The sequence below is a fragment of the Bradyrhizobium sp. B025 genome, from assembly GCF_042257955.1.
GTDB classification, from domain to species: domain Bacteria; phylum Pseudomonadota; class Alphaproteobacteria; order Rhizobiales; family Xanthobacteraceae; genus Bradyrhizobium; species Bradyrhizobium diazoefficiens.
Map to the genome: position 1 here is coordinate 568050 of NZ_CP170150.1, position 54769 is coordinate 622818.

The window sequence follows — 54769 nt, forward strand, 5'->3', positions numbered from 1 at the left end:
TCAGCTATCCCGACATCGACGGCGCCGCGGCGGTGTGCTGGCTCAAGAACACGGTGCCGCCGCGCGTGCCGGGCAATTGCTGCATCTCCGGTGTGCGCGGCGCCGGCGTGATCGAGCCGCGCGTCGAAGGCGTGGAGACCTCGATCGACCGCCCCGGTGGCGACCTGCGCAATTTTGAACTCAAGGACGGCGAAGGCGAGGAGGCGTGCAAGTCCGCCTGCACCGCCGACAACAAATGCCGCGCCTTCACCTATGCCCGTCCCGGCTACACCGGCCGCGAAGCGCGGTGCTTCCTGAAAAAGGAAATCAAGCCGCCGCGCCGCAAGGCGGGGTTCACGTCGGGCGTGGTGCGGTAGGATTTAGCTAACGTCGAATACACGGTCGTCATGCCCGGGCTTGTCCCGGGCATCCACGTCGTTTCTCCATCGCGGCTGCGCGTGGATGGCCGGGTCAAGCCCGGCCATGACGTGGCGAGGCATCTCACTCCGCCGCAATGACCGTGAGCTCCGGCCACAGCGCCTTCCATCGCGCGGCCTTCGCCGCGTAATTGGCAATGGAAAAATTCTGTGCCCGATTGGGCCGCACGATCAATCGCGCGACGTCGTCGAACCCGTGCGGCGCATAGACGTCGAAGCTCCCGCCCGCGGGTTGGATACCGAGCTGGGTATTCTCCGTCAGGAAGCGGTCGATGCCGTCGGTTGAACGCGTCAACGGCGGATAGGGCAGGCCGTGCTTGTCGGGGTACCACAGATGCACGCGCGCCTGATTGCGGATCTCGACCTTGACGCCGAGATGCGCCAGCCGTGCCTGCAGCTTGCGGATCACCGCGTCTTCCGCCTCCCACGACGTATCGGGATCGAAATAGAACACGTCGTAGTCGGCGATGCCGTGATCGACGGCGCGGCCCGTGAGCACGTTCCACACCGTCTGCACCAGGCAACCTGCGACCAGCCAGGCATCCGGAAGGGCGAGCTGCGCGAGTTCGTCGATGATCGTAACGTTGACGGGATTTCTCAGCGCGAGCGCGAGGAATTCGTCGCGGTTCATCGTGAGGTGAGGAGACTTCCGGTCAATGCACGGCGGTGAAGAACCGCGCGAGGCGGAAACCGGACAGCCAGGTCCACACCGGCTGGCCGCGCATGCCGAGGTCCCAGGAGCCGAGCACGGCATCCGCGCGTCCGACCAGATTGTCGATCGGCAGCAGACCGACGCCGCCGGAGCGCAGCGGCACGCGGCTGTCGGCGGAGTTGTCTCTGTTATCGCCGAGCACGAAGAGATGTCCGGCCGGCACCGTCACTTCCGGCGTGTTGTCGAGCGGGCCGTTGTCGCGCATCTTGAAGATCAGGTGCGAGACGCCGTTCGGCAGCGTCTCGACATAGCGGTAGGCAGGCTCGCTGCCGCCATTGTCGTCCTCGGCGGCGCCGATGCCGTCGGGCTTGAGCTCGGCGGGCCGGTCATTGATGAAGAGCTGGCCCTGCCGCATCTGGATGCGGTCGCCGGGCAGACCCACCACGCGCTTGACCCAGGCCTGCGAGCGATCGCCGGGCCAGCGGAACACCACGACGTCGCCCTGCTTCGGCGTCTCCGCGAACACGCGGCCGCTCTCGGGCAGGTTGATCTGGATCGGCAGCGAGGAGGTGCCGTAGCCGTAGGGGAATTTCGAGGCGAGCAGGGCGTCGCCGATCAGCAGCGTCGGCTCCATCGAGCCCGACGGCACGTAAAACGGCTCCGCGAGCGCGCCCTTGGCGATGAACACGGCGGCGACGATGCCGGCGAGTTGCACCAGTTGCCCGCCCCAGCCGCTGCTCTTCCGCTTGGTGGTGGTCGCAGTCATCTTCTCAACACTCATGCGCCTGTTCCACCCACCGTAATGCGTTCCATCAGAAGCGACGGCTGGCCGACGCCAACCGGCACGCCCTGGCCGTTCTTGCCGCAGGTGCCGATGCCGGTATCGAGCGCGAGATCGTTGCCGATCATGCGGATGCGATGCAAATCGGTCGGCCCGTTGCCGATCAGCATGGCGCCCTTCAGAGGGGCGCCGATCTTGCCGTTCTCGATCTTGTAGGCCTCGGTGCACTGAAACACGTATTTGCCCGAGGTGATGTCGACCTGGCCGCCGCCGAAATTCGCGGCGAAGACGCCGTTCTTCACCGACGCCAGGATCTCGGCCGGATCGCGATCGCCCGCGAGCATGTAGGTGTTGGTCATGCGCGGCATCGGCACATGGGCATAGCCCTGGCGGCGGCCGTTGCCGGTCGGCTTCATGTTCATCAGCCGCGCGTTCTGGCGGTCCTGCATGTAGCCGACCAGGATGCCGTCCTCGATCAGCACGGTGCGATTGGTCGGCGTGCCCTCGTCGTCGATCGAGAGCGAGCCGCGGCGCGAGGCAATAGTGCCGTCGTCGACCACGGTGACGCCCTTGGCCGCGACCTGCTGGCCCATCAGGCCGGCAAAGGCCGAGGTCTTCTTGCGGTTGAAGTCGCCTTCGAGCCCGTGGCCGACCGCTTCATGCAGCATCACGCCGGGCCAGCCTGCGCCAAGCACGACGTCCATCTCGCCGGCGGGGGCGGGAATTGATTCCAGATTGACCAGCGCCTCGCGCAGCGCGCCGTTGGCGGCGTCGCGCCAGTTCTTGCTCTCGATGAATTCGGCATAGCCGGCGCGGCCGCCATAGCCCTTGCTGCCGCTCTCCTGGCGGTCGCCCTGGCCGGCGACGACGGAGACGTTGACACGCACCAGCGGGCGGATGTCGCGATAGCTCTCGCCGTCGGGCCGCAGGATCTCGACCACCTGCCAGGTTGCGCCCAGGCTGACGCTGACCTGCCGCACCCGCGGGTCCTTGTCGCGCAGATAGGCGTCGATCTCGGCGAGCAGCTTGACCTTGGTCTCGAAGCCCGGCGCATCGAGCGGGTTGTCGTCGCCATAGAGGCGCACATTGGTATGCGGGGGAGGGGCCGAAAAGCTGCCGGAGTAGCCGCCGCGCACGGCGGCAACCGCATCGGCGGCGCGAATCAGCGCTGGCAGCGACACGTCGGAGGAATGGGCGTAGCCGACCGCGTCGTCCTTGACGGCGCGCAGGCCAAAACCCTGGGAGGTGTCGTAGGTCGCCTGCTTCAGCCGCCCATTGTCGAACATCAGCGCTTCGGTCTGGCTGTACTCCAGGAACAGCTCGCCGTCGTCGGCGCCGGCAAGCCCGCGCGCGACCTCGTGGCGAACCTGGTCGCGGTCGAGATTGGCGCGGTCGAGCAGGGAGGTTGTGGCGGGATTGGTCATGTGTCCGTCCATTATCTGGAGATGTGGGGCAAGATAATGGTTTCAGACCAGTTCCGCGAGGGCGCGAAGCCTCACATTACGGAAACAATAGGTCCAGCTGCCTACGGCAGCTTGTCGTACCCCTCACCCAGTCCGTTCAGGCTGAGCGGGAAGCCGATGCCTTCTTCCGGCGTCTCGAAGATGATGAAGGTCGCGGTCTTGGCGGTGCGGAGCTGGCCGAGCAGCTTGTCGTCCATGACGACCTCGGCGACGCAGCCATTGGGCAGGCAGCGCACGAAGCCGGCGCGGCCGACGTCCTGATTGTCGAGCTTCAGCCCGAGGCCGGAGGGCAGCAGGACGCCGAGGGGGGCGACCACGCGCATCAGGCGGCTCTTCTGGTCGGCGGTCTTGAGCACGATCACGGTCAGGCCGGCATTGGAGCGGTCTTCGGCCACGACGCTCTGGATCAGGGCGCATTGCTCGGCCTGGGCGCCCGGCGGGGTGTCGCAGCGAATCTGCCAGTCGCCATGGACGGAGCGCACCGCGCCCTGCGCATGGGCGAGGCTGGGTAAAGCAAGGAGAAGGGCGGCGGCCAGAAGGCCGATCAGCGCGTTGAGGCTGCTATCCGGCCTTGCCATGCATCTCGAAAGCCCCATCGGGGTCGGTCCCTCTGCTCGCTTGGGTCGCTTGCGCGGGTGGACTGATACGGAAATGACGGCGTCTTGAAGGCAATTCCCAAGCAAATTCCGCGCCGCCGAGGCCGCCGCCGCCGGCACGAATCAGGTTCCTGTGCGGCCGTTCGCCAGTGCCTACAACGGGCAATTCCGCTGTCAAGCCGCAGCATCCCGGGAAACGGTATTTTTGTCTGATGTTACTAGGAAATATCTTGCGGGTGATCGCTGGCAGATGGGGTTCAAGACTGCATTGCGATAGATCAAGAATTATGGTTTGAGAAGCTTGATTTCGGCGTTCTAGCGATCTGGCCCCAATTCCTCTTAGAGGTATTCTTGAGTGGCGGTTTGTCAGACGGACGGATCGAATAAGCGTTTCCCGGAAATAGGGGGACGCACCTGGGGTGATTTCGTAAGGGGAGCGCGAACGGCATGAGGATGTCGAAGGGCCGGGTAGGCCGGCATTTGCTGGGATTGGCCGTAGCTGGTCTGACACTGGCGACGGGCAGCGCGGCATTTGCCGAGCTTGGGCAGCCGGCGCCATGGGAGTGGACGCTCCAGCAGTCTGGCTCGCCGGTGATGGACAATATCGTCTGGTTCCACAACTTCCTGTTCGTGCTCATCGCGCTGATTACGCTGTTCGTTCTGGCGCTGCTGGTGGTCGTGGTCATCAAGTTCAACGCGAGGGCCAATCCGGTGCCGTCGCGGACCACCCACAACACGCTGATCGAGGTGGCCTGGACGCTGGTTCCGGTGCTGATCCTGGTCGGCATCTCGGTGCCGTCGTTCCGCCTGCTGTTCCTGGAGCTCGACGTGCCGAAGGCGGACCTGACCATCAAGGCGACCGGCAAGCAGTGGTACTGGTCCTACGCCTATCCCGACAACGGCAAGTTCGAGTTCGACTCGCTGATGGCCCAGGACAAGCAGCCCCGCCTGCTCGGCGTCGACAACGAGATGGTGGTGCCGGTCAACAAGGTGATTCGTGTTCAGGTGACCGGTGCGGACGTCATCCACGCCTTCGCGCTGCCGGCGTTCGGCGTGAAGATCGACGCCATTCCGGGGCGACTGAACGAAACCTGGTTCAAGGCCGCCAAGACCGGCATGTTCTACGGCCAATGCTCGGAGCTCTGCGGCAAGGATCACGCCTTCATGCCGATCGCGATTCGCGTCGTGGAAGACAAGGAATTCGCCTCCTGGGTCGAAACGGCGAAGAAGAAGTTTGCGAGCGGTGGCACCGGCACCTACGCCTCCGCGGCCGGCCCGACGCAGTAGGCGTCGGGTAAAGGCTCGAGGGGACTGAAAGCGACATAAAGGGCGGGACCTCCAAAGGTCCGATTGGGACGCAAGGCAGGATTTGAAAATGGCAACCAGCGCAGCGGCACACGGCGATCACGCGCAAGACCACGGACATGACGAGCACGCCCATCCGACCGGATGGCGACGCTACGTCTATTCGACCAACCACAAGGACATCGGCACGATGTACCTGATCTTCGCGGTCATCGCCGGCGTCATCGGTGCCGCGATGTCGATCGCGATCCGTGCCGAGCTGATGTATCCGGGCGTGCAGATCTTCCACGAGACGCACACTTACAACGTCTTCGTGACCTCCCACGGCCTGATCATGATCTTCTTCATGGTCATGCCGGCGATGATCGGCGGCTTCGGCAACTGGTTCGTGCCACTGATGATCGGCGCGCCCGACATGGCGTTCCCGCGCATGAACAACATCTCGTTCTGGCTGCTGCCGGCCTCGTTCGGGCTGCTGCTGATGTCGACCTTCGTCGAGGGTGAGCCGGGCGCCAACGGCGTCGGCGCCGGCTGGACCATGTATGTGCCGCTGTCGAGCTCGGGTCATCCCGGCCCGGCCGTCGACTTCGCGATCCTGTCGCTCCATCTGGCGGGCGCCTCGTCGATCCTCGGCGCCATCAACTTCATCACCACGATCTTCAACATGCGCGCGCCGGGCATGACCCTGCACAAGATGCCGCTGTTCGTGTGGTCGATCCTGGTGACGGTGTTCCTGCTGCTGTTGTCGCTGCCGGTGCTTGCCGGTGCGATCACCATGCTGCTCACCGACCGCAATTTCGGCACGACCTTCTTCGCGCCCGACGGCGGCGGCGACCCCGTGCTGTTCCAGCACCTGTTCTGGTTCTTCGGCCATCCCGAGGTGTACATCCTGATCCTGCCCGGCTTCGGCATGATCAGCCAGATCGTCTCCACCTTCTCGCGCAAGCCCGTGTTCGGCTATCTCGGCATGGCCTACGCCATGGTCGCGATCGGCGGCATCGGCTTCGTGGTGTGGGCGCACCACATGTACACGGTCGGCATGTCGTCGGCGACGCAGGCCTATTTCGTCGCGGCGACGATGGTGATCGCGGTTCCGACCGGCGTGAAGATCTTCTCGTGGATCGCCACGATGTGGGGCGGCTCGATCGAATTCCGCGCGCCGATGATCTGGGCCGTGGGCTTCATCTTCCTGTTCACGGTCGGTGGCGTCACCGGCGTCGTGCTGGCGAATGCCGGCGTCGACCGCGTGCTCCAGGAGACCTACTACGTCGTCGCGCACTTCCACTACGTGCTGTCGCTCGGTGCGGTGTTCGCGATCTTCGCCGGCTGGTACTACTGGTTCCCGAAGATGACGGGCTACATGTACAATGAGACGCTGGCGAAGGCGCACTTCTGGGTCACCTTCATCGGCGTGAACCTAGTGTTCTTCCCGCAGCACTTCCTCGGCCTGTCGGGCATGCCGCGCCGCTACGTCGACTATCCCGACGCGTTCGCGGGCTGGAATCTGGTCTCGTCGGTCGGCTCCTACATTTCCGGCTTCGGCGTCCTGATCTTCCTCTATTGCGTGATCGATGCCTTTGCGAAAAAGGTGCCGGCCGGCGACAATCCGTGGGGTGCCGGCGCGACCACGCTGGAGTGGACGCTGCCCTCGCCGCCGCCCTTCCATCAGTTCGAAGTGCTGCCCCGCGTGCAGTAAGCGATCACCCGCGGCGCCCATCACGGGCGCCGCGGCTCCATAACGAAGCGAGTTGATTTAGTGTCCGTCCTCGACCACAACGCCGTCGACATCAATCCCCGCATCTCCGAAGCGGAGGTGGGCGACTACATTGCGCTGCTCAAGCCGCGGGTGATGTCGCTGGTGATCTTCACCGCGCTGGTCGGAATGGCGATGGCGCCCGGGCATTTCCACCCGGTGCTGGCGATCACCTCGCTGCTCTGCATCGCCGTCGGCGCCGGCGCCTCCGGGGCGCTCAACATGGCGCTCGAAGGCGATATCGACGCCAAGATGTCGCGCACGGCGAACCGGCCGATTCCGCGTGGCCGCATCACCCGTCCCGAGGCGATGACGTTCGGCATGACGCTCGCCTTCTTCTCGGTGATGACGCTCGGCATCCTCGTCAACTGGATCGCGGGCGCGCTGCTCGCCTTCACCATCTTCTTCTACGTCGTGATCTACACGATGTGGCTGAAGCGCTGGACCGCGCAGAACATCGTGATCGGCGGCGCCGCCGGTGCGTTGCCGCCGGTGGTGGCCTGGGCCGCGGTAACAGGCACGGTCGACGTCGAGCCGCTGCTTCTCTTCGCCATCATCTTCTTCTGGACCCCGCCGCATTTCTGGGCGCTGGCGCTGTTCCGCTCGGACGATTACGCGCGCGCCGGCATTCCGATGCTGCCCAATGTCGCCGGTCCCGATGCGACCCGCCTCCAGATCCTGCTCTACACGATCGTGCTGATCGCGGTGGCCGCCGCGCCCTGGGCGCTCGGCTATTTCGACGCCGTCTACGGTGTCGTCTCGCTGATCCTCGGCGCCGGCATGCTGGTGCTCGCGATCAACGTCTATATGCGCCGCGAGCGCAGCCAGTCGTTGCGCGCCACGCGAAAACTGTTCGCCTTCTCCATCCTTTACCTGTTCGCGCTGTTCGCGACCCTGCTGGCCGAGGTCGTGTTCCGGGCGCTTGCTCCGATGGCAGGGGGCGCATGATCGCGGTGGCGGACAAACCCGAGCCAGATGGAATCGTCCTCACCGAGGCGCAGAAGAAGAGCCGCCGTCAGCGCTCGATCGCGATCGCGCTCGCGCTCGGCGTGCTCGTGGTGCTGTTCTTCGCCGTCACCATGGTCAAGGGACCGGCAGTTCTAGTCCGGCCGATGTAGGGAAAATGGATCACGAGCCGACCATATCGCGGGATCAGAGCCGGACGGCCAGGAAAGGCGTCGGTAAGGGCCTCGGTCGTGACGTGCTGGTCGCCTCGATCTGCGGCGGCGTGGTGGCGCTGATGGTCGGCGCCTCCTACGCGGCGGTGCCGTTCTACAACTGGTTCTGCCGCGCCACCGGCTTCAACGGCACGACCCAGGTCGCCACCGCCGCGCCGGCCACCGGTCCGATCGCGCGGAAGATCGCGGTGCGCTTCGATTCCAACGTCGCGCCCGGTCTGCCCTGGAAGTTCGAGCCGGAGCAGAGCGAGATCGAGGTCAATATCGGCCAGGTCACGACCGTCTTCTACACCGTGACCAACCAGGCCGCGCGCACCACTGCCGGCCAGGCCGCCTACAACGTCGCGCCGCTGACGGTCGGGTCCTACTTCCAGAAGATCAACTGCTTCTGCTTCACCGAGCAGACCATGGCGCCCGGTGAGAAGCGCGAGATGCCGGTCGTGTTCTACGTCGATCCGTCGATCGCCGACGACCACGAGAACGACGGGCTCAGCACGATCACGCTGTCCTACACGTTCTACCCGGTGAAAGATCCGGCGGTGAAGCCGCTCGCGTCCGGGGAAGGCGACAAACGCAAGGGAAATCTCTGACCGCCGGGCTCACGCTCTGGGGGTTGGACACAAGGGGATAAGTGCCGGACAGGCACGGGATTGAGGAGAGAGACCGCAAATGGCTACCGCGCAAGGCAAGCATCACGACTATCATCTGGTCGATCCCTCTCCCTGGCCGGCGGTCGGTTCGCTCTCGGCCTTCATCATGGCGGTCGGCGCGATCGCCTGGATGCACCACATGTTCTCGGCCGCGCCGATCGTGTTCGGCGTCGGCACCGTCGGCGTGCTCTACACCATGGCGAGCTGGTGGGGCGACGTGATCAAGGAAGCCCAGTACAAGGGCGACCATACCCGCGTCGTGCAGCTCCATCACCGCTACGGCATGATCCTGTTCATCGCCTCCGAGGTGATGTTCTTCGTCGCCTGGTTCTGGGCCTATTTCAACGCGGCGCTGTTTCCGGCCGACGCTGTCCACGCCACCCGCGATGCCGTGTTCGGCTGCGGCCTCGGCACCGCGGCCGGAGCCTGCGCGGTCCCCGGCACCTGGCCGCCCCACGGCATCGAGACCTTCGATCCCTGGCATCTGCCGCTCCTGAACACGCTGATCCTGCTCACCTCGGGCACCACGGTGACCTGGGCGCACCATGCGCTGCTCGAGAACGATCGCCAGGGTCTGAAATACGGCCTGATCCTCACCGTCGTGCTCGGCGCGCTCTTCACCTGCGTGCAGGCCTATGAGTACAGCCATGCGGCGTTCTCGTTCGCCGGCAACGTCTATGGCGCGACCTTCTTCATGGCGACCGGTTTCCACGGCTTCCACGTGCTGGTCGGCACCATCTTCCTGCTGGTCTGCCTGTTCCGTGCCTATGCCGGCCACTTCACGCCGAAGCAGCATCTCGGCTTCGAGTTCGCCGCCTGGTACTGGCACTTCGTCGACGTGGTCTGGCTGTTCCTGTTCCTCTGCATCTATGTGTGGGGACACGGCGCCGAGACCATGGCCCACGGCGCGCACTGAGCAGCTTTGGATCGATCAGAAAGGGCGGCCGCAGGGCCGCCCTTTCGCTTTTGCGCCGCCGGAAGTTTCGGCGGAAACTGTGATAGAGTCCGCCATCATGAATGACACCGCCGGTCCACCCAAGTCCGAAACCACCGTCCTGCAAAGCGCGATGCGCGGGCTGGCCTGCAAATGTCCGCGCTGCGGCCAGGGCAAGCTCTATGCGGGCTTCTTGACGCTCGCACCTAGCTGCGACCGCTGCGGCCTTGACTATGCCTTCATCGACACCGGCGATGGCCCGGCGATCTTCATCATCATGCTCGCCGGTGGGATCGTCGTTGCGTGCGCGCTGATCGTCGAGGTCAAGTACCAGCCGCCGTACTGGCTGCATGCCGTGCTGTGGCTGCCGCTGATCCTCGCCACCACGCTCTTGCCACTGCGCGCGATGAAGTCGCTGCTGATCGCGCTGCAATTCCACCACAAGGCAGCGCCGGGCCGGCTGGTCGACCGCGCGAAATGAACGCGACTGCGCGCAAGCCTCGCGTGGCCGGCTTTGCGCTGTTCACGCTTCTCCTGACGGCCGCCTTCGTTGCCCTCGGCGTCTGGCAATTGCAGCGCCGGACCGCCAAGCACGCGCTGATCGCAGCACTCACCGAGCGTCTGGCGGCGGCACCCATCGCGCTGCCGCCGCCCGCACAATGGGCTGCGCTGAATCCCGCGCGCGACGAATTCCGCCGTGTCAGCTTCACCGCGACCTACGCCGCCTCGCCCGATGCGATGGTCTATTCATCCGGCTCGGCCGTACGCAAGGACGCTTCCGGTCCCGGCACCTGGGCCTTCCTGCCGGCGCGGCTTCCGAGCGGCGAGATGGTCGTGATCGATGCCGGCTTCGTCGAGAACACGATGCAGGATCGCAGCGTCGAGGATCGCGCGGTGAAGAAGCTCGTGACCGGGCAGCCGGTCGCGCTCACCGGCTATCTGCGCTTTCCCGAGCCGCCGGGCTGGCTGACGCCGGCGGAGAGCCGCGACAAGCGGCTCTGGTTCGTGCGCGATCATGTGGCGATCGCGAGCGCGCTCGGCTGGGGCACGGTTGCGCCGTTCTACATCGATCTGGAGCAGCCCGCGCCCGAAAATGGCATCCCGCGTCCGGGTCCGCTCGACGTGCATCTGAAGGACGATCACCTGCAATACGCCGTCACCTGGTTCGCGCTTGCAGGCGCGGTGCTGATCGCGTTCGGCGTCTGGGTGAGGGGACGTCGCTCGAGCTGAATCTTCCGTAGGTTCCCGGGAGGAACCCGTTATCACCCGGGGTTTACCATTCAGCGCGCATTCACGAGTGTGGTCCTAAGCCGCATGCAAAATTTCGCGGCAGACAGGATTACGGCGTGAGCGATTTCGATCAGATGGGAATTGTCGTCGATTGGGTGGATGCCTGCCGGAAGGGCGACCTCGCGACGCTGCTCGACCTCTATGCGGCCGACGCGCAGATCGAATGCACGTGCAACGGCACGCAGCGTTATCGCGGCCGAGACGAGCTCGAAACCTACTGGGGGCCGCGGCTCAGCGCATTCTCGTCGGCCGGCTTCGGTCTCGAGGAGATCCATCCCGTGCCTGATGGCGTCGATCTCGAATATTCCGTCGCAGGCGCGCTGCGCATTCACGCCTCGTTTCGCTTCAGTGCGGAAGGCAAAATCGACAGCACGCTGTGCGCGCCGGCGCGACAGAACGCGCATCACGGCTGCGCGTGCTAGCTTTGCGCCGGCTCGTCGCGCGTCCTCTGCACGGGCAGACGGCAGCGCACATAGGTTCGTTCATCCGCGCGCAGCAATGACAGCGATCCGCTGAGCGCGCGCACGCGCTCGTGCATACCGGTCAGACCCCGGCCGAAGACGTTGCCCTCGGTAAATCCCCCGCCGTCGTCGGAAATCTCGACGGCGAGCGCGTCGCCTGAAATGGCCGCCTGCACATGGGCATTGCGTGCTGCGGCATGGCGCAGCACATTGGTCAGCGCCTCCTGGATCACGCGATAGACGGTCTGGGCCAGCGGCCCGTCGAGCCCGTTGAGACCAGGATCGACCGTGGCGGTCAGCCCGATATGCGGGGCCTGCTTGCGAAAGTTCCGGAGCAGCGTCTGCACGCTGGTTTCCAGCCCCAATTCCTCGATATAGAGCGGCCGCAGCCGGTCGAGGATGCGGCGGTTGGTCTGCTGGAGCGCTTCGACCGATTGCAGCACCTCCTGCGCCGTATTGCCGAGATGTCCCACCGGCGGCGAAGCCTCGATCAGGGCGATCGTGCCGGCGCGGATGCTGAACAGCAGCGGGCCGAGCTCGTCGTGCAGCTCGCGGGCGAGATCGCGCCGCTCGTCGTCCTGGAGCGACACCAGGCGGTGCAGCAGGTCGCGATTGTCCTGGCTTAGTCGCGCGAGCGTCGCCGCCAGCGCATTGGCCTCCTCGCAGCTCTGCCGGATCTCCGGCGGCCCTGCCACCGGGATCGGCGTCGCATAATCGCCGCGCCGTATTCGCGTGAGGCCTGCGCCCAGATTTTGCAGGGGGCGCAGTGCCGATTCCGCGAAGAGATAGGCGATCGTTCCGGTCAGCACCGTCAGCACGGCGATGAGGCTCGTCAGCGCCAGAAAACCGATCCATTTCTCGAACAGGTCGGCCGACAGGTCGGGCAGGAACACGAGATCGCCGACCCGCTTGCCGTCGATGATCAGCGGGGACGCTGCGTCCATGTCCGGGATGGTGAGCAGGTCGATGAACCATTGCGGCACGCTATGCGGCTTGCGCGGACCGGCCGTTGGCGAGGGCTCGGGACCCGCTTCGACAGGACGGAATTGGATATCGGAGGAGGTGCCCAAAGAATGGACAAAGGCGTCGAGCGTCTGCCGCGGATTGTCCGAGGCGCGCAGGGTGTTGTTGAGCGCCGCGGCGACCGCTCGGGCCGAATGTCGCCCCAATTCGTTCTCGTCGGCCAGCTGGCCGGTCGCAAAGCTCTGGAGCAGCACGCCGCCCATGACCAGCGCGGCGAGGAAGCTCACGCCGAGCGGAAGAAACAGTTGGGTTCTGAACGACAGGTGTTGCCACATTAGTTCAATTCTAACGCGTCCCGGCGGATTTCTCTCTTTCCATTTGTTCCCGCCGGTCTATGAGTTGAAAAACCAGAGAGCGCGCGATGCAAGATACCGCCAAGCCGGCGACCAGGGTCCTGATCGTCGACGACCATCCTGTGGTGCTGTCGGGTTGCCGCACCCTGTTCGCATCCGACCATTCGATCCGCATCGACGAGGCGACGGACGCCAAATCCGGCCATCGCGCCTATATCAGCAAGCGGCCCGACGTCACCGTGATCGACATCAGCCTGCCCGATGTCTCCGGCTTCGAGCTGATGCGGCGGATCCGCAAGGACGATCCTGATGCCAAGATCATCATGTTCAGCATGAACGACGATCCGGCTTTCGTGGTGCGGGCGGTCGAGCTCGGGGCGCAGGGCTATGTCTCCAAGGGCGATGATCCCCGGATCCTGCTGAAAGCGGTGCGCAAGGTGGTCGCGGGCGACAATTTCATCTCGCCGCAGCTGGCGGAGGCCGTGACGTTCTCCGGTGCCGCGATCAAGGCCAATCCGGCCTCGCAGATGACGCCGCGGGAGCTCGAGATCCTCCGCCTGCTCGGGCGCGGCGACAAGATCGTCGAGGTCGCCGAGGCGCTTGGGATCTCCTACAAGACGGTCGCCAACACCACCTCCCTGCTCAAGCAGAAGTTGGGGGCCAAGAACCATTCCGACCTGATCCGGATTGCGGTGGAAATCGGCATGAACTGACGTCCCGCCCGCGACCGAACCGGCTGCTCCAGGATGCAGCGGTTCGGCCGACGGATCGGCGACTCCGCCGGCCGGGCAATGCGTGGCCGACGGCGGACGCTATCCGCCGACACAATGGACTGCGGCTGCGTTCGTTCCTGCCGCGATCAAGGGTTCAGGAAGAAATGGCAAAGCCGGCCTTGCGGCCAGTATGCGGACGGGTATGCGGCGTTCATACGCGTCGGGAAAAACAGGAACATTTGTCGTCGCGCCCGGTTTTCGCCCTTGACGGTCTGAGGACAGGCGACGAAAGCTTGCGCGAGCAGTTTTAGCGGGCAGGCGCCCCGGACGAGCCAAACCGGTCTGCACATATCAACGACAGACCTTCCAAGAGAGGGCTGCGGCATTGCCGCAGCCCTTTTCGTTGCAAAGGGTGCGGGCGGGAAGCGGTTTCCCGATGCCGCAAAACACTTTATGGTGGCCCAAAGCCTCTGGCTGTTAATCAGGAATATCGTGAAATCAAAGGCTTACGGATCAAGCTTCGGCTTGGCCGGCCTTTGGAGGGCAGTTTGACTCGTTATATCTCGACCCGGGGCGAGGCCCCCGAACTCGGCTTCTGCGACGTGATGCTGACCGGGCTTGCCCGCGACGGTGGCCTGTATGTGCCGGCGACATGGCCGCAGCTCTCGGCTGACACGATCGCCGGCTTCTTCGGCCGCCCGTATTGGGAGGTCGCCGTCGACGTGATCCGTCCCTTCGCCGGAGGCGAGATCACGGACGCCGAGCTCGGCCGGATGGCGAACGAGGCCTACGCCACCTTCCGCCATCCCGCGGTGGTGCCGCTGCGCCAGATGTCGCCGCACCAGTTCGTGCTGGAGCTGTTCCACGGCCCGACGCTCGCCTTCAAGGACGTGGCGATGCAGCTCATCTCGCGGCTGATGGACCATGTGCTCGCCAAGCGCGGCCAGCGCACCACCATCGTGGTCGCAACCTCCGGCGACACCGGCGGCGCTGCGGTCGAAGCCTTCGCGGGGCTGGAGAACGTCGATCTCATCGTACTGTTCCCGCACGGCCGCATCTCCGAGGTGCAGCGGCGGATGATGACGACGACGGGCGCGGCCAACGTGCATGCGCTCGCCATCGAAGGCACGTTCGACGACTGCCAGGCCCTCGTGAAGGGAATGTTCAACAACCATCGCTTCCGCGATGCGACCTCGCTGTCCGGCGTCAATTCCATCAACTGGGCGCGTATCGTTGCCCAGGTGGTCTATTACTTCACCTCCGCCGTTGCCGCCGGCGCGCCGGCGCGCGCGGTGGACTTCGTCGTGCCGACCGGCAATTTCGGCGACATCTTTGCCGGCTACGTCGCCAAGCGCATGGGTCTGCCGGTGCGGACCCTGCGCATCGCCGCCAACGTCAACGACATCCTGGCGCGGACGCTGAAGACCGGCATCTACGAGGTGCGCGAGGTGCACGCCACGGCGTCGCCGTCGATGGACATCCAGATCTCCTCGAATTTCGAGCGGCTGCTGTTCGAAGCCGGCCGGCGCGATGCGGCCGGTGTGCGCCGTCTCATGGATTCGCTGAAGCAGTCCGGGCGCTTCGTGCTGCCCGATGCGACGCTCGCCGCGATCCGCGAGGAGTTCGACGCCGGGCGCGCCGACGAGACCGAAACCGCGGCCGCGATCCGCGCCGCCTGGCGTGAGGCGGGCGAGCTGGTCGATCCCCATACTGCGGTCGCGCTCGCGGTCGCCGATCGCGACACCACCGACACCACGGTGCCCAGCATCGTGCTTTCCACCGCGCATCCGGCCAAATTCCCCGACGCGGTCGAAGCGGCCTGCGGCCAGCGGCCGCAACTGCCGGCCTGGCTCGACGGCCTCATGACCAAATCCGAACACATCAAGGTGATGAAGAGCGATCAGGCCGAGGTCGAGCGGTTCGTGCTGTCGGTCAGCCGTGCCGCAAAACAGGGAGTTGCCGGATGAGCGTCGAGATCTCCAAGCTTGCGTCCGGCCTCACCGTCGTCACCGACAAGATGCCCCATCTCGAGACTGCGGCGCTCGGGGTCTGGGCCGGCGTCGGCGGACGCGACGAGAAGCCCAACGAGCACGGTATCTCGCATCTCCTCGAGCACATGGCATTCAAGGGCACGACCAAGCGCTCGTCGCGCGAGATCGTCGAGGAAATCGAGGCGGTCGGCGGCGACCTCAATGCCGGCACCTCGACCGAGACCACGTCCTATTATGCGCGGGTGCTGAAGGCGGACGTGCCGCTGGCGCTCGACGTGCTCGCCGACATCCTGGCCAATCCCGCCTTCGAGCCCGACGAGCTGGAGCGCGAGAAGAACGTCATCGTGCAGGAGATCGGTGCCGCGCAGGACACGCCCGACGACGTCGTGTTCGAGCATCTCAACGAGCTCTGCTATCCCGACCAGCCGATGGGCCGCTCGCTGCTCGGCACCGCCAAGACGCTGCGCGCCTTCAACCGCGACATGCTGCGCGGCTATCTGTCGACGCATTATCGCGGGCCCGACATGGTGGTGGCGGCCGCCGGCGCGGTCGATCACAGCCAAGTGGTCGCCGAGGCCGAGAAGCGCTTTGCGAGCTTCGAGGGGACGCCGGGCCCGAAGCCGCAGGCCGCCCAGTTCGGCAAGGGCGGCGCCAAGGTCGTGCATCGCGAGCTCGAGCAGGCGCATCTGACGCTGGCGCTGGAAGGTGTGCCGCAGAACGATCCGTCGCTGTTCTCGCTCCAGGTCTTCACCAACATCCTCGGCGGCGGAATGTCGTCGCGGCTGTTCCAGGAGGTGCGCGAGAAGCGCGGCCTCTGCTACTCGATCTACAGCTTCCACGCGCCCTATACCGATACCGGCTTCTTCGGCCTCTACACCGGTACCGATCCGGCCGATGCGCCGGAGATGATGGAAGTCGTGGTCGACGTCATGAATGATTCGGTGGAGACCCTGACCGAGGCCGAGATTGCACGGGCCAAGGCGCAGATGAAGGCGGGCCTCCTGATGGCGCTGGAGAGCTGCTCCTCCCGTGCCGAGCAGCTCGCCCGCCACGTCCTGGCCTATGGCCGGCCGCAGACGGTGCAGGAGCTGGTGGCCCGGATCGACGCCGTCAGCGTCGAATCGACCCGGGACGCGGCGCGTGCACTGCTTTCGCGCAGCCGCCCTGCGGTTGTCGCATTAGGCAGTGGCAGGGGTCTGGACACGGCGGTGTCTTTTGCGGAAGGATTGACCCGGGCACGTGCCAAGGCGCGACTGCATTAGGAGCCGCGCGTGGGCTGATCCGCCCCGGGAAGCATCACCATGGCCCTCTTTCGCCTGCCATCCAGTGGACCCGCCGCCCTCGCGCCGCGCGGCGACGGGCTTTTGCTGCGTGCACCGCAGATGTCGGACTTCCTGCAGTGGGCTCACTTGCGCGAGTCCAGCCGCGATTACCTGACACCCTGGGAGCCGATCTGGCCGTCGGACGATCTGACGCGCTCCGGCTTTCGCCGCCGCCTGCGCCGCTATTCCGAGGATATCGCCGCGGACCGCTCCTACCCCTTTCTGATCTTCCGTGAGCTCGACGGCGCCATGGTCGGCGGCATAACGCTCGCCAATGTCCGGCGCGGCATCGTCCAGGCCGGCACCATCGGCTATTGGGTCGGCCAGCCCCACGCCCATCGCGGCTACATGACGGCAGCGCTGCGGGTGCTGCTGCCGACGCTGTTCGGCGAACTCAACCTGCACCGGGTCGAGGCCGCCTGCATCCCCACCAATGCACCGTCGATCCGGGTGCTGGAGAAGTGCGGCTTCTCCCGGGAAGGGCTGGCGCGCCGCTATCTCTGCATCAACGGGGTCTGGCAGGACCATTTGCTGTTCGGTCTGCTGCACGAGGATTTCCGCGGCTGAGCCGGTCGGTTCGTACGGCCAAAGTCTCCGGCGTCCTGCCTTTTTTGCTGCCTTGGGTTCGCCGATTTTGGCGATATAACGCGGCGGGAAGGCTGGCGATCGGCCGGATTGTTGTCATGGAGTATGGGCGTTGATGGTGCACGAGCTTCGGTCATCGCGGAATGCGTTGCGGCGGGGGACAGCGGTCGCGCTGGCGTTGTCGGTTGCGTTCGCGTCCGTCTCGCCGGTGGCGGCCCAGTCGTTGAGCGACCGCTTCAAGAGCCTGTTCGGCGGCAAGTCCGACGAGCCGGCCCAGCCCAAGCCGGCGCCTGCGCCCGGACAGCCGGCCGACGACGATGTCGATTGCCCGCAGGTCACGGTGCGCGCCGGCGCCTCTACCTATGCGGTCGGAGCCACCGGCAAGCCGGCCGTCGGCAATGAGGTCCGCTTCCAGGCCACCATCACCAAGATGGCGCGTGAATGCGTGCGCAACGGCGGCGACATCACAGCCCGGATCGGCGTCCAGGGCCGCGTCATCGCCGGTCCCGCCGGCGCGCCTGCTAGCGTCGAGGTTCCGCTGCGCGTCGCGGTGGTGCAGGGCGGCGTCGGCGAGAAGGTAATCGCCTCGAAGGCCTATCGGACCACGGTCGGGATGTCGGAAGGCGGCAGCGTGCCCTTCACCTTCGTCGCCGAAGATCTGTCCTATCCGATCCCGTCGGCCGCGACCGCCGATTCCTACGTCTTCTACGTCGGCTTCGACCCGCAGGCGCTGTCGCCCGAGCCGAAGGCAAAGCCGAAGAAGAAGTAGGGTCTCGATCTCGGCTGGCACCGCAATTTCAGCTGTCATCACCCGCGAAAGCGGGTGATCCAGTATTCCAGAGACGTCAGCGGTCTACGGAAGGGCCGCGGCGTACTGGATGCCCCGCCTTCGCGGGGCATGACATCCAATTTGCGGCCACGGCGCCCGACAAACAAAAAAGCCGGCGCTCATCGCGCCGGCTTTTTGATTGATGAGGCGTTCGCGCTCAGTTCAGCTTCTGCCGAACTTCGCTGATGCTCTTGGCGAGCAGGTCGTCGGCGACCTGGCCCTTGACCGACTGCGACAGGATCGTGGAGGCGGCCTGGACGGCGGCTTCCGCGGCTGCGGCACGGACATCGGCCACCGCCTGGGCCTCGGCGAGCGCGATCTTGCTCTCCGCGGTCTTGGTTCTGCGGGCCACGAAGTCTTCCATCTTCGCCTTGGCCTCGGTCGCGATGCGCTCGGCTTCGACCTTGGCGTTGGCGATGATGTCGGCAGCCTCGCGCTCGGCCGTGGCACTGCGCGCCTTGTAGTCGGCGAGCACCTTGGCCGCCTCCTGCTTGAGGCGCGTCGCGTCGTCGAGCTCGGCCTTGATGCGCGCGGCGCGATGGTCGAGCGCGGTCATCGCAGACTTGAAGACCCCGAGATAGCCGAACACGACCATCAGGATCACGAAGGCGATGGCGACCCAGGTTTCAGGATCGAAGAACATCTCGATTAACCTTTCAGGGACGCATCGACCGCGGCATTCACTGACGCGGCATCGGGAACGACGCCGGTGAGCTGCTGCACGATCTGGCCTGCCGCATCGGCCGCGATGCCGCGGACGTTGCTCATGGCGGCTGTGCGGGTCGAGGCGATGGTCTTCTCCGCCCCGGCGAGCTTGGCCGCCAGCTGCTCTTCCAGGGCCTTGCGCTCGGTTTCCGCCTGCGCATTCGCCTTGTCGCGGGATTCATTGCCGATCGCCTGCGCCCGCGAACGCGCCGAAGCGAGTTCGCTTTCATAGGCCTTCAGCGCCGCGTCGGACTGGTCCCTCAGCGTCTGCGCCTCGGCGAGGTCACCCTCGATCTTGTTCTGACGCGCTTCGATCGCCCCGCCGACCTTCGGCAGAGCGAGCTTGGACACGATCACGTAAAGCACGACGAAGAAGATCGCGAGCGACACCAGCTGCGAAGCATAAGTGCTGCTCTCGAACGGCGGAAAGCCGCCACCGTGACCGCCTTCGGCCCCGGTGTGGGCGCCCGCCGCTGGACCCTTCGCCCCGCCATGACTCTCAGCCATGGAGTACTCCTGTTGCTGTCATGCGCGCCGCTTCGGTCGAAGCGGCGCGAAGAACGTCGTCCTCAGAGCGGAACGAACAGCAGCAGCAGCGCGATCAGCAGCGAGAAAATGCCGAGCGCTTCGGTCACGGCGAAGCCGAAGATCAGGTTGCCGAACTGGCCCTGAGCGGCCGAGGGGTTGCGAACGGCCGCGGCGAGGTAGTTGCCGAAGATCACGCCCACGCCGACGCCCGCACCGCCCATGCCGATGCATGCGATGCCCGCGCCGATAAGTTTTGCTGCTGCCGGATCCATTTTAGACTCCTTGGAAGAAAGATTGGGTTGTGGGTGGAAATTCCCCGGACCGCTCAGTGTCCCGGATGAATGGCGTCGTTGAGGTAGATGCAGGTCAGGATCGCAAACACATAGGCTTGCAGGAACGCGACCAGAATCTCGAGGGCGTACAGCGCGACCGTGAGCGCCAGCGGCAGCACGCCGCCGACCCAGCCGAGGGCGCCGAGCGAGAAGCCGAGCATGGCGACGAAGCCCGCGAACACCTTCAGCGCGATGTGGCCGGCCAGCATGTTGGCGAAGAGACGGACGCTGTGGGAGACCGGCCGCAGGAAGAACGACAGGATCTCGATGAACATCACCAGCGGCAGGATGTAGCCGGGGACGCCGTGGGGCACGAAGATCGAGAAGAATTTCAGGCCGTTCTTGGCAACGCCGTAGATCAGGACCGTGAAGAAGACCAGCAGCGCCAGGGCTGCCGTCACAATCAGATGGCTCGAGATCGTGAAGGTATAGGGAATGATGCCGATCAGGTTCGAGACGCAGATGAACATGAACAGCGAGAAGATCAGCGGGAAGAACTTCATGCCTTCCGAGCCGGCGGTCGAACGGATGGTCGAGGCGACGAACTCGTAGGAGATCTCGGCGACCGACTGAAGGCGCCCGGGAACCAGCTGCGCACCGCTGGCAAGCATCAGCAGCGAGATGATCGCCACGGCGATCAGCATGTAGAGCGATGAATTGGTGAAGGCGATCGTCTGATGGCCGATATGGCCGATCGTGAAGAGAGGCTCGATGTTGAACTGGTGGATCGGGTCGATTTTCATCAGCGCGGCATCTCTTGGTCTGCCGGGCAATGCCGGCGGGTCTCGGTCTGCCGGCCGGGCCGGCCCGTACCGGCAAAGCCGGCACGATCATTCCTCTCCTGAGCGGATCGCTTAAGAACCACCGCGCCTGTTTTGACCTGCCCCTGCCGTTCTCACCACATTCACCACGCCGGCGACGAAGCCCAGCAGCAGGAACACGATAAATCCGAAAGGCGACGTCGACAGCAAGCGGTCGAAACCCCAGCCAATCCCCGCTCCGACGACGACCCCGGCGACCAACTCCGAAGATAACCGGAAACCAAGCGCCATCGCCGAGGCTCTGGCCGCTCTGTCTCCATCGTCACCTGCGGGTTGCTCGGTCTTGACGTGGCGGCCGCGAAGTTCGGACAACCGCTGATCAAGATTTCCGAGCCGTTCGGAAAGCGCAGCTTCCTCGGGCGATCTATCGCGATCTCCATTCTCGCCGTGTCCCGTGCCCTGTGTCATGCAACGAAGACCCGAAACGCCGCGGCTGAATGGAAATTACGCCCGCCACCCTCAAAAGCCGCGCGGACCATACTGATGGCCCATAATCAAGTCAAGCCAAGTCACGATTGCGTCGCTTTCCGTTATGTGTCTGATTTATTTGACGATATCGGCGCACGCGGCAGCGCTGCACACAGCGTGACGCCGCACCGCAGCAGCTCCTCTCATGATCGGTGGATGCGGTCGCCATTTCGCCGTGCTGCCGGGATCAAACGGGCGGCCGTAATCGTTGATTCCGGGCGAGTGTTTTTGGCGGCGGATGGCCTTGCCGGGGTGTAGAATTGCAGATGTGCCACCTGCGCGGCGTGGCGGAGAGTGCGATGAGACCAGCGACGTCGTCCACAACATCATGGCTTTCGGCAGCGGCGCTGGCCGCGGTGATGGCCAGCAGCGGCGGTCTCGTTGCCGCGCAATCCGCGCCCGACGGCGAAAACGGCCGCTACAGCATGACGCCGATCCCCGAGGGCGTGCTGCGGCTAGACACCCGCACCGGCACGGTGTCGACCTGCACCAAGAACGGCGCCGGCTGGGCCTGCTACGCGGTGCCCGACGAGCGTGCCGCGCTCGACGCCGAGATCGGCCGGCTCCAGACCGAAGTCGAGAAGCTGAAGGGACAGCTCGCGGCGGGACCGACCGTGTCGGGCAAGATCGACGAGGCGCTGCCGAAATCCGACCCGCTCAAGAAAGCCGATCCGAAGGTCACCGAGGGCAACCGCAAGATCGAGATCCCGCTGCCAAGCGACCAGGACGTCGATCGTGTGATGTCGTTCCTGGAAAAGGCCTGGCGTCGGCTGATCGACATGGCCAACCGCGTGCAGAAGGACGTGTCGGGGAGGATCTGAGTTTGTCGTCCTGGCGAAAGCCAGGACACATACGGCGCGGCCTCTCGGTTCATTCTCGAAGCGCGTTGCCACCTTTTGCCGTCACGCGCATTCGGGGTAATGGGTCCTGGCTTTCGCCAGGACGACGTTACGAGAGAACCTCCATGACATCAGCCAGATCCGTAACCCGCTCGGCGCCATCCTCGGTGCAAGCCACCATTATCTCATCGTCGCTGCTCACCGTGGAGACGCAGGGGCGCGGCTTCACTGATCTCACCAGCGAAGCTATGAAATTCATCAATGAGGCTCACGCGCGCGAAGGCGCGCTGACGCTGTTCATCCGTCACACCTCGGCGTCCCTGACGATCCAGGAGAACGCCGATCCGTCCGTCCTCGTCGATCTCACCACCGCGCTATCCAGGCTCGCGCCGGAGAACGCCGGCTGGACCCACGACACCGAGGGGCCGGACGACATGCCCGGACATATCAAGACCATGCTGACGCAGACTTCGCTTCAGGTCCCGGTCCTGGACGGCAGGCTCGCGCTTGGCACCTGGCAGGCGATCTATCTGATCGAGCATCGCGCCCGCCCGCACCGGCGCGAGGTAGTGCTTCAATTCATCGGCGCCAATCAGTAGGCAGAAAACAAAACCGGCCGCGGAGACCGCGGCCGGTTGGTGTTGGTTGATCGTTGCTTGCGATCAGGTCGCCTTGATGTCGACGTCCTTGGTCTCGGGCAGGAACAGGAAGCCGATCACGACGGTGATGGACGCGAAGATGACCGGATACCAGAGACCCGCGTAGATATCGCCGGTCGAGGCCACGATGGCGAAGGCGGTCGCGGGGAGCAGGCCGCCGAACCAGCCGTTGCCGATGTGGTAGGGCAGCGACATCGAGGTGTAGCGGATGCGGGTCGGGAACAATTCGACCAGCATCGCGGCGATCGGGCCGTACACCATGGTGACGAAGATCACGAGGATGAACAGCAGTCCGATGGTCGCGGCCACCTGCGGACGGAAGATGTCGAACGGATGCGCCATCTTCACGATGCCGGCGTCGCCGGTCTTCGGGTAGCCGGCGGCCTGCACGGCGGCGAGAACCGCAGGATTGCTGTCCTTGGCGTTCGTGTAGGCAACTTCCTTGCCGTTGACCATCACCTTCACGCCGGAGCCGGCCGCACCCGATGTCGTCGAATACTTGACCGACGACTGGGCGAGGAAGGCGCGTGCGGTGTCGCAAGGCGCGGTGAAGACGCGGGTACCGACCGGGTTGAACAGGTCGCCGCAACCCGCGGGATCGGCCACCACCTCGACCTTGGCCTGCTCGATCGCCTTTTCCAGCGCCGGGTTGGCGTTGGAGGTGATCATCTTGAAGATCGGGAAGAAGGTCAGTGCCGCGATCAGGCAGCCGCCGAGGATGATCGGCTTGCGGCCGATCTTGTCGGAGAGCATGCCGAACACGATGAAGAAGCCGGTGCCGAGCAGCAGCGACCAGGCGATCAGGAGGTTGGCGGTGTAGCCGTCGACCTTCAGGATCGATTGCAGGAAGAACAGCGCGTAGAACTGGCCGGTGTACCAGACCACGCCCTGGCCCATCACGCCGCCGAGCAGCGCGAGCAGCACCAGCTTGCCGTTCTGCCAGTTGCCGAAGGCTTCCGTCAGCGGCGCCTTCGAACTCTTCCCCTCGTCCTTCATCTTCTGGAAGATCGGCGATTCGTTGAGGCGGAGCCGGATCCAGACCGAGATGCCGAGCAGCAGCACCGAGACCAGGAACGGGATGCGCCAGCCCCAGGCCGCGAAGTCGGCTTCGCCGATCGCGGAGCGGGTGAACAGGATCACCAGCAGCGACAGGAACAGGCCGAGCGTTGCCGTGGTCTGGATGAAGGAGGTGTAGTAGCCGCGCTTGCCGTTGGGGGCATGCTCCGCGACATAGGTCGCCGCACCGCCATATTCACCGCCGAGCGCGAGACCCTGGGCAAGGCGCAGCGCGATCAGGATGATCGGGGCCGCGATGCCGATCGTCGCCGCATTTGGCAGCAGGCCGACGATGAAGGTCGACAGACCCATGATCAGGATGGTGACGAGGAAGGTGTATTTCCGGCCGACGATGTCGCCGATGCGGCCGAACACGATCGCGCCGAACGGGCGCACCAGGAAGCCCGCGGCGAATGCCAGCAGCGCGAAGATATCGCGGGTTGCCGGCGGGTAGGCCGAGAAGAACTGCGCGCCGATAATGCTGGCCAGCGAGCCGTAAAGGTAAAAATCGTACCACTCGAAGACGGTACCCAGCGAGGAGGCGAGAATGACGAACCGTTCGTCCTTCGTCATCCCTCCCACGCCAGCTTGAGACACAGCCATTGTCGACATGTTGAGTCGCTCCCCGAAAAATGCGTTTCCTCGCGCCCCAGACGCCCGGTCATGCCGGATCAACCCAGGTCTTGGCTCCAAGGTAACATCGGCGTGAAACCCGCCCCAATACGACTTTCGGCCTTGCGCGCTGACGCGCGCCTGACGGCGCGGTATCGGGCGCCGCTGCGCAGCCGCGAAGACTTCCGGATTAACCCCTTTGCAGCAAAGGGATAATGTGCACTTGCATGCCACGGCCGGTCAGGGAAGAATTGGCCAGCCGCAGCATCGACTCGCCAGCCGGTAGCGAATGACAGCAAGAGAACGATGAACGCTCCCTCGACCCATCTCGTCATTGCCGATGATCATCCCCTGTTCCGCGATGCGCTGCGGCAGGCGGTGGCGAGCGTCCTGACCTCGGCCAGGATCGACGAGGCCGGATCGTTCGAGGATCTGACCAAGCTGCTGGAGCAGACCTCCGACGTCGACCTGATCCTGCTCGATCTCTCGATGCCCGGGATCTCCGGCTTTTCCGGCCTGATCTATCTGCGCGCGCAATATCCGGCGATCCCGGTGGTGATCGTCTCGGCCTCCGACGACAGCGCCACGATCCGCCGTTCGCTTGATTTCGGCGCCTCCGGTTTCATCCCCAAGCGTTTCGGCGTCGAGACGCTGCGCGACGCCATCCTCAAGGTGATGGAGGGGGACGTCTGGGTTCCCGCCGACACCGACCTGTCGGCCGCCACGGACCCCGACATGACGCGCCTGCGCGACCGCCTGGTGACGCTGACGCCGCAGCAGGTCCGGGTCCTGATGATGCTGTCGGAGGGACTGCTCAACAAGCAGATCGCCTACGAGCTCGGCGTCTCCGAGGCGACCATCAAGGCGCATGTCTCGGCGATCCTGCAGAAGCTCGGGGTCGAGAGCCGGACCCAGGCCGTGATTGCGGCGGCGAGGATCGCCGGCGGCCAGTGGAAGCAGGGCACGTCGACGGGGTGAGCCCGCTACAGTGTGGCCAGGAGCGCGCTGGCCGCCCTGATATCCACCGTCTCGGAACCTTCGACGAAGCCTTCGAGCGCCGCCTGGAGCAATAGCTTTGCGTCCTCGCGGCCGTGCCGTTCGGCAAGCAGCTGCACAAGATCAATCGCCGCTCGCAGCTCCCAGGCTTTCGCAGCCTTGCCCCGGCTGAGCTCCAGCGACTGCATGAGGCAGACCTCCGCTTCCCCGGTTTTCGGCTCCGGGAGCGACAGCAACACCTTGGCCCTCATGCGCAGCAATTCGGGCATATAGAGATGATCGCCGCCTTGTTCGACGAGGCGGATCGCATCGTCGACCAGGTGCGCGCTCTGCTCGACCTGCCCCAGTGCCAACAAGCCCTGGACCAGCGCGATGTTGAACGTCGTGGTGAGCAGCTCGTAGCCGGAATCGTGGAGCTCGCGCAGGCAGGCCCTTATCGTCTCGACGCCGCCTGCGGCGTCGCCGCGCCGGATCGCCAGTTCGCCTTTGACGCCGCGGCCGACCGCGAGGTAAGGGCCCATCGAACGCGAGGTGGCATGCGCGATGAAGTGGTCGATGCTCTCTTCCGCATCGTCGAGCTCGCCGCTCCAGAGCTCGATCGAGACCAGCCATATCAGCGCGATGCAGAGCGTGATCGGATGGTCCATCTGGGCGGCTTCGGTGACCGTCTGTCGCGCCAGCTGCCGCGCATCCCCGGGCCGGCCCTGCAGCCAAAGCTCTCGCGCGAGCGAGATGCCGGCCCGGTTGCGGTGATCGAAGCCATGGACCGTGCTGGTCCGTTCGGTACCCGGACCCTGCCAGGCAGCCTCCAGCATGTTCAGCGCGTCGCGATGCTCGCCGGCCAGATGCAGCGAGACACCCAGGAGCGAATGGGCCAGTCCGAGGGACGCGGCATCGCCCAGCGTTTCGGCGACTGTGAGGCTCTGCCGTGCGTAACCAAGCGCGGCATCGAACTGCCCCATCCGCTCGTGGAAGATATGCATGCGGCCGAGCAGCTGAAGCTGGTTCGGCGCGTCGCCGCGCGCCTCCGCGATCGCAAGGCTTCTGCTCAATGCGCCGCGCGCCGCTTCGCTGCCGCCGCGCGTGAACATCAGGGTCAGTCCCAAGGCGGCCTGGATGTGCATTTCCTCGGCGCCGCCGCGCGCGGACGGATCGATCGCAAGCAGCGCCCGTTCCGACCAGCGCCGGCATTCGATCAGCAGTGACATTGCGAGAAAGATGGGAGCTGCCGCAGCGGCGAGCGCAATGCCGATGCATGCATCGCCGTTCGCGCCAAAACACCAGTCCAGCGCGGCGCGCACGTTGTGCAGCGCGGAGAAGTGGACCGCGCGTTCGTCGGCGCTCGGCACCGTCGCCCATGTCGTGCCGGCCTGTTCCAGCCATCGCCGGTAGTAGGTCGCGTGGCGGGCGGCGAGCGCCGCGTCGTCAGGCTCGATTTCGAGCAGATAGGCGCGCGTCGTGTCGAGCAGCCGGTAGCGCATCATGGCGCCGATCGGTCGCGGAGCGACCATCGACTTGGCGACGAGGCTGTCGATGGCGTCGAACAGGCGGGCGCGGTCGACACGGTCGTCCGGTACGACCTCGAGCGCCGCGTCGATGGTGAAATGGCCGGCGAAGACCGCGAGCCTGCGCAACACGAGGCGCTCGGTGCCGGACAGCAGCCCGTAGCTCCAGTCCAGCGTCGCCTGCAATGTCTTCTGCCGCGGCGGCGCGGTGCGCTGCCCCTGCCACAGCAGATTGAGGCGTTCGTCGAGCAGCGCCGCCGTCTGCTCCAGGCCGTAGGCTTCGACCCGGCCGGCAGCGAGCTCGATCGCCAGGGCCATGCCGTCGAGCTTGCGGCAGATGCCAGCGACGATCGCCGCATTGCCGTCGTCGAGCGCGATCTGCGCGCCGCCGGCGGTCGCCCGTTCGAGGAACAGCTGAAGCGCGGGATAGGTCTGCGCGACGGCCGCCGTCAGTCCGGCATCGTCAGGCGGAACGGCAAGCGGCGCCAATCGATAGACCTGCTCGCCCTCGACGCGCAGGGCTTCGCGGCTCGTGGCCAGGATATGGACATGCGGCGCGGCGTGGAAGATCTCCGCCGCCAGCGGCGCTGCGGCGGCGATGACGTGCTCGCAATTGTCGAGGATCAGCAGCATCCTCTTGTCCCGGAGATGCGCGAGCAGCGCGGGCAGCGGGTCGTCAGTCTGGGCTGGCAGACCCAGCATCAGCAGGATCGAGGTGATCACGAGATCGGGATCGCTGAGCGCGGCAAGATCAACAAAGTGCGCGGCGTCGGCGAAGGTCTCGAGCAGGTCGTGAGCGACCGCCACCGCAACGGCGGTCTTGCCGACGCCGCCCGGGCCGACGATCGTGACGAAATGCGAGGTAATGAGCTTGTCTGAGATGGCCGCGACCACTTCGTCGCGTCCGACCATCCGCTGCAGCCGGTTCGGCAGTTTCACGGGCGGCGGTTCCATACGCGGTGCGGGGCGCCGCTCTGCCGGAACATCCGTTTGCGAGATCGGCGCCACGAAGCAATAGCCGCGGCCGGAGAGCGTGGTGATGTAGCGGGCGCCGTCCTTGCCGTCGCCGAGGACCTTGCGAAGCGCTGCGACATGAAAGCGCAGATTGGCCTCCTCGACGGCCATGCCGGGCCACACCAGCGCCATCAGGTCCCATTTGCTGACGACCTCGTTCGGCCGCGACATCAGCGCGATCAGCGTGTCGAAAGCTTTCGTGCCGAGCGGCAGCGCGACGCCGTCGCGCGTCACGAGCCTTTCATGCGGCGTCACGGTGAATGGCCCGAACGACAGGGGGCCTGCCGCAGGCGCAGTCGGCTCGGTCATGGCGAGATCTAGGTCCTTGCGAATGGACCGGATAGCCAGATGATCGCGATCCGGCAAGGCCGCTCCCGCATCGGCGTCAGACCGCACATGCAGGCCTCATGGGGCACGCAGGCGGGGATCTCACAACTTCTCACAAGTCCAAACGGGTGTCCTGCGACAGCCGCTGCTAGTCAGTTGCGCGACGGCAAGGAGACCTTCATGACGCAAGCGGCAAAACTGCTCTACACCGCCCGAACCCGCACCGGCGGCGGGCGGCAGGACGGCATGTCCCGCAGTTCGGACGGCCGCCTCGATGTGCGGCTCTCTCCGCCGGGCGGCGCCGGCATCGGCACCAACCCCGAACAGTTGTTCGCGGCCGGCTGGTCGGCCTGCTTCGAAGGCGCCATGGAGATCGCGGCGCGCAAGCGGAAGATCACGCTTCCCAGGAAATGCGCAATCGATGCGGAGATCGACCTCCTTCTCGATGAGGGCGCTTACGCCCTCCGGGCGCGCCTCAATGTCAGCCTGCCGGGCCTCGATCGCGAGGTCGCACGCGACATCGTCGATGAGGCACACCAGACCTGCCCCTATTCCAAGGCCGTCCGCGGCAACATCGATGTCGCGGTCGCGCTGACCTGACGAACCATCTCCGACCATAAACAAGGTAGCACCATCATGAAGCAGCTCATCGACCAGCATCGCCGCAAGTTCTTTGGCGTCGCCGCGGGAACCGTTGCCGTGGGTCTCGGCGTGATCGATCTCGCCCGCGCTGAAACGGAAGCGCCGCGATCCCTCGCATCGAATGCGTCGTTCGGCACGATCAAGCAGATCGATGCCGGCGTACTCAATGTCGGCTATGCCGAGGCTGGCCCGTCGAACGGTCCCGTCGCGATCCTGCTGCACGGCTGGCCCTACGACATTCACGCCTTCGTCGATGTCGCGCCGATCCTGGCAAAGGCCGGCTATCGCGTGATCATTCCTTATCTGCGCGGCTACGGCACGACGCACTTCCTCTCCAGCGAGACGCCGCGCAATGGCGAGCCGGCCGCAATGGCCGTCGACATCATCGCGCTGATGGACAAGCTCGACATCAAGAAGGCGGTCGTCGCCGGCTTCGACTGGGGTGCGCGCACCGCCGACATCATCGCCGCGCTGTGGCCGGAGCGCTGCCGCGCGCTGGTGTCGGTCAGCGGCTATCTGATCTCCAGCCAGGCTGCCGGCAGCGCGCCGCTGCCGCCGTCGGCCGAGCTGCAATGGTGGTATCAGTTCTATTTCGCGACCGAGCGCGGCCGCGCCGGATACGAGAAGTACACGCACGATTTCGCAAAGCTGATCTGGAAGCTCGCCTCGCCGCAGTGGAAGTTCGACGACGCCACCTTCGACCGCAGCGCCGCGGCGCTCGACAACAAGGATCACGTCGCGATCACGATCCACAATTACCGCTGGCGGCTCGGGCTCGCCAAGGGCGAAGCGAAATACGAGGAGCTTGAAAAGAAGCTCGCGGCGGCCCCGCTGATCAGCGTGCCGACGATCACGATGGAAGGCGACGCCAACGGTGCGCCGCACCCCGACCCCAGCGTCTATGCCAAGAAATTCTCCGGCCGGTACGACTATCGCCTGATCACCGGCGGCGTCGGCCACAATCTGCCGCAGGAGGCACCGCAGGCCTTTGCCAAGGCCGTCATCGATGCCGACGGCGCCTGAGGATCCGCCAGCACCTCGGTCCGGCCGGGCCGGACCGAGGTTCATCCGTTGATCCCAGCTTGATGAAACTCATGACGCCAACTGAACCTGCAAAGAAAAGATTCTCCTTCCCCACGGTGATCGTGCTTGCCGCGCTTCTTCTGGTCGTTCTCCTGACCTGTGTGCCGTACCTCGTCTCGATCGCGCTCGCGGAGGGCCCCGCGACAGCAGATGCCTCGCCGATCTTCGGGGTCACGATTCCCGCGGGCTACAGGCAATGGGAGCTGGTCGCGCCGGCCGAAGAGGCCGCGCCGCTCGACGAGCTTCGCGCGGTCGTCGGCAACCAGGTGGCAGTCGACGCCTATCAAGCCGGAAAGCTTCCGTTCCCGGATGGCACCATTCTGGTCAAGCGCGCCTGGAAGCGGAAACAGTCACCGGAATTCGCATCCGCGACGATTCCCGGCGCTGCTACCACGATCCAGGTGATGGTCAAGGATTTCAGGAAATATGCCTCAACCGGCGGCTGGGGCTTTGGCCGCTTCGTCAACGGCAAGCCGGTCGACGAGGCCCAGCACCGCACCTGCTTCGCCTGCCACGAGGCTCGCGCGAAGGGGCACGATTATGTCTTCACGCGGCTTGCGCCCTGAGTTGCGACGGCGTGGCTGGCATTCGCCAACGGGCCTATCTCACTCCGCCGCCACCATCTGCTGCGTGCGCCACTGCCCGAGCAGGGCGCGCAGCGAGGCCGGCTTCACCGGCTTGTTCAGCACCGCGATCTTCTCGTCGCGCGCCGCCAGCTGCACGGCGGGGCTGCGATCGGCGGTGATCAGGATCGCAGGGATGGCGTCGCCGAAGCGGCGGCGGATGTCGCGGATCGCGGCGATGCCGTTGCCGCGGTCGAGGTGATAGTCGACCAGCAGCCCGGTGACGCGCTTGCCTGCAACTTCGATCGCCGCGATCGCGCCTTCGGGATCGGCGACCGCGATCACCTCGGCGTCCCAGGCCTTCAACAGCGTGCGCATGCCGTCGAGGATCGCCGCATCGTTCTCGATGCAGACGATCAGCGCGCCCGCGATCGGCGTACGCGCCAGCGGCGTCGCGCTGGTCACTGCGGCGGTGAGGGTGATCGCCTTCGCCGTTGGCACCGTCACCGAGAATACCGAGCCACCGCCCACATTGGCGTCGATGGCGATGCCGTGGTTGAGCACGCGCGCCAGCCGTTCGACGATCGACAGGCCAAGGCCGAGGCCGCGCGCGATCCGCGCGCCCTGCTCGAGGCGGTGGAACTCCTTGAAGATCTCACCGCGCTTGACCGTGGGGATGCCGACGCCGGTGTCGTAGACGCAGATCTTGAGCGAGGCGCCGCGGCGGCGGCAGCCGACCAGCACGCGGCCGCGCGGGGTGTATTTGATCGCGTTGGAGATCAGGTTCTGGAGCAGGCGCCGCAGCAGGAGCCGGTCCGACTCGACCGGCAGCGAGCAGGGTACGAAGGTGAGATCGAGGCCCTTGGCGCGCGCGATCGGTGCGAACTCGATCTCCAGCGAGCGCATCAGATCGGCCATCTTGAAGCTCGAGATCGAGGTCGCCATCGCGCCGGCGTCGAGCCTGGAGATGTCGAGCAGCGCGCCGAGGATCTCCTCGATGGCTTGCAGGGATTCGTCGATGTTCTCGACCAGCCGGGTTTCCTCGCCGCTGTGCTGGCGTTCGACCAGGCTGGTGACATAGAGCCGCGCCGCGTTGAGCGGCTGGAGAATGTCGTGACTGGCGGCGGCGAGGAAGCGTGTCTTGGAGATGCTGGCGTCTTCCGCCGTGCTCTTGGCCAGCGCCAGCTCGGAGTTCAGCCGGGTCAGCTCTTCCGTGCGGTCGCGTACGCGCTTTTCCAGTGTCGCGTTGGCGCGCTCCAGCGCTTCCGCGGCCTCGAATGTGGGCGTGACGTCGGTGAAGGTGATGACGAAGCCGCTGCCGGGCATGCGGTTGGTGAGCACCTCGATCACCATATGGCGGTCCGGCAGGCGCTCGAGATAGGGCTCGCTGTCGATGGTATAGGCGGCAAGCCGCCGCTCCAGCATGGCCTCGCGCTCGATCGGGTCGGCCGGATTGCTCACGTCCATGAATTCCAGGATTTCGCGAAGCGGCGTGCCGAACTGGATGAAATGCGGGGGAACGTTGAGGAGATCGCCGAACTGCCGGTTGGAGCAGATCAGCTGCAGGTCGGCGTCGAACACTGCGATGCCCTGGCGCACATGGTTGAGCGCGGTCTGCAGGATCTCGCGGTTGAAATGCAGCGCCGCATGGGAATCGTCGAGCAGCTTCAGCGCGGCTTTGGCGGAGACCGTCCGCTTGCGCAGCAGCAGCGACATCACGAGGCGCGAGGAAGCAGCTCCGATCGAGGAGGCGATCAGGTGCTCGGCGTGCTGGAGCAGCTCGAAATCGGCGGGCGCCGCCGGCTCGAGCCGCACATTGCGACGGGCCGAGAAGGCCTCGAACGAATGCCGGGCGCGGTCGGGCCCGAGATATTGCGCGACCGTGGTCTGGATGTCCTGCACGGTGACGGTGGTGCGCCAGCGGCGGAAATTCGGGGAGATCGGCGCGAGCGTGTTGGGCACGAACAGATCGGCCTGCACCAGCTCGATGGACGAAGGCCGCCGTGCCAGCGACAGCAGCACATAGGTGAGGATGTTGAGCGACAGCGACCAGATGACGCCATGCATCAGCGGCGGCAGGTCGGCGCCGAACAACGCCTGCGGCCGCAGCACCTCGATCCCGAACGGGCCGTGCTGGAGCAGCAGGATGCCTGCGGTCGAGGAATCCATGAAGCTCGGAATGAACAGCGTGTAGAGCCACACTGCGAAGCCGACCAGCATGCCGCCGATCGCGCCGCGCGCGGTCGCCCGCCGCCACAGCAGCCCACCGAAGAAGCTCGGCGCGAGCTGGGCGATGGCGGCAAAGGACAAGAGGCCGATCGCTGCGAGCTGGGTATTGCCGAGCGCGCGGTAGTAGAAATAGGCCATCACCATGATGGCGAAGATCGCGAGCCGCCGCGAGCGCAGCAGGAAGTCGCTGAAATCGGCGCCGCCGGTGCGCCCCTCCGGCCGCCGTTGCAGCACCAGCGGCACCACGAGGTCGTTGGAGACCATGATGGAAAGCGCGACGCATTCGACGATCACCATCGCGGTCGCCGCTGACAGGCCGCCGACGAAGATGGCGACGCTGAGCAGATCCGCGCCGCCCGCCATCGGCAGCGCCAGCACGTACATATCAGGATCGGCCGTGCCGAACGGAAAGCTGACGAGGCCGGCGATCGCGATCGGGATCACGAACAGATTGATGGCGACGAGATAGAGCGGGAACAGCCAGCGCGCGCGGCCGACCTCGGCATCGGAGGAATTCTCCACCACGCTGACATGGAACTGGCGCGGCAGCAGCATGACCGCGCACAGCGACAGCAGCGTCATGGTCAGGAAGTTGCCGATCGACGGCGAGTAGTTGATGGCGCGCACCGCCTCCGGCGTCTTCATCGCGCGCTCGATCAATTCATGCGGCGAGAACATCCAGAATGTGACGAAGATGCCGGCGGCGAGAAAGGCGACCAGCTTGACGATGGATTCGGTCGCGACCGCCAGCATCAGGCCGTGCTGGTGCTCGGTGGCGTCGGTCTGCCGCGTGCCGAACAGCACGGCGAAGGCCGCCATCGCCAGCGTCACCATCAACGCCATGTCGCCAAGGATCGGGATGTGGGAGAAGGCCTGATCCTCGCTCAGGATCGTCTCCAGCGAGGAGGCGACCGCCTTGAGCTGGAGCGCGATGTAGGGCACCGAGCCGATGATGGCGATCAGCGCCACGGTCGCCGCCACCGCCTGGCTCTTGCCGTAGCGGGCGCCGATGAAGTCGGCGATCGAGGTGATGTTGTGGGCCTTGGCGAGCTGGATCACGCGGCGCAGCACGCCGGCACCGAGGCCGATCATCAGGATCGGGCCGACATAGATGGCGAGGAAGTCGGTCGAGGTGCGGGTGGCGAAGCCAACCGAGCCGAAGAAGGTCCAGGAGGTGCAGTAGATCGCCAGCGACAGCGGATAGATCAGGCCGGAGGCGCGGCCTGGCCCGGCCGGCGAGCGGCGGTCGCCGTGGCTCGCCACCAGGAACAGGAAGCCGATATAGCCAAAGGCGGCGGCAATCACGCCCCAGTCGTGCAGCATGGCGAGCGTGCTTCTCCCTGGGCGCGACGGCGCCCGGTCTCATTTTCCCTGCAAATCTAGCGCGTTGGACGAGGCGAGGCGACAGCGAAATGCCCGGAAGGGGCGGGAACTGGCGTCGTCGTTAAGCCGTAGGGCGAGCTGCCTGCTCTCCCTCGCCCCGCTTGCGGGGAGAGGGTGGGGTGAGGGGGGCTCTCCGCGGGGACGGTGGCAGCTGGACTCGCGGAGACTCCCCCTCACCCGGATCGCATCTGGCGATGCGATCCGGCCTCTCCCCGCAAGCGGGGAGAGGCGAAGAAAAACCTACTCCGCCGCCAGCGACTTTTGCTTGAGCGGCAGGCCGAGGCGGTCCCACACTTGCAACAGGGCTTCGGCGAGTTGATCGATCAGGCCGTCGTCGTGATAGGGCGAGGGCGTGATGCGCAGGCGCTCGGAGCCCTTGGCGACGGTCGGATAGTTGATCGGCTGGATGTAGATGCCGTGCTCTTCGAGCAGGAGGTCGGAGGCCTGCTTGCACTTCTCGGCATCGCCGATGAACAGCGGCACGATGTGGGTGTCGCTCGACATCACCGGGAGACCGGCGGCGTTGAGGATCGCCTTGACCCGGGCGGCGCGGTCCTGGTGGCGCTCGCGCTCCCAGCTCGAGGTCTTCAGGTGCTTGATCGCGGCGGTCGCGGCCGAGCAGATCGCCGGCGGCAGCGCGGTGGTGAAGATGAAGCCCGGCGCATAGGAGCGCACGGCGTCGATGATCTGGCCGTTGGCGGCGATGTAGCCGCCGAGGCAACCGAACGCCTTGGCCAGCGTGCCTTCGAGGATGTCGATGCGATGCATGACGCCGTCACGCTCGGCGATGCCGCCGCCGCGCGGGCCGTACATGCCGACCGCGTGGACTTCGTCGACATAGGTCATCGCGTTATATTTTTCGGCGAGATCGCAGATCTTGGCGAGCGGAGCGACGTCGCCGTCCATGGAATAGAGGCTCTCGCAGGCGATCAGCTTCGGCCGGTTCGGACCCGCCGCCTTCAACAGCGCTTCGAGGTCGGCGAGATCGTTGTGGCGGAACACTTGCCGCTCGCAGCCGGACTGGCGGATGCCCTCGATCATTGAATTGTGGTTGAGCTCGTCCGACAGGATCAGGCAGTTCGGAATGAGCTTTGCGATCGTCGCGATGCCGGTCTGGTTCGAGACGTAGCCCGAGGTGAACAGCAGCGCGGCTTCCTTGCCGTGGAGATCGGCGAGCTCGGCCTCGAGCTGCACCAGCGGATGATGCGTGCCGGCGATGTTGCGGGTGCCGCCCGCGCCGGTGCCGACGCGCGTTGCGGTCTCGACCATGGCGCCGACGACCTTCGGATGCTGACCCATGCCGAGATAGTCGTTGGAGCACCAGATCACGACGTCGCGCTTGCCCTTGGGCGAATGCCAGATCGCATGCGGAAACCGGCCCGCCATGCGTTCGAGATCGGCGAACACGCGGTAGCGCCGCTCAGTGTGGAGGCGATCGAGGGCGGAATTGAAGAACTGGCTGTAATCCATCGGCAAACCTGCAACGGAACCTGACCAAGGGGCGCATCTTCTTAGAGCTTTTCCAGCTCCAATGTCTATGCGCTATCCCACATTTGGCCCTGGAGGGCATTTGGGCAAAATGCCCTATCGTGCGATTTGAAACTTGATCCCGATCAAAGAACTCACCGGCTTGTGTAATGCTGCTTTGCGGTAAGTACCGGGAGGGGCCGACATGGCAGCCTGGGGCTGCCTGGGCTCGGCAACACAATTCAGCAGATTATCATTCGAAAGGACCCTCCCATGAAGCGCGTGATGATCCTCAACGGTCCCAACCTCAACATGCTCGGCATCCGCGAGCCGCACATCTACGGCACCACGACGCTCGCAGAGGTCAATGCGAGCTGCGAGGAAGCCGCCGCGAAGCTCGGGCTCAAGCTCGCCTTCCACCAGTCCAACCATGAAGGCGTGCTGGTCGACCTGATCCAGTCGGCGCGGCAGGACGCCGATGCGATCGTCATCAACCCGGCCGGCCTGTCCTTCACCTCGGTCTCGATCATGGACGCGATCAAGACATTCGAAGGCCCGGTGCTGGAAGTCCACATCTCCAACATCCACGCCCGTGACGAATATCACCGGCACTCGAAGATCTCGTTCGTGGCGACCGGCGTGATCTGCGGGCTGGGGCCGTTCGGCTACATCGCGGCGCTGCACGCGATTGCGAATATGAAGTGAAATGCTGCCGCAGCGACGGTCTGCTCCCTCGCTCCGCTTGCGGGGAGAGGGTTGGGGTGAGGGGGAGTCTCCGCACGGACGGTGACAGTCGGACTCGTGGAGAGTCCCCCTCACCCGGGATCCGCGCTACGCGCGAATTCCGGCCTCTCCCCGCAGGCGGGGAGAGGCGAAAAAAATCACGTCGTCCGAAACTGCAGCACGCCGTCCTTGGTCTCCGCCGTCAGCCGGCCCTCGACGATCATGTAGTTGACGTGGGCGACCAGTTCGCCGGCGGCAAAACCCATCTGGTGTTCGTCGAGCACGTGCTTGTTGAACACCACGGGCACCAAGGCGCGCGAGGTCTGCGGCACCTCGCGGCAGGCTTCCGCGATCAGGCGGCAGCGCTCCTCGTGGTGGTCGGCGAGCTGCTTGATGCGGGTCTTGAGCCCGTAGAATGGTACGCCGTGGCCGGGCAGCACCAGCAAATCATAGGGCAGCGTCGTGGTGAGGCTGGCGAGCGAAGCCAGATATTCGCCGAGCGAGTTCTGGTCGGGCTCGACCGCCCACACGCTCACATTCGGCGAGATCTTGCTCAGCACCTGGTCGGCGGAAAGGAACAGCTTGTCGTCGGCGCAATACAGCATCACCTGGTCGAGCGCGTGGCCGCCGCCGGTGATCACCTTGAAGCGGCGCGTGCCGATCACGACCTCGTCGCCATGCGAGATGCGGCGGTAGGACGGCGGCAGCACCGAGACGCGCTTGAGATAGTCCTGTCCGCGGCCGAGCAGCTTTTCGGTGAGCGACTCGTCCATGCCGTGGCGGCGGAAGAACAGCCGCTGCGCTTCGCGCCGCTCCTCGGTGCCGCGATTCTGGTGATAGACCGATTGCAGATATTCGACCTGCGACATCACCAGCGGGCAGTTGAACCGCTCGACGATCCACCCCGCAAGCCCGACATGATCGGGGTGGGAGTGAGTGACGATCAGGCGCGTGATGTTGACGCCCTTGAGCGGGCCGTCGAACAGCTTCGTCCAGGCCTCGATCGTCTCCTCGTTGCCGAAGCCGGCGTCGACCATGGCGTAACCGTCGCCGTCGGCGAGCAGGTAGATGTTCACATGGTTGAGGCGGAACGGCAGCTTCAGCCGCGCCCACAACACGCCGGGCTTCACCTCCACGACCTCGTCGGGGCCGGGATGCTGGTCCCAGGGATAACGCAGGGCCTCCGCGGAGGACTGCACGGTGTCGGTCTTCGCGTTCATGCTACCGACTTAAACCCGCCGGGCGCGCCGCGCCAGCCGAAAAAGACGCGGGGGTGGCTCGCATAGCGGTCATTCCGCGCCGGATTTTTCCGTGACCCGGATGGAGCGCAGCCCAAAAATGCCGGTCATTCCGGGGTGCGCGTGAGCGCGAACCCGGAATCTGGAGGTCGTCGCGCGAGATTCCGGGTTCGGCGCTTTGCGCCGCCCCGGGATGACAATCAGGCCGCTCGCATGCTGTTGAGGAACGCGTCGATCTCCCCGCGCAGCAGGTCGGCCTCGCGGCGCAGTGCGTCGGAGGCGCCCAGCACTTCGCTCGCCGCAGCGCCGGCTTCGGCGGAGGCCGTGGAGACGCCGACGATGTTGCTGGAAACCTCGCTGGTGCCGCCGGCGGCATGCTGGATGTTGCGCGCGATCTCGCGGGTCGCCGCGCCCTGTTCCTCGACAGCCGCAGCGATCGTCGTGGTGACGTCGTTGATCTCGCCGATGATCCGGCCGATGCCCTGGATGGCGCCGACCGCCGAGGTCGTCACGTTCTGCATGCTGGCGATCTGGGTGCGGATCTCCTCGGTCGCCTTCGCGGTCTGGCTCGCGAGGCTCTTCACCTCGGAGGCGACCACCGCGAAGCCGCGGCCGGCCTCGCCCGCGCGTGCCGCCTCGATGGTGGCGTTGAGCGCGAGCAGATTGGTCTGCGAGGCGATGGTCTGGATCAAATCGACCACGACGCTGATGCGGCTCGCGCTGTCGGCGAGGCTCTGCACCGTGGCGTCGGTCGCGCCGGCTTCGTCCACGGCCTTCTTGGCGATCCCGGCCGAGGTGACCACCTGGCGGCTGATTTCGGCGATCGAGGACGACAGCTGCTCGGTGCCTGACGACACGGTCTGCACGTTGACCGAGGTCTCTTCGGCCGCGGAGGCGACCGCGTTGACCAGCGCGTTCGACTGGTCGGCGGTGGTCGACATGCTCTGCGCGGTCGATTGCATCGAATTGGCGGACTGCGCCAGATTGTCGAGCGCGGAGCGCACCGTGCTTTCGAATTCGGCGATCTTCGCCTCGATGCGCGCGGCCCGCTCGGCCTTGGCGACGCGGTCCTTGTCCTGTTCGCTCGCAAGCGCGCGGGCCTCGACCATGCTATCGCGGAACACGGTCAGCGTGTCGGTCATCGTGCCGATCTCGTCATTGTGCTTGGCACGCGCGATCTCGGTGTCGAGATCGCCGGCCGAGAGTGACTGCATGGCGCGCTGGAGGCCGGTGATCCGGCGCAGGATGTTGCGGCCGACATAGAGCCAGACGAACAGCGCCGAGCCGACCAGCATCAGCGCGCCCAGCGCCAGCATGACCGACGTCGCGAGCGAGATCTCCTGCCGCGCCTGGAAGGTCGACGCGTTGGTCTCCTTCTGCACGCCGTCGACGAGCTGCTGCACGCTGATGCCGAGGCCGACGTTGAGCTTACGCGTCTCGTCCAGGATGGTCTGGCCGTAGTCGATGGAGTCGAGCTCTTTCTCGCGCAGATTGAACACGCCGGTCTTGCCGGTGCCGAGCGCGAGCAGCTTTTCCGCCGTCGCGCGCAGCATCTTGTTGCCCTGATTGTCCGACAGCAGATCGAGGTTCGACCGCAGGCGTCCTTGTGCCGTCTTGAATTCCTTCTGGATGTCATCGAGCTTGTCGCTCGTGTTCGCCGACAGCGCCGCGCTCATGTCGGCGGCTGCGAGATTGCCGCTGGCGACGACGTTGCCGAGCTGGCCGACGGTCTGCGCGGCTTCGGTGGCATCTTCGGCCGACAGGTTGGCCGAGCCGAGAATGGCGTTGACCCGGGTCTGCGCGTCCAGCATTGCCGGACTGGCCGCGCCCACGAAGGCGCCCTGGGCGCTGCGCAGCGCGTCATATTGCTTGTCGTGCAGGGCGGCAATGTCCAGCCGTTCGCGGGCGGCCTTGGCCAGGCTCTGGGCCGCCTCGTTGATGCTCTTCATCGTCTCGCTGAGTCCGGAGACGACGGCCTTGTCGCCGCCGAGCTCGATGATCTCGTTGAGTTTCTGCTGCGTCTGCTCCTGCAATTCCCTGAGCTTCTTGGTGCGCTCGTTCAGGGCGTCCTCGCTTTGAGCCGCAAGCAGGGCAGGTCCCTGTGCCGCAAGGCCCGCGCTCAGGGCCGACAATTGCAGGCTGGCGGCGAGGCGCGGAATGTCCCGCCCGCTCAGTTCTGTCATGCGTCCGCCGAGATTTTGCAGCGCCAGGCCGGCGCCGGCCGCGATCACGAGGCCCATGCCCGCGATCACCGCGAAGGCGGTGAACAGGCTGCCGCGCACGCCCCATGTCGGCATCTTGAAACGAGGTCTCAAACGGCCAAGCAAACGGCCAACGCCCAGACGGATCGCCATCGAACTTCCCCCACGCTCTTGCTTCTGTTTTGTGGCGGGCAGTATCGGCGGGGCCGGTTAAAAAAATCGCAATTGGTGCAATTGCTTGCGCTGGTTCCGCAGGGCGAAAAAAGAAGGGCCGGCAACGGGGCCGGCCCTTCGTCAGGATAAGGTTTTGCTAACCGATCAGTAGCGCGCGACCGTCGAATTGGCCCAGTTGAAGCGATAGTTGACGCCCGCCTTGAAGGTGTGGTCGTCGGTGGTGAAGTTGCCGGTGCCCGCCAGCGGGCCCGCGGTGAAGTGCGCGTCGCCGAAATTGTAGTACTGGTACTCGGCCTTGGCCGACCAGTTCGGCGCGAACATGTATTCGAGGCCGGCGCCGACGGTGTAGCCGTTGCGATGATCGCCATCGATGATGAAGCCGGTCGGCACGCCGCCGACGGTGACCTTCTCGTTGTTGTCCGAATAGGCGTAGCCGCCCTTCACGTAGAGGAGGCCCGGACCCCAGGTGTAGCCGACGCGGCCGGTGATCGAGCCGAGGCCGCGCTGGTCGTTGGTGTAGGCGACGCCGCCCGGAAACACCGCGCCGACGCTGCCGGAGAGCCAGGAATACTGGCCTTCGACGCCGACCACGAAGTTCGGGTTGAACTGCCAGTCAGCACCGACCTGCACGCCGCCGAGGAAACGGCCGTTGCCGTTGTTGCCGGTGGAGAGGCCGTTGAAATTGTTGTCGCTGGAGAACGCGCCGCCGACATGGGCGCCGAGATAGAATCCCGTCCAGTTGTAGATCGGCGCGACATAGGCCGGCGCGGGCGCCTTGTAGTAGTTGCGGTTGCCGAGATCGGCGCCGACGGCCGGCGCAGCGGCGCCCACCACGAGCAGCGCGACGGTCGCAAACAGAATCTTCTTCATAGTCCAAACTCCAACACTTAGGTCCCCGGCAGGCGCGCTTTCCGCGCCGTCGTTGGTTTTGCAGATAGCTCGCTTTTGACGAAAATGCTGTCACATCCGTGGCACAGCGGCAGCCAACCTAACGTATTGGGCTGCAAATGATTTTCGTGCTTAATGGCGACTTAAGAAATGCTGAAGGAAGGTTTAACGTCGCCTCTTCCCGGCAACCTGCGTGCGGCTCTTGTTAACCAAGACGCCGCCGTGCTTCATCGCGCATCTGCGCGCGGAATGCCGCGCGCTTTGCCGGCCGGTCTTCCTCGCGCACGTCGTGGCGATCGAAGATGTCGAACTTCTCCAGGATCGGATAGCGCTCGCTCGCCATCGCGAGCACGCGCAGCACCTTGGTCGCCGACGGCGTCGGGCCGCTGACCTCCCAGCGCCGGATGGTGTCGGCGCCGCCGTTCTCCGGCAATCCGCACAGCCTGGCCATGTCGGCCGCGGTGAGCTTGCGCTCGAGGGCATCGGAGAGGTCGGCGCGGAGTTGCTTCAGTTCGGGGCCGGTCATGTCAATCGCGTTCAGGGAGCTGCTCAAGGCAAATGCACTAGCGCTGATTCGGGTCCATCCGAAGGCAGCGAGCGCACGCCACCCCGGGCTCCGGTACCTTTGTGTGCGCACGGAGTTATGAACGGAGTGCCCATGGAAATCTTCCGGCGAATGAACAGATGACACAGCGGGGCCCTAGCGATGAAGGGATCAGCCATGACAACCGTCAAACTCGCCATTGCCGCGCTCATCACGACCGGACTGCTTGCCGCGCCGTTCGCGGCTGAGGCGAAGAAGCACCGCTCGAGCCGATATTACAGCACCAGTGTGGTGGCCCCGGCCTATGGCAGCGCTGGATTGCCGGCGACGCAGGGCAGGCCCGCTTACGGATCGTCCGGACAGACGGTCGGCACGGTCACGGCGCCGTCGATCGGAACGTACAACTGGCCGTCGGTCGGCGTGACCAATTCGGTCCCGACCTGGAGCAATACCAACCCGCGGTGATGAGCGATTGCATCGCCCGTCAGCTCTCCGCGCCGCCCTTCTCAATGCCGAACACAAGGCAGGTCGTCGTCGCGTGCGCGAGCAGCCGGCCCTTCGTATCGGTGATGCGCGCTTCGGCGGTCGCGACGCGGCGGCCAGCGTTCAGTACGCGGCCTTCGGTGCGGATCACGCCGCTGGCCTCGCTCATGCCGCGCACGAACGAAATCTTGAATTCCAGCGTCGTGTAGCCGGTCCCGCCGGGCAGGGTGGTCTGCACCGCCAGCCCCATTGCGGAATCCAGCAATATCGCGGCGTAGCCGCCATGGACCGAGCCGATAGGGTTGTAGTGACGCAGGCCCGGCACGCTATGGATCACAACAATCCCAGGCTCGGCCCTGCAGTCGAACGGCTCGACCGTCTGCATGATCGGCGGCTCGGGCAATTGCCGGCTTTGTCGTCCACCACCGAGCGCCTCCAAACCTCATGGAATGATCTATATCATATAATAAGGGATGGAAAAGAGCCAGAAGGCGCACCTCAGGCGCCACGGCCACCCTGTTGCCCGATCACGCAGCGCCATCCCGCGAGGCGCTCGGCCGGATGCTGGTTCATCCATTCGGCAAGCTGCGGCGCACCCATCATGCAGGACTGCATCGAAACGTCGGCGAAGTCCGATGTGGTGACGATCTGCTCGTGACAATTGGCGGGAGAGGCGAGGCTGCAAAGCACGGCAATGATCTTGATCACGACAGATGTTCCACGTTGCCGCCGGCGGCGCGCCCGATCGTGGTCGTGTCGTGCCGCTCGCTGACCGGATCAGCGGGCGGGAAGATGCTGTCATAGATCGCGCGTGCCTCCTGGATGAGGCGCAATCGTTCGCGCTCGGATCTCGAGACAAATTGAATAACCTGGCCCATGTTTGGCTCCGAAGAGTTTGGCGACCATCATCAGATGATGGAAATCATTCCAAACCGATGTGGGGTGCGGCCCGGCGCTTTGCAGCTGTGCGGGCGGTCACGGGGAATAAAAAGCGCGTGACCGCGCCGTTGCGGCAGATGCGGTTCGATTCGGTCCAATCGTCTTTGGGGGCGAACCGGATACCGTTTGCGTCACGCCGCCGGCGCGCACTCCTTCCGCCCCGGCACTGCCGCGAGCAGCTCGCGCGTATAGGCGTGCTCGGGCGCGGCGAACAGCTGCGCGGTCGGTTTCAGCTCGACGATCGCGCCGCGCTGCATCACCGCGATGCGGTCGCAGATCTGGGCGGCGACGCGCAGGTCGTGGGTGATGAACAGCATCGAGAGGCCAAGGCGCGCCTTGAGGTCTTCGAGCAGCCGCAGGACTTGCGCCTGCACAGAGACGTCGAGCGCGGAGACAGCCTCGTCGGCAACGATGATCTCGGGCTCGAGCGCGAGCGCGCGGGCGATGCCGATGCGCTGGCGCTGGCCGCCCGAGAATTCATGCGGATAGCGTTCGAGCGCGCCGGCATCCAGGCCCACCATCTTCAGGAGATCGCGAGCGCGCTCGAAGGCGACCTTCGGATCGGTGCCGGCCGCGATCGGGCCGTCGGCGATGATGTGGCCGATCTTGCGGCGCGGATTGAGCGAAGCGAACGGATCCTGGAAGATCATCTGGATGCGATGGCGCTCGGTGCGCAGCGCCTTGCCCGTGAGCGAGGTGAGATCGGTCTCGCCGATCCGCACCGTGCCGCGGTCGGCTTCGATCAGCCGCATCACGAGGCGCGCCACCGACGATTTGCCCGAGCCGGATTCGCCGACGAGGCCGAGCGTCTCGCCCTTGAGGATGTTGAAGTTGACCGCGCGCGCTGCGTCGACGCGGCGGTCCTCGCGAAACCAGCCCCCTGATGTGACGTAGGTCTTGTCCAGCCCGATCACCTCGACGGCCCTGGCCTGGTCGTCGAGGGGCTCGCGCGCCGGCGGATCCATCGACGGCACGGCAGCGAGCAGCGCCTTGGTGTAGTCGTGCTGCGGCTCGTTGAAGACGGTCGCCGCCGGGCCTTCCTCGACCACCTTGCCATGCCGGAGCACCACGACCTGGTCGGCAATGTCGGCGACCACGCCGAAATCATGGGTGATGAACATCACCGCCATGTTGCGGTTGCGCTGGAGGTTGCGGATCAACTTCAGGATCTGCGCCTGCGTGGTGACGTCGAGCGCGGTGGTCGGCTCGTCCGCGACCAGCACCGCCGGCTCGAGCGCGAGCGCCATCGCGATCATGGCGCGCTGGCGCTGGCCGCCGGAGAGCTGGTGCGGATAGGCGCGGACGATGCGCTCAGGGTCGGGCAGGCCGACCTCGCGTGCCAGCGCCAGCGCTCTTGCGCGCCGCTCCTTCGGCGTGAGCAGGCCGTGGGCCTCGAACATCTCGGCCATCTGGTCGCCGATCCGCATCAAGGGATTGAGCGCGGTCATCGGCTCCTGGAAGATCATCGCGAAGCGGCGCCCGCGCAGATCGCGCCAGCCGTCGTCATCCAGCTTGAGGAGGTCGCGGCCCTCGAACTGGATCTCGCCGGAAGTGACGTTGACCGTATCCGGCAGCAGGCCCATCAGCGCATGCGCGCACATCGACTTGCCGGAGCCGGATTCGCCGACGACGCAGACGATCTTGCCGGGCCGAAGGTCGAGCGAGACGCCGTCGACGGCGAAGGCACGCTCGGCACCCTTGGGCAGTGCGATCTGCAGGTTCTTGATGGAGACGGCGGGCGGGGCGGTCATCGTCAGCGTCCCTCCCGCGACAGGCGCGGATTGAGCGCGTCGTTGAGGCCTTCGCCGATCAGGTTCAGCCCAAGCACCGAGATCAGGATGGCGACGCCGGGAAACACCGTGATCCACCAGGCCTGGCGGATCACGGTTCGGCCGGCGCCGACCATGTAGCCCCAGGAGATCAGATTGGGATCGCCGAGGCCGAGGAAGGCCAGCGAGGACTCCAGCAGGATCGCGGTCGCCACCATCAGCGAGGCCAGCACGATCACCGGCGACAGCGCATTGGGCAGGATCTCGCGCAGGATGATCCAGGTGTTGCTCTGGCCGGTGACCACGGCGGCCTGGACATATTCGCGCGTGCGCAGCGAAAGCACCTCGCCACGCACGAGGCGGGCGACCGGCGGCCAGCTCACTACCGCGATCGAGGCCACGATCGAATAGATCGAGGGCTGCAGGATCGCGACCAGCACGATCGCCAGCGCGAAGCTCGGAATGGTCTGGAAGAATTCGGTGAAGCGCATCAGGGCGTCGTCGACCTTGCCGCCGAAATAGCCGGCCATGGCGCCGATCGGCACGCCGACGACCAGCGCCACCAGCGTCGAGACGAGGCCGACCAGCAGCGACACGCGTGCGCCAAAGATCATGCCGGCGAACACGTCGCGGCCGAGCGCGTCGGTGCCGAGCGGCACGGTCGAGAGCGTGAACGGCGGCAGGAACGGCCGCTGTACCATGCGCCAGGGCGAGTTCGGGAACAGCATCGGTCCGAACACCGCGATTCCGATCGCAAGCAACAGGATGATGAGGCCGATGACGCCGCTCGGGCTCTTCAGCATCGATTTCCAGAACTGTTTCATGAGGCGAATTCGATGCGCGGATCGACCAGCCGATAGACCAGGTCGGTGATGAGGTTGAAGATCAGGACCATGGCGGAGCAGATCACGAACACGCCGAGCAGGAGGTTGTAGTCCCGCTGCAGCAGCGCGTCGTACATCAGGCGCCCGATGCCGGGCCAGGCGAACACGGTCTCGGTGATGACGGCGCCGCCGATCAGCGTGCCGGAATGCACGCCGGCGAGCGTCACGACGGGCAGCAGCGCGTTGCGCAGCACGTGGCGGCGCTGGATCACGGCGTCGGAGAGGCCCTTGGCGCGCGCGGTCTTGACGAAGTCGAGGCGCTTCACCTCCAGCATCGAGGCGCGTGTCATGCGGGTATAAGTCGCCATGAAGAACAGGCCGAGCGTCATCGCCGGCATGATCAGGTGTTTTGCGACGTCGAGCGCGTGGGCCAGGCCGGTGAGGTTGGCGCCGACCGTCTCGTAGCCGAAGCTCGGCAGCCAATCGAAGGTGACCGAGAACAGGAGGATACCCATCAGCGCCACCCAGAAGATCGGCATGGCGTAGAAGATCAGGGCGAACACGGTGATGCCGGTGTCGAGAAAGGTTCCGGCAAAGCGCGCCGCGAAGCTGCCGAACAGGACGCCGAGCATCAGCGAGATCGCGAAAGCGGTCAGCGTCAGCAACAGGGTCGCCGGCAGCCGTTCGAGGATCAGCTTCGACACCGGCGCCTGCTGGCGGAAGGAGAAGCCGAGGTCGAGGGTGACGACGCCCTTGACGTAGATGAACAGCTGCTCGGGCAGCGGCTTGTCGAGGCCGAACTTTTCCCGGAGCTGCTTGACGAAGATCTGGTCGCTGGCGCCGGCCTCGCCCGCCATCACGACCGCGGGATCGCCGGGCGCAAGCCGGATCAGGAAGAAATTGAGGACGACGATCGCGAGCAGGACGATCACGCCCTTCACGACACGCTGAGCGACGAAGGAGAGCATATCTATAACGCAGTGAGATTGAGGTGCGTGTCACCGCGATCACGGTGCACTCCCTCTCCCGCTTGCGGGGGAGGGCAGGGGAGGGGGTGCTTCCGCGGAGGGATTGCCAAGAGGAGAGAACCCTCACCCGCTACGCTCTTCGAGCGTAGCGACCTCTCCCGCAAGCGGGAGAGGTAAGGGGAGTTCGGAGCGCCTGCCATCACTTGTCGAGCCATGCGTCCTTGAAGCCGTCATTGACGCCGATGCCGGTAGTGATCAGGTTCTTGACCTTGCAGCGCATGATGGTCGGGAATTGCAGCTCGAGCATCCAGGCCACCGGCACGTCCTCGACCAGGATCTTCTGCGCCTTCTCGTAGATCTCCTTGCGCTTGGAATCCGGGGTCGCGACGGCGCCATCGGCGAACAGCTTGTCGATCTCCGGGTTGGAGTAGCCCTCGACATTGTTGAACACCTGGCCCTTGGCGATGGCGCTGGAGACGTAGTTGCGCCCGACGCCGAGGGCCGGATCGCCGTACTGGTAGAGATAGGTGAAGGCGATGTCGTAGTCCCAGTCGCCGATCTTCTGGTTGCCGCCGGCAACGTCGGTGGCGATGGTCTCGATGTTCATGCCGACGTCCTGGAGATTCTGCTTCACGGCTTCACCCCAGCGCTGCCAGGTCTCGCCATAGGCGAGCGGCAACAGGCGGATCTTCTCGCCCTTGTAGCCGGCTTCCTTCAGCAGCGCCTTGGCCTTGGCCGGATCGTACGGATATTTCGGCACGTCGTCGGTGTAGTATTTGATGGTCGAGGCGGACGGGCCGGTCGCGACCTTGCCGAGCCCGTTCCAGATCACGTCCTTGGCGAAATCGCGGTCGATCGCAAACATGATCGCCTGCCGCACCCGCTTGTCCGCGAGCGGGCCCTGGCGGTTGTTCAGCCATAGCCAGGCCAGCGGCGAGAAGAACTCCCAGCCGGCGCCGGTGACGCAGGTGTCCTTCAGCTTGGACAGCCGCGGCACGTCGAAATTCTCGACCGAGCCGCCGGGCAGCACGTCGACCTTGCCGGTCTCGTACGCCACCGAGCGCGCGGCGGCGTCGGGAATGACCTGCCAGTAGATCTCGTCGAGATAGGGTTTGCCCTTCTCGTGGTAGTTCGGGTTCTTGACCAGGCGGATGAACGAGCCCTTCTGCCACTCCTTGAACATGAAGGGGCCGGTGCCGACCGGGGCGTTGTTGTAGGGGTTGGTCTTCCAGTCGGTGCCGTCATAGAGATGCTTCGGCACCATCGGCATCGAGCCGACCTCGAAGATACCGAGGAACGGGCCGAACGGCTGCTTCAGCGTGAACACCACCGTGTAATCGTCGGGCGCCTCGACCTTGTCGACCTGCCCGAGGTTGTTGCGGGCGCGCGCGTGGGTCTGCTTCAGCATCTCGATCGAGAACAGCACGTCGGCGGCGGTGAAGGGTTTGCCGTCATGCCAGGTGACGCCCTTCTTGAGCTTGAAGGTGTAGGTCTTGGCGTCCTCGCTCACGGTCCAGCTCTCGGCGAGTTCCGGCTGCGGCTCGAGCTTGGGGCTGTAGCGCAGCAGGCCCTCGAAGATGTTGCCGGACACCATCTGGACCGGGCCGTTCTGGACCATCGCAAGCATCAGGCCGGGCGGCTCGGGCTGGATCACGGCATTGATCACACCCCCCGTTTTCGGCTCTTGCGCCAGTGCCGAGGCCGTGAGGCCGCAAGCCAGGAGGAGACCAAGCAACACTCGTTTTGGCATGTCGTATCTTTCTCAAGCGAGGCCAGCCGCAGACGCTTCGCACGTCATGGCGCGCAAAGCTACGGCCGGCCCATCCCAGTCCCCATCCGGTATCGAGGCTCACATAGTCCCATTCGGCGCCGCAAGATGAAAGTCTCGACAGTGTTCGCACAAAAAATGTACAGCGCGTCCTGTTTTCACTTGATTCATTATCCTGTCGTGGAGACAAGTCGGCCATGGACAATGCCACGCGCTCCGAACGGTCCCGCAACGCTGCGCTCGAAGCGGCCATCGCCATCATCGCGCGCGACGGGCCGGGCCGGTTGACGCTCGATGCCATCGCCCGCGAGAGCGGCCTCAGCAAGGGCGGCGTGATGCATCAGTTCCGCACCAAGGAGGCGGTGCTGAAGGCGTTGCTCGAGCGGCAGATGGCGCATTTCGAGGAGTTCTCGATCCGCTATATGGCAAAGGTGAGCGGGACCTCGGCAAATCCCAATCTGGCGACCCAGCTCGCCACGATCCGGGAAGCGGCGACCTCGCCGAATTCTGCCGCGCTGGCCCTGGTTGCGGCCATGGTCGAAAATCCCGACCTGATGGCGCTGCCGCGCGAACTCGAAATGAAGAGGATGGCGGCGATCAAGGAAGAAGCCGCCGATCCCGACCTCGCGATGCTGCGCTGGGCCGGGGCGCTCGGGCTGCTGCTGAGCTCGCTATTCGGCATGTCTCCGCTCAGCAAGGACGAGCACCAGCGACTGTTCGCGCGCCTGCTCGACGACGCACAGTGGACCGGCCTCGGACAGCCCGCCACGACACGCACCAAGTCCGCGGCCAAGTCCACGGCCAAGTCCGGAACGCCATCGGCGGCAAAGGCCCCGACCCCGCGCAAGCGCGCCTGATTCACCGTTAACGAATTCCGACCGGCGCCTGCCCAAATCCGCGCCTGCGGCCAAATGTGCCAGCGCGTCATTTCCGTACTTTACAAACCAACTGGTCGGTTTTATAAGCGGAAACACTGAGACGGCCCAAGGCGTCTGAAATGGCCCCGGACGATGCCTTGGGCCGGCAATGGTGAGCGCCGCAGCCGCGTCTGGTCCCAAAACGCGGCTGCGGTCCCCATCGCCTTGCTGAAAGCCGCTAGAGGAGTCTGGAATGGATCGCTCGATCGCCCTGCGCGGTCTGGGAACGCTGGTGCTTTGCGCGGCCGCGGCCGGCTGCGCCTCGGTCGCCCCCGTGCCCTATTCGGAGATGGCGTCGTCGGCCTACATGGCCCCGGACAAGTCGGACGCCTCCGGCCGCGTGCCCTACCGCTATTCCACGCCGGTCGACTGGCGCGCATATAATAAAGTGATCCTGGATCCCGTCGTGCTCTACCGCGGCAAGGATCATCAGTTCGGCGACATGTCCGACAAGGACAAGGCAACGCTCGCCGCCTACATGCAGAACTCCTTCGCCGAGCGGCTGCGCGGCCGTTTCGCGCTGGTGCGCGAGCGCGGACCGAACACGTTGCGGATCAGGCTGACGCTCACCGGCGCCGTCACCAACACGCCGGTGCTCGGCACGCTCTCGCGCTTCGACCTCGCCGGTGCCGTCTACAACGGCGTGCAGGCCGCGCGCGACGGCGAGGGGACGATGACCGGCTCGGTCGTCTATGGCGTCGAGATCTTCGACGCCGCCACCTCGCGCCTGCTCTCTGCCTACGTCACCAAGCAATACCCGGGCGCCTACGACATCAAGGCCAGCGTCGGCGCGCTCGCAGCCGCCACCGCCGGCCTCGAGAAGGGCGCCGACGCGCTGATGGCGCAACTGAACTGACGCGGCAACCCGCGCAACGAAAGGCATCGCAGATGGACATTCTTCTTCGCTTCGTGCTGCGCGTCGCGATCACGGTCATGATGATGATCGTCGGCGGCCGCGCCGGCGCTGCCGCGCCCACCGATCCCAGCGGCACCTGGCTGGTCGAGGACGGCCGCGCCCGCATCCGGCTCGAACGCTGCGGTCCGTCGCGCGAGCGCATCTGCGGCTTCATCGTCTGGATGAAGGAGCCGGCCGACAAGCGCGGCCAGCCCTATCGCGACAAGGAGAATCCTGATGCGGACAAGCGCGCCCGCGCGCTGCTCGGCCACCAGCTCATCATGGGCTTGCAGGCGACGCCCGAGGGACGGTTTGCCGGCGACATCTACAATGCGGAGGACGGCAAGTTCTATTCGGTCTCGCTGTGGCGCGAATCCGCCGATCGCCTGAAGCTGAAAGGCTGCCTCATAAAATTCCTGTGCCAGACCCAGACCTGGCAGCAGACCCTCGACGTGCTGCCCGGCCAGCTCGTCGGCCTGACCGGCGATCTCAACGGCCCGCGCGCCGACAAGGAATGGGCGGCCGTGCCGGCACCGAAGCCGATCCAGGTGAAAACGAAATAGCCTTCAGGGCGTCCGCAGCGCCCGTCGCAACTCGTCGAGCGCGTCTGCGAGCTGTTCGCGGTGCGCGATGTCGTCCTTGGGGAGTGCGGCGACGTTGCCGGCGAGCTCCCGCAGGATGCCGGCGAGCAGCCCGAAATTGATGTGCAGGTGCACCGATTTGCGTTCGTCGGCCGCGCCCGGATGTTGCAGCACTAGCGCGACGCCGCTGCCGTCGAGCCGCGCCTCGAAGCGCGATGAATGCTCGAAGGTGCCGACATAGAACTTGTCGGGATATTCGAGCGCGACCTCTGCCTTGTCGGGAACCGGCCTGGACATGTGAGCCTCATCGATATCGCTGCATTGTGACCGGGAATAGACCGGGCCGCCTTGCGATAGGTCAGAGGCGACCGCTTCCGGATTTGATCCGGATCAAAGCCAAGCCGCCGCTTCTGCGATCGAATGGCAACTGGCCGGACGCCGCGTTGCGTGCCCTGGTTCTTTCAGCCGTGAGACGATCGATGGACATGCAGGCCACGAATATCCCCGCGGGCGACGACAGCGGACCTGACGTCGTCGTACCGGAGCCGGATGAGGGCGTGCAGCGCTGTCTGCAATTGCTTGTTGATGCGGGCCTGCGGCCAACGCGCCAGCGCCTGGCGCTCGGCCAGTTGCTGTTCCTGCGCGGCCATCGTCATGTGACCGCCGAGGGGCTTTATGAGGAGGCGCTGGCGGCAAACGCATACCTGTCGCTGGCGACCGTCTACAATACGCTGAACCAATTCACCGAAGCCGGCCTGTTGCGCCGGATCGCTGCCGACGGCATCAAATCGTTCTTCGATACCGACACATCCGTGCATCCGCACTTCTACCTCGAAGGCGAGGATGTGCTGGTCGACGTCGCCGATGGCCTCGCCTTCACCAGGATTCCCGAGGCGCTTCCCGGCCACGAGATCGCGCGGCTCGACGTCATCGTCCATCTGCGCCGGAAGCGCGTGTAGCGCCGCCGCGCTCTTACCTTCCCCTGGAGGGGCCTCACCGCACGCCATGTCCTTCGAGACGACCGCTTCCAGCGGCCTCCTCAGGATGAGGCTAAGCAGCACCGTGCCCGTTGAAGCTGCTGCCGCGAATTCCGTCCTCATCCTGGGGAGCCCGCCAGGCGGGCGTCTCGAAGGATGGCCGCAGGAACCGCTCTCAAATGCTATTCCCCTGCCGTTCTAGGGAAGGCAAGAGGTGTCACCGCAACCCCGCCCGGCGGAATCCTTCCAGATAGTGCTCGCGATCGGCGTCACTGGCCCATGGCAGTTGCGTCTCGATCCAGTGCAGCGAGATGCCCGGCTGGGTGCGGCGGAGCTCGCCCAGCGCCATCTCCGCAAGCATCCCGTCGCCGGTCATGCCGGCGGAGACGGCGAGCACGCGATAGGCGCCGGTGAGGTCGCCGCGATGGCGGATCGCCTCGCGCGCGAGCGCGATGGCCTCGTCATAGCGCCGCTCGGTGAAGCGCGCATAGCCGGCGATACCGTGATAGATCGCCAGCGACGGGTCGCGCGGTGAGAGCCGGATCGCCCTCTGCGCCGCCTCGAACGAGTCCTTCGATCGCCCGGCATAGGACAGCGCCAGCGCGTAATAGCCCTGCGCCAGCGAGAAGTTCGGATTGAGCGCGAGCGCCTGCTCGAACTCGGACAGCGCGTCCGCAAGCCTGCGCGTCGAGAAGTAGACGCTGCCGAGCCCGGCATGCGCCCAGGCGTCCTCATGATCGCAACGCACCGCGGCCAGCGCGGCGGCTTCCGCTATTGGCGCCACCCTGGCCAGCTCGACCCAACCGAGATGCGCGCCGAACATGTGGTTCGCCGCCAGCACCGACAGCGCCTGGCCGTAATTCGGATCGATCCCGATCGCGCGCTCGAGCAGCGCCTGTGCGGCCTCGTGATCCTGCCGCGTCACGCGCCAGTAGTGCGACAGCGCGCGCATCAACAGATCCCAGGCGTCGAGGCTCGCGGGCGGCTTGCGATGGCTGCGAAAATTCTCCGCTGCGTGGATCTGCGGCTCGATCGCCGCGACGATCGCGTTGGTGATCTCGTCCTGCACGGCGAAGACGTTGACGAGCTCGCGGTCATAGCGCTCGGCCCAGAGATGGCTGCCTGACGCCGCGTCGTTGAGCTGGGCGGTGATGCGCACCCGCTTGTCCGCCTTGCGCACGCTGCCTTCGACGATGTAGCGGACGCCGAGCTCCTCGGCGATCTGCCTGATGTGGACCGCGCGTCCCTTGTAGATGAAGGACGAGTTGCGGGCGATCACCATGAACCAGCGCTGCTTCGACAGGGCGGTGAGGATGTCCTCGCTGATCCCGTCGCCGAAATAGTCCTGCTCGGGATCGCCGCTCATGTTCTCGAAGGCGAGCACCGCGATCGCCGGGCGGTCCGCAACCGTGCGTGCCGGGGCCGGGGCGGGTTCCGCAGGCGCGAGTGTGACTGCCACATCTTCCCGGACCTCGCCGACGAACCGAAAGCCCTTGCGCGGGATCGTCTTGATCAGCCGCTGAGTCGCGCCGTCGTCGCCGAGCGCCTTGCGCGCGGCATTGATCCGGCTGTTCAGGGCGGAATCCGAGACGATCCGGTCACTCCAGATCTGGCTGATCAGGTCATCCTTGCTGACCACTCGGGCCCGCTGCGCGACGAGGTAGAGCAGCAGATCGAACACCTGCGGCTGCAACGGCACGGCGACCCCGGCGCAGGTCAGTTCGCGCAGGTCGCCGTCGAGCACGTTGTTTTCAAAGCAAAATCGCACGTTTCTGTCGTCTCAAGCAAAAATCAAAGTCGTCTCAGGCGAAAATCAACCGTCCGCAAAAGCCATGGAACGTCCGATCCGGCATGGTGCGAAGACCAAACAGTGCCGATGCCTCGGCACAACGGAGCTTTCCATGTCCCAAATTGATCACCAGGTTCATTCGATCGGCCCGGAGGTTACGGGCTCTCGCATTTTCAAGTTCATCGCCTTTCTGTACGGAATTGCGGCGTATCTCGTGTTTTTCGTCACCATTCTCTACGCTATCGGCTTCGTGATGGGGCTGGTGGTGCCGAAGACCATCGACACCGGAACCGACACGTCGACGGCTGAGGCCGTCATCATCAACCTGCTTCTGATGGCGCTGTTCGCCGTCCAGCACAGCGTGATGGCGCGCCAGCGCTTCAAGACATGGTGGACGCAGTTCGTCTCCAAACCGATCGAGCGCAGCACCTATGTGTTGTTCGCGAGTCTGTCATTGCTGCTCCTGTTCTGGCAGTGGCGTCCGCTGCCGGCCGTCATATGGGAGGTCGAGGACCCGGATTTCGCCGTGACGCTGGTCACGGTGTCCTTCGCAGGCTGGGTGCTGGTGTTCACCTCGACCTTCATCATCAACCATTTCGAATTGTTCGGATTGCATCAGGTGACCAACCATCTCGTCGGCAAGGAAGCGACGCCGCCGCGTTTCAAGACGCCGCTGCTCTACAAGTTTGTCCGTCATCCGATCTATCTCGGCTTCATCGTCGCGTTCTGGGCGGCTCCGGTCATGACCGCGGGACATCTGCTGTTTGCGGCCGTGACCACGATCTACATCTTCGTCGGCATCGCGCTGGAGGAGCGCGACCTCATTGATCTCTTCGGCGACGAATACCGGCAGTACAAACAACGCGTGTCGATGCTTATTCCCTGGCGCCGGTCAGTTTAGTTTTCGCGCTCTGCGCGCGTCCGCCGAAAGGAGGACGCGCGGCGGCGCCGAGGCGCGTATCGGACCTTGCCGGACTCTCGCCTTCAACGTCCCTCGGAGTGATTCCCCCTCACTCCGAGGCTACCAACGCGAGCGAAGCTCGTCGCGACCCCGCATCCGCCTTCGCCGAGATCTCGGTGAACCGGAGCGGGGAGAGGATTTCCAACCTTCATCAACGGAGACGACCCAATGAAACATGTCGGACACTGCTTCTGCGGCGCGGTTACGGTCGAGGTCACGGGTGCGCCGGAGGCGATGGGCTATTGCCATTGCGGCTCCTGCCGGTCCTGGTCCGGCGGGCCGGTGAACGCCTTCAGCCTGTGGAAGCCTGACGCGGTGCGCATCACCGAGGGCGCGCAGCACGTCGAGACCTTCGCCAAGACGCCGCTCAGCCAGCGCAAATATTGCAGGAAGTGCGGCGGCCATCTCATGACCAATCACCCGCCGCTCGGTTTGACCGACGTCTTCACCGCCACCATCCCCACCCTGGCGTTCACGCCCGGCGTCCACGTCAACTACGCCGAGACGGTGCTGCCGATGCGCGACGGCCTGCCCAAGCTGAAGGACTTCCCCGCCGAGTTCGGCGGCAGCGGCGAGATGATGCAGGAGTAGCAGGCGCTGCTCTTCCTCCTCCTCTTGCGGGGGGAAGAGCGAGCTGCATCTCAGCCGTTCTCCACCAGAAACTCC

57 protein-coding genes and 1 pseudogene (2 of these 58 only partly in view) are annotated in these 54769 nt (G+C 65.3%); 30 read left to right on the plus strand and 28 right to left on the minus strand.

The window, feature by feature from the left end:
• Positions 1-356 carry the 3' portion of a PAN domain-containing protein gene (locus ACE10W_RS02605; protein WP_304550673.1) on the plus strand. Its footprint begins 217 nt before the window's first position, so only the last 356 of its 573 coding nucleotides appear in the window; the start codon falls outside the window, past its left edge; it ends in the stop codon at positions 354-356.
• A gap of 124 nt (positions 357-480) precedes the next feature.
• Here ACE10W_RS02605 and ACE10W_RS02610 read toward each other — a convergent pair whose 3' ends face one another.
• The 4 genes from ACE10W_RS02610 to ACE10W_RS02625 all read right to left on the minus strand — a co-directional run bounded on the left by ACE10W_RS02610 (position 481) and on the right by ACE10W_RS02625 (position 3908).
• On the minus strand, positions 481-1047 hold the full coding sequence (locus tag ACE10W_RS02610; protein ID WP_304550674.1) for a nucleotidyltransferase family protein: 567 nt from the start codon (positions 1045-1047) through the stop codon (positions 481-483).
• 22 nt (positions 1048-1069) lie between these two features.
• A complete protein-coding gene (gene lepB / locus ACE10W_RS02615) occupies positions 1070-1849 on the minus strand; it encodes a signal peptidase I (RefSeq protein ID WP_011083986.1) in 780 nt (259 codons plus the stop codon).
• Positions 1846-3273: a metalloprotease TldD gene (gene tldD, locus ACE10W_RS02620; protein ID WP_304550677.1), complete on the minus strand. Its 1428-nt coding sequence runs from the start codon at positions 3271-3273 to the stop codon at positions 1846-1848. The genes lepB and tldD overlap by 4 nt, the downstream gene beginning before the upstream one ends.
• 101 nt (positions 3274-3374) lie before the next feature.
• On the minus strand, positions 3375-3908 hold the full coding sequence (locus ACE10W_RS02625) for an invasion associated locus B family protein (protein ID WP_028173706.1): 534 nt from the start codon (positions 3906-3908) through the stop codon (positions 3375-3377).
• A gap of 447 nt (positions 3909-4355) precedes the next feature.
• Between ACE10W_RS02625 and coxB the strand changes: the two genes are divergently transcribed.
• From coxB to ACE10W_RS02670, 9 genes are all read left to right on the plus strand, one after another.
• Positions 4356-5195 (plus strand): cytochrome c oxidase subunit II, encoded by an 840-nt coding sequence (gene coxB, locus ACE10W_RS02630; RefSeq protein ID WP_011083989.1) that lies wholly within the window; start codon positions 4356-4358, stop codon positions 5193-5195.
• 88 nt (positions 5196-5283) lie between these two features.
• Positions 5284-6909, plus strand: coding sequence for a cytochrome c oxidase subunit I (ctaD, locus tag ACE10W_RS02635; RefSeq protein WP_011083990.1), 1626 nt, complete (start codon positions 5284-5286; stop codon positions 6907-6909).
• Positions 6910-6969: 60 nt separating this feature from the next.
• Entirely contained in the window at positions 6970-7914 is a 945-nt protein-coding gene (locus ACE10W_RS02640; RefSeq protein ID WP_028173705.1) for a heme o synthase, read from the plus strand.
• The gene (locus ACE10W_RS02645; RefSeq protein WP_011083992.1) at positions 7911-8084 is read left to right on the plus strand and encodes a hypothetical protein; all 174 of its coding nucleotides are present in this window, start codon (positions 7911-7913) and stop codon (positions 8082-8084) included. Before ACE10W_RS02640 ends, ACE10W_RS02645 begins: the two co-directional genes overlap by 4 nt.
• A 5-nt stretch (positions 8085-8089) precedes the next feature.
• Positions 8090-8734 (plus strand): cytochrome c oxidase assembly protein, encoded by a 645-nt coding sequence (locus ACE10W_RS02650; protein ID WP_028173704.1) that lies wholly within the window; start codon positions 8090-8092, stop codon positions 8732-8734.
• Between the two features lie 79 nt (positions 8735-8813).
• Positions 8814-9710 (plus strand): cytochrome c oxidase subunit 3, encoded by an 897-nt coding sequence (locus ACE10W_RS02655; RefSeq protein WP_011083994.1) that lies wholly within the window; start codon positions 8814-8816, stop codon positions 9708-9710.
• Between the two features lie 97 nt (positions 9711-9807).
• A complete protein-coding gene (locus tag ACE10W_RS02660; protein ID WP_011083995.1) occupies positions 9808-10209 on the plus strand; it encodes a DUF983 domain-containing protein in 402 nt (133 codons plus the stop codon).
• The gene (locus ACE10W_RS02665; RefSeq protein ID WP_304550683.1) at positions 10206-10958 is read left to right on the plus strand and encodes an SURF1 family protein; all 753 of its coding nucleotides are present in this window, start codon (positions 10206-10208) and stop codon (positions 10956-10958) included. Before ACE10W_RS02660 ends, ACE10W_RS02665 begins: the two co-directional genes overlap by 4 nt.
• Positions 10959-11074: 116 nt before the next feature.
• A complete protein-coding gene (locus ACE10W_RS02670; RefSeq protein ID WP_304550685.1) occupies positions 11075-11440 on the plus strand; it encodes a nuclear transport factor 2 family protein in 366 nt (121 codons plus the stop codon).
• Here ACE10W_RS02670 and ACE10W_RS02675 read toward each other — a convergent pair.
• Positions 11437-12777 carry a histidine kinase gene (locus ACE10W_RS02675; protein WP_304550687.1) on the minus strand — a complete coding sequence of 447 codons (1341 nt, stop codon included), beginning with the start codon at positions 12775-12777 and terminating at the stop codon, positions 11437-11439. The two genes, ACE10W_RS02670 and ACE10W_RS02675, sit on opposite strands and share 4 nt — an antisense overlap.
• Before the next feature lie 86 nt (positions 12778-12863).
• On the opposite strand from ACE10W_RS02675, the gene ACE10W_RS02680 reads away from it, so the two are divergent.
• The 5 genes from ACE10W_RS02680 to ACE10W_RS02700 all read left to right on the plus strand — a co-directional run bounded on the left by ACE10W_RS02680 (position 12864) and on the right by ACE10W_RS02700 (position 18175).
• Complete coding sequence (locus ACE10W_RS02680) at positions 12864-13508, plus strand: response regulator transcription factor (RefSeq protein ID WP_008139927.1); 645 nt, start codon at positions 12864-12866, stop codon at positions 13506-13508.
• Between the two features lie 548 nt (positions 13509-14056).
• Positions 14057-15475, plus strand: a complete 1419-nt coding sequence (gene thrC / locus ACE10W_RS02685) for a threonine synthase (protein ID WP_304550693.1) — start codon at positions 14057-14059, stop codon at positions 15473-15475.
• A complete protein-coding gene (locus ACE10W_RS02690; protein ID WP_304550695.1) occupies positions 15472-16761 on the plus strand; it encodes a pitrilysin family protein in 1290 nt (429 codons plus the stop codon). The genes thrC and ACE10W_RS02690 overlap by 4 nt, the downstream gene beginning before the upstream one ends.
• Before the next feature lie 39 nt (positions 16762-16800).
• Positions 16801-17388 (plus strand): GNAT family N-acetyltransferase, encoded by a 588-nt coding sequence (locus ACE10W_RS02695; RefSeq protein ID WP_304550697.1) that lies wholly within the window; start codon positions 16801-16803, stop codon positions 17386-17388.
• 133 nt (positions 17389-17521) lie between these two features.
• Positions 17522-18175, plus strand: coding sequence for a hypothetical protein (locus tag ACE10W_RS02700; RefSeq protein ID WP_011084003.1), 654 nt, complete (start codon positions 17522-17524; stop codon positions 18173-18175).
• Positions 18176-18392: 217 nt separating this feature from the next.
• On the opposite strand, the gene ACE10W_RS02705 is transcribed toward ACE10W_RS02700, so the two are convergent.
• The 5 genes from ACE10W_RS02705 to ACE10W_RS02725 all read right to left on the minus strand — a co-directional run bounded on the left by ACE10W_RS02705 (position 18393) and on the right by ACE10W_RS02725 (position 21029).
• Complete coding sequence (locus tag ACE10W_RS02705; protein ID WP_011084004.1) at positions 18393-18878, minus strand: ATP synthase subunit b 1; 486 nt, start codon at positions 18876-18878, stop codon at positions 18393-18395.
• Between the two features lie 5 nt (positions 18879-18883).
• On the minus strand, positions 18884-19447 hold the full coding sequence (locus tag ACE10W_RS02710; protein ID WP_011084005.1) for an ATP synthase subunit b 2: 564 nt from the start codon (positions 19445-19447) through the stop codon (positions 18884-18886).
• A 62-nt stretch (positions 19448-19509) separates the two neighbouring features.
• The gene (locus ACE10W_RS02715; protein ID WP_007599451.1) at positions 19510-19740 is read right to left on the minus strand and encodes a F0F1 ATP synthase subunit C; all 231 of its coding nucleotides are present in this window, start codon (positions 19738-19740) and stop codon (positions 19510-19512) included.
• A 53-nt stretch (positions 19741-19793) separates the two neighbouring features.
• Entirely contained in the window at positions 19794-20543 is a 750-nt protein-coding gene (locus tag ACE10W_RS02720) for a F0F1 ATP synthase subunit A (protein WP_011084006.1), read from the minus strand.
• A 111-nt stretch (positions 20544-20654) separates the two neighbouring features.
• Positions 20655-21029, minus strand: coding sequence for an AtpZ/AtpI family protein (locus ACE10W_RS02725; protein WP_028173698.1), 375 nt, complete (start codon positions 21027-21029; stop codon positions 20655-20657).
• Between ACE10W_RS02725 and ACE10W_RS02730 the strand changes: the two genes are divergently transcribed.
• The 3 genes from ACE10W_RS02730 to ACE10W_RS02740 all read left to right on the plus strand — a co-directional run bounded on the left by ACE10W_RS02730 (position 20910) and on the right by ACE10W_RS02740 (position 22527).
• Positions 20910-21347 carry a hypothetical protein gene (locus ACE10W_RS02730; protein WP_011084008.1) on the plus strand — a complete coding sequence of 146 codons (438 nt, stop codon included), beginning with the start codon at positions 20910-20912 and terminating at the stop codon, positions 21345-21347. The genes ACE10W_RS02725 and ACE10W_RS02730 overlap by 120 nt on opposite strands.
• Before the next feature lie 41 nt (positions 21348-21388).
• A complete protein-coding gene (locus ACE10W_RS02735; RefSeq protein WP_304550731.1) occupies positions 21389-21910 on the plus strand; it encodes a hypothetical protein in 522 nt (173 codons plus the stop codon).
• Positions 21911-22053: 143 nt separating this feature from the next.
• A complete protein-coding gene (locus ACE10W_RS02740) occupies positions 22054-22527 on the plus strand; it encodes a secondary thiamine-phosphate synthase enzyme YjbQ (RefSeq protein WP_304550732.1) in 474 nt (157 codons plus the stop codon).
• A 63-nt stretch (positions 22528-22590) separates the two neighbouring features.
• Here ACE10W_RS02740 and ACE10W_RS02745 read toward each other — a convergent pair whose 3' ends face one another.
• Positions 22591-24216 carry an MFS transporter gene (locus tag ACE10W_RS02745; protein ID WP_171901154.1) on the minus strand — a complete coding sequence of 542 codons (1626 nt, stop codon included), beginning with the start codon at positions 24214-24216 and terminating at the stop codon, positions 22591-22593.
• Positions 24217-24561: 345 nt separating this feature from the next.
• Here ACE10W_RS02745 and ACE10W_RS02750 point away from each other — a divergent pair, with 345 nt between their 5' ends.
• Positions 24562-25233 (plus strand): response regulator transcription factor, encoded by a 672-nt coding sequence (locus ACE10W_RS02750; protein WP_011084012.1) that lies wholly within the window; start codon positions 24562-24564, stop codon positions 25231-25233.
• Between the two features lie 5 nt (positions 25234-25238).
• Here the strand turns inward: ACE10W_RS02750 and ACE10W_RS02755 are convergent, their stop codons facing one another.
• Entirely contained in the window at positions 25239-28079 is a 2841-nt protein-coding gene (locus tag ACE10W_RS02755; protein WP_304550733.1) for a winged helix-turn-helix domain-containing protein, read from the minus strand.
• Between the two features lie 198 nt (positions 28080-28277).
• On the opposite strand from ACE10W_RS02755, the gene ACE10W_RS02760 reads away from it, so the two are divergent.
• The 3 genes from ACE10W_RS02760 to ACE10W_RS02770 all read left to right on the plus strand — a co-directional run bounded on the left by ACE10W_RS02760 (position 28278) and on the right by ACE10W_RS02770 (position 30388).
• Positions 28278-28697 carry an organic hydroperoxide resistance protein gene (locus ACE10W_RS02760; protein ID WP_304550734.1) on the plus strand — a complete coding sequence of 140 codons (420 nt, stop codon included), beginning with the start codon at positions 28278-28280 and terminating at the stop codon, positions 28695-28697.
• A 36-nt stretch (positions 28698-28733) separates the two neighbouring features.
• On the plus strand, positions 28734-29762 hold the full coding sequence (locus ACE10W_RS02765; protein WP_304550735.1) for an alpha/beta fold hydrolase: 1029 nt from the start codon (positions 28734-28736) through the stop codon (positions 29760-29762).
• 71 nt (positions 29763-29833) lie between these two features.
• Complete coding sequence (locus tag ACE10W_RS02770) at positions 29834-30388, plus strand: cytochrome P460 family protein (protein ID WP_304550736.1); 555 nt, start codon at positions 29834-29836, stop codon at positions 30386-30388.
• Positions 30389-30427: 39 nt separating this feature from the next.
• Here ACE10W_RS02770 and ACE10W_RS02775 read toward each other — a convergent pair whose 3' ends face one another.
• Entirely contained in the window at positions 30428-33937 is a 3510-nt protein-coding gene (locus ACE10W_RS02775) for a PAS domain-containing hybrid sensor histidine kinase/response regulator (RefSeq protein ID WP_060909344.1), read from the minus strand.
• Positions 33938-34237: 300 nt separating this feature from the next.
• On the minus strand, positions 34238-35467 hold the full coding sequence (gene hemA, locus ACE10W_RS02780) for a 5-aminolevulinate synthase (protein ID WP_028173690.1): 1230 nt from the start codon (positions 35465-35467) through the stop codon (positions 34238-34240).
• A gap of 270 nt (positions 35468-35737) precedes the next feature.
• Here hemA and aroQ point away from each other — a divergent pair, with 270 nt between their 5' ends.
• Positions 35738-36169 carry a type II 3-dehydroquinate dehydratase gene (aroQ, locus tag ACE10W_RS02785; RefSeq protein WP_011084019.1) on the plus strand — a complete coding sequence of 144 codons (432 nt, stop codon included), beginning with the start codon at positions 35738-35740 and terminating at the stop codon, positions 36167-36169.
• 176 nt (positions 36170-36345) lie between these two features.
• On the opposite strand, the gene ACE10W_RS02790 is transcribed toward aroQ, so the two are convergent.
• The 4 genes from ACE10W_RS02790 to ACE10W_RS02805 all read right to left on the minus strand — a co-directional run bounded on the left by ACE10W_RS02790 (position 36346) and on the right by ACE10W_RS02805 (position 41214).
• The gene (locus ACE10W_RS02790) at positions 36346-37407 is read right to left on the minus strand and encodes an MBL fold metallo-hydrolase (RefSeq protein WP_161533099.1); all 1062 of its coding nucleotides are present in this window, start codon (positions 37405-37407) and stop codon (positions 36346-36348) included.
• A gap of 218 nt (positions 37408-37625) precedes the next feature.
• The gene (locus ACE10W_RS02795) at positions 37626-39779 is read right to left on the minus strand and encodes a methyl-accepting chemotaxis protein (RefSeq protein WP_304550737.1); all 2154 of its coding nucleotides are present in this window, start codon (positions 39777-39779) and stop codon (positions 37626-37628) included.
• 165 nt (positions 39780-39944) lie between these two features.
• The gene (locus ACE10W_RS02800) at positions 39945-40670 is read right to left on the minus strand and encodes an outer membrane protein (RefSeq protein WP_011084022.1); all 726 of its coding nucleotides are present in this window, start codon (positions 40668-40670) and stop codon (positions 39945-39947) included.
• Between the two features lie 223 nt (positions 40671-40893).
• Positions 40894-41214: a hypothetical protein gene (locus ACE10W_RS02805; protein ID WP_011084023.1), complete on the minus strand. Its 321-nt coding sequence runs from the start codon at positions 41212-41214 to the stop codon at positions 40894-40896.
• A gap of 195 nt (positions 41215-41409) precedes the next feature.
• On the opposite strand from ACE10W_RS02805, the gene ACE10W_RS02810 reads away from it, so the two are divergent.
• Positions 41410-41697 carry a hypothetical protein gene (locus ACE10W_RS02810; RefSeq protein ID WP_028173687.1) on the plus strand — a complete coding sequence of 96 codons (288 nt, stop codon included), beginning with the start codon at positions 41410-41412 and terminating at the stop codon, positions 41695-41697.
• Between the two features lie 19 nt (positions 41698-41716).
• Here the strand turns inward: ACE10W_RS02810 and ACE10W_RS02815 are convergent.
• From ACE10W_RS02815 to ACE10W_RS02845, 7 genes and pseudogenes are all read right to left on the minus strand, one after another.
• Positions 41717-42121: pseudogene (locus ACE10W_RS02815) on the minus strand (PaaI family thioesterase); the annotation flags it as partial.
• Positions 42122-42213: 92 nt separating this feature from the next.
• A complete protein-coding gene (locus ACE10W_RS02820; RefSeq protein ID WP_161533102.1) occupies positions 42214-42423 on the minus strand; it encodes a hypothetical protein in 210 nt (69 codons plus the stop codon).
• The gene (locus ACE10W_RS02825) at positions 42420-42593 is read right to left on the minus strand and encodes a hypothetical protein (protein WP_202633118.1); all 174 of its coding nucleotides are present in this window, start codon (positions 42591-42593) and stop codon (positions 42420-42422) included. The genes ACE10W_RS02820 and ACE10W_RS02825 overlap by 4 nt, the downstream gene beginning before the upstream one ends.
• Positions 42594-42785: 192 nt before the next feature.
• Complete coding sequence (locus ACE10W_RS02830; protein WP_161536943.1) at positions 42786-44405, minus strand: ABC transporter ATP-binding protein; 1620 nt, start codon at positions 44403-44405, stop codon at positions 42786-42788.
• Positions 44406-44407: 2 nt separating this feature from the next.
• On the minus strand, positions 44408-45247 hold the full coding sequence (locus ACE10W_RS02835; protein ID WP_027542419.1) for an ABC transporter permease: 840 nt from the start codon (positions 45245-45247) through the stop codon (positions 44408-44410).
• Complete coding sequence (locus tag ACE10W_RS02840) at positions 45244-46215, minus strand: ABC transporter permease (RefSeq protein WP_304550738.1); 972 nt, start codon at positions 46213-46215, stop codon at positions 45244-45246. Before ACE10W_RS02840 ends, ACE10W_RS02835 begins: the two co-directional genes overlap by 4 nt.
• Positions 46216-46414: 199 nt before the next feature.
• Positions 46415-47965: an ABC transporter substrate-binding protein gene (locus ACE10W_RS02845; protein ID WP_011084030.1), complete on the minus strand. Its 1551-nt coding sequence runs from the start codon at positions 47963-47965 to the stop codon at positions 46415-46417.
• Positions 47966-48180: 215 nt separating this feature from the next.
• On the opposite strand from ACE10W_RS02845, the gene ACE10W_RS02850 reads away from it, so the two are divergent.
• The 3 genes from ACE10W_RS02850 to ACE10W_RS02860 all read left to right on the plus strand — a co-directional run bounded on the left by ACE10W_RS02850 (position 48181) and on the right by ACE10W_RS02860 (position 50358).
• A complete protein-coding gene (locus ACE10W_RS02850) occupies positions 48181-48840 on the plus strand; it encodes a TetR/AcrR family transcriptional regulator (protein ID WP_011084031.1) in 660 nt (219 codons plus the stop codon).
• Positions 48841-49093: 253 nt separating this feature from the next.
• Positions 49094-49756: a DUF3313 domain-containing protein gene (locus ACE10W_RS02855; RefSeq protein ID WP_271556891.1), complete on the plus strand. Its 663-nt coding sequence runs from the start codon at positions 49094-49096 to the stop codon at positions 49754-49756.
• A gap of 32 nt (positions 49757-49788) precedes the next feature.
• On the plus strand, positions 49789-50358 hold the full coding sequence (locus ACE10W_RS02860) for a DUF2147 domain-containing protein (protein ID WP_304550739.1): 570 nt from the start codon (positions 49789-49791) through the stop codon (positions 50356-50358).
• Positions 50359-50361: 3 nt separating this feature from the next.
• On the opposite strand, the gene ACE10W_RS02865 is transcribed toward ACE10W_RS02860, so the two are convergent.
• Entirely contained in the window at positions 50362-50673 is a 312-nt protein-coding gene (locus ACE10W_RS02865; protein WP_161533106.1) for a hypothetical protein, read from the minus strand.
• A 182-nt stretch (positions 50674-50855) separates the two neighbouring features.
• Between ACE10W_RS02865 and irr the strand changes: the two genes are divergently transcribed.
• Positions 50856-51335, plus strand: a complete 480-nt coding sequence (irr, locus tag ACE10W_RS02870) for a Fur family transcriptional regulator Irr (protein WP_060912765.1) — start codon at positions 50856-50858, stop codon at positions 51333-51335.
• A gap of 235 nt (positions 51336-51570) precedes the next feature.
• Here irr and ACE10W_RS02875 read toward each other — a convergent pair whose 3' ends face one another.
• Positions 51571-53121 carry a winged helix-turn-helix domain-containing tetratricopeptide repeat protein gene (locus ACE10W_RS02875; RefSeq protein WP_304550740.1) on the minus strand — a complete coding sequence of 517 codons (1551 nt, stop codon included), beginning with the start codon at positions 53119-53121 and terminating at the stop codon, positions 51571-51573.
• A 133-nt stretch (positions 53122-53254) separates the two neighbouring features.
• On the opposite strand from ACE10W_RS02875, the gene mddA reads away from it, so the two are divergent.
• Both mddA and ACE10W_RS02885 read left to right on the plus strand, forming a co-directional pair.
• A complete protein-coding gene (gene mddA, locus ACE10W_RS02880; RefSeq protein WP_304550741.1) occupies positions 53255-54043 on the plus strand; it encodes a methanethiol S-methyltransferase in 789 nt (262 codons plus the stop codon).
• 228 nt (positions 54044-54271) lie between these two features.
• Entirely contained in the window at positions 54272-54694 is a 423-nt protein-coding gene (locus tag ACE10W_RS02885) for a GFA family protein (protein WP_028173675.1), read from the plus strand.
• A 50-nt stretch (positions 54695-54744) separates the two neighbouring features.
• On the opposite strand, the gene phnF is transcribed toward ACE10W_RS02885, so the two are convergent.
• A protein-coding gene (gene phnF, locus ACE10W_RS02890; RefSeq protein WP_011084038.1) for a phosphonate metabolism transcriptional regulator PhnF crosses the window boundary here: on the minus strand, positions 54745-54769 show its end. The gene runs 707 nt beyond the window's last position; the window shows 25 of its 732 coding nt (coding positions 708-732); the start codon falls outside the window, past its right edge; it ends in the stop codon at positions 54745-54747.

Excerpts from the sequence above, each read along its gene's own strand:
- ACE10W_RS02610 (WP_304550674.1), bottom strand. The coding sequence starts at position 1,047 with ATGAACCGCGACGAATTCCTCGCGCTCGCGCTGAGAAATCCCGTCAAC.
- lepB (WP_011083986.1), bottom strand. The coding sequence starts at position 1,849 with ATGAGTGTTGAGAAGATGACTGCGACCACCACCAAGCGGAAGAGCAGC.
- tldD (WP_304550677.1), bottom strand. The coding sequence starts at position 3,273 with ATGACCAATCCCGCCACAACCTCCCTGCTCGACCGCGCCAATCTCGAC.
- ACE10W_RS02625 (WP_028173706.1), bottom strand. The coding sequence starts at position 3,908 with ATGGGGCTTTCGAGATGCATGGCAAGGCCGGATAGCAGCCTCAACGCG.
- coxB (WP_011083989.1), top strand. The coding sequence starts at position 4,356 with ATGAGGATGTCGAAGGGCCGGGTAGGCCGGCATTTGCTGGGATTGGCC.
- ctaD (WP_011083990.1), top strand. The coding sequence starts at position 5,284 with ATGGCAACCAGCGCAGCGGCACACGGCGATCACGCGCAAGACCACGGA.
- ACE10W_RS02645 (WP_011083992.1), top strand. The coding sequence starts at position 7,911 with ATGATCGCGGTGGCGGACAAACCCGAGCCAGATGGAATCGTCCTCACC.
- ACE10W_RS02650 (WP_028173704.1), top strand. The coding sequence starts at position 8,090 with ATGGATCACGAGCCGACCATATCGCGGGATCAGAGCCGGACGGCCAGG.
- ACE10W_RS02655 (WP_011083994.1), top strand. The coding sequence starts at position 8,814 with ATGGCTACCGCGCAAGGCAAGCATCACGACTATCATCTGGTCGATCCC.
- ACE10W_RS02660 (WP_011083995.1), top strand. The coding sequence starts at position 9,808 with ATGAATGACACCGCCGGTCCACCCAAGTCCGAAACCACCGTCCTGCAA.
- ACE10W_RS02665 (WP_304550683.1), top strand. The coding sequence starts at position 10,206 with ATGAACGCGACTGCGCGCAAGCCTCGCGTGGCCGGCTTTGCGCTGTTC.
- ACE10W_RS02675 (WP_304550687.1), bottom strand. The coding sequence starts at position 12,777 with ATGTGGCAACACCTGTCGTTCAGAACCCAACTGTTTCTTCCGCTCGGC.
- ACE10W_RS02680 (WP_008139927.1), top strand. The coding sequence starts at position 12,864 with ATGCAAGATACCGCCAAGCCGGCGACCAGGGTCCTGATCGTCGACGAC.
- ACE10W_RS02690 (WP_304550695.1), top strand. The coding sequence starts at position 15,472 with ATGAGCGTCGAGATCTCCAAGCTTGCGTCCGGCCTCACCGTCGTCACC.
- ACE10W_RS02695 (WP_304550697.1), top strand. The coding sequence starts at position 16,801 with ATGGCCCTCTTTCGCCTGCCATCCAGTGGACCCGCCGCCCTCGCGCCG.
- ACE10W_RS02700 (WP_011084003.1), top strand. The coding sequence starts at position 17,522 with ATGGTGCACGAGCTTCGGTCATCGCGGAATGCGTTGCGGCGGGGGACA.
- ACE10W_RS02705 (WP_011084004.1), bottom strand. The coding sequence starts at position 18,878 with ATGTTCTTCGATCCTGAAACCTGGGTCGCCATCGCCTTCGTGATCCTG.
- ACE10W_RS02710 (WP_011084005.1), bottom strand. The coding sequence starts at position 19,447 with ATGGCTGAGAGTCATGGCGGGGCGAAGGGTCCAGCGGCGGGCGCCCAC.
- ACE10W_RS02715 (WP_007599451.1), bottom strand. The coding sequence starts at position 19,740 with ATGGATCCGGCAGCAGCAAAACTTATCGGCGCGGGCATCGCATGCATC.
- ACE10W_RS02720 (WP_011084006.1), bottom strand. The coding sequence starts at position 20,543 with ATGAAAATCGACCCGATCCACCAGTTCAACATCGAGCCTCTCTTCACG.
- ACE10W_RS02725 (WP_028173698.1), bottom strand. The coding sequence starts at position 21,029 with ATGACACAGGGCACGGGACACGGCGAGAATGGAGATCGCGATAGATCG.
- ACE10W_RS02735 (WP_304550731.1), top strand. The coding sequence starts at position 21,389 with ATGAGACCAGCGACGTCGTCCACAACATCATGGCTTTCGGCAGCGGCG.
- ACE10W_RS02740 (WP_304550732.1), top strand. The coding sequence starts at position 22,054 with ATGACATCAGCCAGATCCGTAACCCGCTCGGCGCCATCCTCGGTGCAA.
- ACE10W_RS02745 (WP_171901154.1), bottom strand. The coding sequence starts at position 24,216 with ATGACGAAGGACGAACGGTTCGTCATTCTCGCCTCCTCGCTGGGTACC.
- ACE10W_RS02750 (WP_011084012.1), top strand. The coding sequence starts at position 24,562 with ATGAACGCTCCCTCGACCCATCTCGTCATTGCCGATGATCATCCCCTG.
- ACE10W_RS02755 (WP_304550733.1), bottom strand. The coding sequence starts at position 28,079 with ATGACCGAGCCGACTGCGCCTGCGGCAGGCCCCCTGTCGTTCGGGCCA.
- ACE10W_RS02760 (WP_304550734.1), top strand. The coding sequence starts at position 28,278 with ATGACGCAAGCGGCAAAACTGCTCTACACCGCCCGAACCCGCACCGGC.
- ACE10W_RS02765 (WP_304550735.1), top strand. The coding sequence starts at position 28,734 with ATGAAGCAGCTCATCGACCAGCATCGCCGCAAGTTCTTTGGCGTCGCC.
- ACE10W_RS02770 (WP_304550736.1), top strand. The coding sequence starts at position 29,834 with ATGACGCCAACTGAACCTGCAAAGAAAAGATTCTCCTTCCCCACGGTG.
- ACE10W_RS02775 (WP_060909344.1), bottom strand. The coding sequence starts at position 33,937 with ATGCTGCACGACTGGGGCGTGATTGCCGCCGCCTTTGGCTATATCGGC.
- hemA (WP_028173690.1), bottom strand. The coding sequence starts at position 35,467 with ATGGATTACAGCCAGTTCTTCAATTCCGCCCTCGATCGCCTCCACACT.
- aroQ (WP_011084019.1), top strand. The coding sequence starts at position 35,738 with ATGAAGCGCGTGATGATCCTCAACGGTCCCAACCTCAACATGCTCGGC.
- ACE10W_RS02790 (WP_161533099.1), bottom strand. The coding sequence starts at position 37,407 with ATGAACGCGAAGACCGACACCGTGCAGTCCTCCGCGGAGGCCCTGCGT.
- ACE10W_RS02795 (WP_304550737.1), bottom strand. The coding sequence starts at position 39,779 with ATGGCGATCCGTCTGGGCGTTGGCCGTTTGCTTGGCCGTTTGAGACCT.
- ACE10W_RS02800 (WP_011084022.1), bottom strand. The coding sequence starts at position 40,670 with ATGAAGAAGATTCTGTTTGCGACCGTCGCGCTGCTCGTGGTGGGCGCC.
- ACE10W_RS02805 (WP_011084023.1), bottom strand. The coding sequence starts at position 41,214 with ATGACCGGCCCCGAACTGAAGCAACTCCGCGCCGACCTCTCCGATGCC.
- ACE10W_RS02810 (WP_028173687.1), top strand. The coding sequence starts at position 41,410 with ATGACAACCGTCAAACTCGCCATTGCCGCGCTCATCACGACCGGACTG.
- ACE10W_RS02825 (WP_202633118.1), bottom strand. The coding sequence starts at position 42,593 with ATGGGCCAGGTTATTCAATTTGTCTCGAGATCCGAGCGCGAACGATTG.
- ACE10W_RS02830 (WP_161536943.1), bottom strand. The coding sequence starts at position 44,405 with ATGACCGCCCCGCCCGCCGTCTCCATCAAGAACCTGCAGATCGCACTG.
- ACE10W_RS02835 (WP_027542419.1), bottom strand. The coding sequence starts at position 45,247 with ATGAAACAGTTCTGGAAATCGATGCTGAAGAGCCCGAGCGGCGTCATC.
- ACE10W_RS02840 (WP_304550738.1), bottom strand. The coding sequence starts at position 46,215 with ATGCTCTCCTTCGTCGCTCAGCGTGTCGTGAAGGGCGTGATCGTCCTG.
- ACE10W_RS02845 (WP_011084030.1), bottom strand. The coding sequence starts at position 47,965 with ATGCCAAAACGAGTGTTGCTTGGTCTCCTCCTGGCTTGCGGCCTCACG.
- ACE10W_RS02850 (WP_011084031.1), top strand. The coding sequence starts at position 48,181 with ATGGACAATGCCACGCGCTCCGAACGGTCCCGCAACGCTGCGCTCGAA.
- ACE10W_RS02855 (WP_271556891.1), top strand. The coding sequence starts at position 49,094 with ATGGATCGCTCGATCGCCCTGCGCGGTCTGGGAACGCTGGTGCTTTGC.
- ACE10W_RS02860 (WP_304550739.1), top strand. The coding sequence starts at position 49,789 with ATGGACATTCTTCTTCGCTTCGTGCTGCGCGTCGCGATCACGGTCATG.
- ACE10W_RS02865 (WP_161533106.1), bottom strand. The coding sequence starts at position 50,673 with ATGTCCAGGCCGGTTCCCGACAAGGCAGAGGTCGCGCTCGAATATCCC.
- irr (WP_060912765.1), top strand. The coding sequence starts at position 50,856 with ATGGACATGCAGGCCACGAATATCCCCGCGGGCGACGACAGCGGACCT.
- mddA (WP_304550741.1), top strand. The coding sequence starts at position 53,255 with ATGTCCCAAATTGATCACCAGGTTCATTCGATCGGCCCGGAGGTTACG.
- ACE10W_RS02885 (WP_028173675.1), top strand. The coding sequence starts at position 54,272 with ATGAAACATGTCGGACACTGCTTCTGCGGCGCGGTTACGGTCGAGGTC.